This window comes from Mycobacterium hackensackense, from assembly GCF_025822555.1.
Classification (GTDB): domain Bacteria; phylum Actinomycetota; class Actinomycetes; order Mycobacteriales; family Mycobacteriaceae; genus Mycobacterium; species Mycobacterium fluoranthenivorans.
Map to the genome: position 1 here is coordinate 1,199,014 of NZ_JACKUC010000029.1, position 57,671 is coordinate 1,256,684.

54 protein-coding genes (2 of these 54 only partly in view) are annotated in these 57,671 nt (G+C 65.4%); 24 read left to right on the top strand and 30 right to left on the bottom strand.

Annotated features, from left to right (window positions below; translation table 11 throughout):
* The 3 genes from H7J86_RS08805 to guaA form a co-directional block, all read right to left on the bottom strand.
* Positions 1-523 carry the 5' portion of an ABC transporter substrate-binding protein gene (locus H7J86_RS08805; RefSeq protein ID WP_267290460.1) on the bottom strand. Its footprint begins 323 nt before the window's first position, so only the first 523 of its 846 coding nucleotides appear in the window; its start codon is at positions 521-523; its stop codon lies beyond the left edge, outside the window.
* Positions 524-658: 135 nt separating this feature from the next.
* Positions 659-1,327 carry a TetR/AcrR family transcriptional regulator gene (locus H7J86_RS08810; protein WP_267290461.1) on the bottom strand — a complete coding sequence of 223 codons (669 nt, stop codon included), beginning with the start codon at positions 1,325-1,327 and terminating at the stop codon, positions 659-661.
* Between the two features lie 17 nt (positions 1,328-1,344).
* Positions 1,345-2,931, bottom strand: a complete 1,587-nt coding sequence (guaA, locus tag H7J86_RS08815) for a glutamine-hydrolyzing GMP synthase (protein ID WP_167157165.1) — start codon at positions 2,929-2,931, stop codon at positions 1,345-1,347.
* A gap of 126 nt (positions 2,932-3,057) precedes the next feature.
* On the opposite strand from guaA, the gene H7J86_RS08820 reads away from it, so the two are divergent.
* Positions 3,058-4,527, top strand: a complete 1,470-nt coding sequence (locus H7J86_RS08820) for a catalase (RefSeq protein ID WP_267290462.1) — start codon at positions 3,058-3,060, stop codon at positions 4,525-4,527.
* Here the strand turns inward: H7J86_RS08820 and H7J86_RS08825 are convergent, their stop codons facing one another.
* Positions 4,528-5,076, bottom strand: coding sequence for a TetR/AcrR family transcriptional regulator (locus H7J86_RS08825; protein ID WP_267290463.1), 549 nt, complete (start codon positions 5,074-5,076; stop codon positions 4,528-4,530).
* A 70-nt stretch (positions 5,077-5,146) separates the two neighbouring features.
* Here H7J86_RS08825 and H7J86_RS08830 point away from each other — a divergent pair, with 70 nt between their 5' ends.
* The 3 genes from H7J86_RS08830 to H7J86_RS08840 all read left to right on the top strand — a co-directional run bounded on the left by H7J86_RS08830 (position 5,147) and on the right by H7J86_RS08840 (position 9,223).
* Complete coding sequence (locus H7J86_RS08830; RefSeq protein ID WP_267290464.1) at positions 5,147-6,025, top strand: TauD/TfdA dioxygenase family protein; 879 nt, start codon at positions 5,147-5,149, stop codon at positions 6,023-6,025.
* 85 nt (positions 6,026-6,110) lie between these two features.
* Complete coding sequence (locus H7J86_RS08835; RefSeq protein WP_267290465.1) at positions 6,111-6,857, top strand: beta-phosphoglucomutase family hydrolase; 747 nt, start codon at positions 6,111-6,113, stop codon at positions 6,855-6,857.
* Complete coding sequence (locus H7J86_RS08840) at positions 6,854-9,223, top strand: glycoside hydrolase family 65 protein (RefSeq protein WP_267290466.1); 2,370 nt, start codon at positions 6,854-6,856, stop codon at positions 9,221-9,223. Before H7J86_RS08835 ends, H7J86_RS08840 begins: the two co-directional genes overlap by 4 nt.
* Here the strand turns inward: H7J86_RS08840 and H7J86_RS08845 are convergent.
* Entirely contained in the window at positions 9,213-11,168 is a 1,956-nt protein-coding gene (locus H7J86_RS08845) for a YhgE/Pip domain-containing protein (protein ID WP_267290656.1), read from the bottom strand. The two genes, H7J86_RS08840 and H7J86_RS08845, sit on opposite strands and share 11 nt — an antisense overlap.
* A 134-nt stretch (positions 11,169-11,302) precedes the next feature.
* Positions 11,303-12,004, bottom strand: coding sequence for a hypothetical protein (locus H7J86_RS08850; RefSeq protein WP_267290467.1), 702 nt, complete (start codon positions 12,002-12,004; stop codon positions 11,303-11,305).
* A 58-nt stretch (positions 12,005-12,062) separates the two neighbouring features.
* Here H7J86_RS08850 and H7J86_RS08855 point away from each other — a divergent pair, with 58 nt between their 5' ends.
* A complete protein-coding gene (locus H7J86_RS08855) occupies positions 12,063-12,701 on the top strand; it encodes a TetR/AcrR family transcriptional regulator (protein WP_090363174.1) in 639 nt (212 codons plus the stop codon).
* On the opposite strand, the gene H7J86_RS08860 is transcribed toward H7J86_RS08855, so the two are convergent.
* From H7J86_RS08860 to guaB, 3 genes are all read right to left on the bottom strand, one after another.
* Positions 12,685-14,421 (bottom strand): GMC oxidoreductase, encoded by a 1,737-nt coding sequence (locus H7J86_RS08860; protein WP_267290468.1) that lies wholly within the window; start codon positions 14,419-14,421, stop codon positions 12,685-12,687. The two genes, H7J86_RS08855 and H7J86_RS08860, sit on opposite strands and share 17 nt — an antisense overlap.
* A 73-nt stretch (positions 14,422-14,494) precedes the next feature.
* The gene (locus H7J86_RS08865; RefSeq protein ID WP_267290657.1) at positions 14,495-15,622 is read right to left on the bottom strand and encodes a GuaB3 family IMP dehydrogenase-related protein; all 1,128 of its coding nucleotides are present in this window, start codon (positions 15,620-15,622) and stop codon (positions 14,495-14,497) included.
* Positions 15,623-15,651: 29 nt separating this feature from the next.
* Positions 15,652-17,196: an IMP dehydrogenase gene (guaB, locus tag H7J86_RS08870; protein ID WP_090363169.1), complete on the bottom strand. Its 1,545-nt coding sequence runs from the start codon at positions 17,194-17,196 to the stop codon at positions 15,652-15,654.
* Positions 17,197-17,364: 168 nt separating this feature from the next.
* Between guaB and H7J86_RS08875 the strand changes: the two genes are divergently transcribed.
* Positions 17,365-17,769: a DUF5319 domain-containing protein gene (locus H7J86_RS08875; RefSeq protein ID WP_090363168.1), complete on the top strand. Its 405-nt coding sequence runs from the start codon at positions 17,365-17,367 to the stop codon at positions 17,767-17,769.
* A gap of 27 nt (positions 17,770-17,796) precedes the next feature.
* Here H7J86_RS08875 and H7J86_RS08880 read toward each other — a convergent pair whose 3' ends face one another.
* The 3 genes from H7J86_RS08880 to H7J86_RS08890 form a co-directional block, all read right to left on the bottom strand.
* A complete protein-coding gene (locus H7J86_RS08880; RefSeq protein ID WP_267290469.1) occupies positions 17,797-19,044 on the bottom strand; it encodes an anti-sigma-D factor RsdA in 1,248 nt (415 codons plus the stop codon).
* Positions 19,037-19,615 (bottom strand): sigma-70 family RNA polymerase sigma factor, encoded by a 579-nt coding sequence (locus H7J86_RS08885; RefSeq protein WP_090363165.1) that lies wholly within the window; start codon positions 19,613-19,615, stop codon positions 19,037-19,039. Before H7J86_RS08885 ends, H7J86_RS08880 begins: the two co-directional genes overlap by 8 nt.
* A gap of 91 nt (positions 19,616-19,706) precedes the next feature.
* Entirely contained in the window at positions 19,707-20,498 is a 792-nt protein-coding gene (locus tag H7J86_RS08890) for a tetratricopeptide repeat protein (protein WP_267290470.1), read from the bottom strand.
* A gap of 400 nt (positions 20,499-20,898) precedes the next feature.
* Here H7J86_RS08890 and H7J86_RS08895 point away from each other — a divergent pair, with 400 nt between their 5' ends.
* Positions 20,899-21,189 (top strand): WhiB family transcriptional regulator, encoded by a 291-nt coding sequence (locus H7J86_RS08895; protein WP_090363162.1) that lies wholly within the window; start codon positions 20,899-20,901, stop codon positions 21,187-21,189.
* A gap of 143 nt (positions 21,190-21,332) precedes the next feature.
* Positions 21,333-21,776, top strand: coding sequence for an OsmC family protein (locus H7J86_RS08900; RefSeq protein ID WP_167157142.1), 444 nt, complete (start codon positions 21,333-21,335; stop codon positions 21,774-21,776).
* A gap of 5 nt (positions 21,777-21,781) precedes the next feature.
* On the opposite strand, the gene H7J86_RS08905 is transcribed toward H7J86_RS08900, so the two are convergent.
* Complete coding sequence (locus H7J86_RS08905) at positions 21,782-22,180, bottom strand: VOC family protein (RefSeq protein ID WP_090363158.1); 399 nt, start codon at positions 22,178-22,180, stop codon at positions 21,782-21,784.
* A 201-nt stretch (positions 22,181-22,381) separates the two neighbouring features.
* Between H7J86_RS08905 and H7J86_RS08910 the strand changes: the two genes are divergently transcribed.
* The gene (locus H7J86_RS08910) at positions 22,382-23,686 is read left to right on the top strand and encodes a S1C family serine protease (protein ID WP_267290471.1); all 1,305 of its coding nucleotides are present in this window, start codon (positions 22,382-22,384) and stop codon (positions 23,684-23,686) included.
* A 96-nt stretch (positions 23,687-23,782) separates the two neighbouring features.
* Here the strand turns inward: H7J86_RS08910 and H7J86_RS08915 are convergent, their stop codons facing one another.
* Positions 23,783-24,505 carry a cutinase family protein gene (locus tag H7J86_RS08915; protein ID WP_267290472.1) on the bottom strand — a complete coding sequence of 241 codons (723 nt, stop codon included), beginning with the start codon at positions 24,503-24,505 and terminating at the stop codon, positions 23,783-23,785.
* 180 nt (positions 24,506-24,685) lie between these two features.
* Between H7J86_RS08915 and H7J86_RS08920 the strand changes: the two genes are divergently transcribed.
* The 4 genes from H7J86_RS08920 to H7J86_RS08935 all read left to right on the top strand — a co-directional run bounded on the left by H7J86_RS08920 (position 24,686) and on the right by H7J86_RS08935 (position 27,121).
* Complete coding sequence (locus H7J86_RS08920) at positions 24,686-24,895, top strand: hypothetical protein (RefSeq protein WP_139170178.1); 210 nt, start codon at positions 24,686-24,688, stop codon at positions 24,893-24,895.
* Positions 24,896-25,005: 110 nt separating this feature from the next.
* Positions 25,006-25,176 carry a hypothetical protein gene (locus H7J86_RS08925; protein ID WP_167157136.1) on the top strand — a complete coding sequence of 57 codons (171 nt, stop codon included), beginning with the start codon at positions 25,006-25,008 and terminating at the stop codon, positions 25,174-25,176.
* A gap of 59 nt (positions 25,177-25,235) precedes the next feature.
* Positions 25,236-26,540 carry a carboxylesterase family protein gene (locus tag H7J86_RS08930; protein WP_267290473.1) on the top strand — a complete coding sequence of 435 codons (1,305 nt, stop codon included), beginning with the start codon at positions 25,236-25,238 and terminating at the stop codon, positions 26,538-26,540.
* 71 nt (positions 26,541-26,611) lie between these two features.
* Positions 26,612-27,121 carry a hypothetical protein gene (locus tag H7J86_RS08935; protein WP_267290474.1) on the top strand — a complete coding sequence of 170 codons (510 nt, stop codon included), beginning with the start codon at positions 26,612-26,614 and terminating at the stop codon, positions 27,119-27,121.
* A gap of 59 nt (positions 27,122-27,180) precedes the next feature.
* Here the strand turns inward: H7J86_RS08935 and H7J86_RS08940 are convergent, their stop codons facing one another.
* From H7J86_RS08940 to groES, 3 genes are all read right to left on the bottom strand, one after another.
* Positions 27,181-27,597 (bottom strand): cupin domain-containing protein, encoded by a 417-nt coding sequence (locus tag H7J86_RS08940; RefSeq protein WP_267290659.1) that lies wholly within the window; start codon positions 27,595-27,597, stop codon positions 27,181-27,183.
* Positions 27,598-27,777: 180 nt separating this feature from the next.
* Positions 27,778-29,397 (bottom strand): chaperonin GroEL, encoded by a 1,620-nt coding sequence (gene groL / locus H7J86_RS08945; protein ID WP_267290475.1) that lies wholly within the window; start codon positions 29,395-29,397, stop codon positions 27,778-27,780.
* An 81-nt stretch (positions 29,398-29,478) separates the two neighbouring features.
* Positions 29,479-29,781: a co-chaperone GroES gene (groES, locus tag H7J86_RS08950; protein ID WP_036421278.1), complete on the bottom strand. Its 303-nt coding sequence runs from the start codon at positions 29,779-29,781 to the stop codon at positions 29,479-29,481.
* A gap of 351 nt (positions 29,782-30,132) precedes the next feature.
* On the opposite strand from groES, the gene H7J86_RS08955 reads away from it, so the two are divergent.
* Positions 30,133-31,203 (top strand): hypothetical protein, encoded by a 1,071-nt coding sequence (locus H7J86_RS08955; protein WP_267290476.1) that lies wholly within the window; start codon positions 30,133-30,135, stop codon positions 31,201-31,203.
* Position 31,204: 1 nt separating this feature from the next.
* Here H7J86_RS08955 and H7J86_RS08960 read toward each other — a convergent pair whose 3' ends face one another.
* From H7J86_RS08960 to tsaE, 4 genes are all read right to left on the bottom strand, one after another.
* Positions 31,205-31,672, bottom strand: a complete 468-nt coding sequence (locus H7J86_RS08960; RefSeq protein WP_267290477.1) for a nuclear transport factor 2 family protein — start codon at positions 31,670-31,672, stop codon at positions 31,205-31,207.
* 190 nt (positions 31,673-31,862) lie between these two features.
* Positions 31,863-32,903 carry a tRNA (adenosine(37)-N6)-threonylcarbamoyltransferase complex transferase subunit TsaD gene (tsaD, locus tag H7J86_RS08965; RefSeq protein ID WP_267290478.1) on the bottom strand — a complete coding sequence of 347 codons (1,041 nt, stop codon included), beginning with the start codon at positions 32,901-32,903 and terminating at the stop codon, positions 31,863-31,865.
* Complete coding sequence (gene tsaB / locus H7J86_RS08970) at positions 32,900-33,595, bottom strand: tRNA (adenosine(37)-N6)-threonylcarbamoyltransferase complex dimerization subunit type 1 TsaB (protein WP_267290480.1); 696 nt, start codon at positions 33,593-33,595, stop codon at positions 32,900-32,902. The genes tsaD and tsaB overlap by 4 nt, the downstream gene beginning before the upstream one ends.
* A complete protein-coding gene (gene tsaE, locus H7J86_RS08975; RefSeq protein ID WP_308204835.1) occupies positions 33,580-34,260 on the bottom strand; it encodes a tRNA (adenosine(37)-N6)-threonylcarbamoyltransferase complex ATPase subunit type 1 TsaE in 681 nt (226 codons plus the stop codon). Before tsaE ends, tsaB begins: the two co-directional genes overlap by 16 nt.
* A 135-nt stretch (positions 34,261-34,395) precedes the next feature.
* Here tsaE and H7J86_RS08980 point away from each other — a divergent pair, with 135 nt between their 5' ends.
* From H7J86_RS08980 to H7J86_RS33580, 4 genes are read left to right on the top strand one after another with little or no spacing between them, the layout of a single operon-like run.
* Complete coding sequence (locus tag H7J86_RS08980; RefSeq protein ID WP_267290484.1) at positions 34,396-37,695, top strand: alpha/beta fold hydrolase; 3,300 nt, start codon at positions 34,396-34,398, stop codon at positions 37,693-37,695.
* A gap of 12 nt (positions 37,696-37,707) precedes the next feature.
* A complete protein-coding gene (locus H7J86_RS08985; RefSeq protein ID WP_267290485.1) occupies positions 37,708-38,865 on the top strand; it encodes a methionine adenosyltransferase domain-containing protein in 1,158 nt (385 codons plus the stop codon).
* The gene (locus tag H7J86_RS08990; RefSeq protein WP_267290486.1) at positions 38,865-39,551 is read left to right on the top strand and encodes a class I SAM-dependent methyltransferase; all 687 of its coding nucleotides are present in this window, start codon (positions 38,865-38,867) and stop codon (positions 39,549-39,551) included. Before H7J86_RS08985 ends, H7J86_RS08990 begins: the two co-directional genes overlap by 1 nt.
* Positions 39,552-39,593: 42 nt before the next feature.
* Complete coding sequence (locus tag H7J86_RS33580; RefSeq protein WP_372517247.1) at positions 39,594-40,193, top strand: YqcI/YcgG family protein; 600 nt, start codon at positions 39,594-39,596, stop codon at positions 40,191-40,193.
* A 149-nt stretch (positions 40,194-40,342) separates the two neighbouring features.
* Here the strand turns inward: H7J86_RS33580 and rimI are convergent, their stop codons facing one another.
* From rimI to H7J86_RS09015, 5 genes are all read right to left on the bottom strand, one after another.
* Positions 40,343-40,792, bottom strand: a complete 450-nt coding sequence (gene rimI / locus H7J86_RS08995; RefSeq protein WP_267290487.1) for a ribosomal protein S18-alanine N-acetyltransferase — start codon at positions 40,790-40,792, stop codon at positions 40,343-40,345.
* Between the two features lie 171 nt (positions 40,793-40,963).
* Entirely contained in the window at positions 40,964-42,082 is a 1,119-nt protein-coding gene (locus H7J86_RS09000; protein WP_090363135.1) for an alpha/beta fold hydrolase, read from the bottom strand.
* A 5-nt stretch (positions 42,083-42,087) separates the two neighbouring features.
* The gene (gene alr, locus H7J86_RS09005; protein WP_372517234.1) at positions 42,088-43,242 is read right to left on the bottom strand and encodes an alanine racemase; all 1,155 of its coding nucleotides are present in this window, start codon (positions 43,240-43,242) and stop codon (positions 42,088-42,090) included.
* Between the two features lie 85 nt (positions 43,243-43,327).
* Complete coding sequence (gene gad / locus H7J86_RS09010; RefSeq protein WP_090363133.1) at positions 43,328-44,719, bottom strand: glutamate decarboxylase; 1,392 nt, start codon at positions 44,717-44,719, stop codon at positions 43,328-43,330.
* Between the two features lie 12 nt (positions 44,720-44,731).
* On the bottom strand, positions 44,732-46,141 hold the full coding sequence (locus tag H7J86_RS09015) for an NAD(P)H-hydrate dehydratase (RefSeq protein ID WP_267290489.1): 1,410 nt from the start codon (positions 46,139-46,141) through the stop codon (positions 44,732-44,734).
* A gap of 158 nt (positions 46,142-46,299) precedes the next feature.
* On the opposite strand from H7J86_RS09015, the gene H7J86_RS09020 reads away from it, so the two are divergent.
* Positions 46,300-46,674, top strand: coding sequence for a hypothetical protein (locus H7J86_RS09020; RefSeq protein ID WP_187098398.1), 375 nt, complete (start codon positions 46,300-46,302; stop codon positions 46,672-46,674).
* A 19-nt stretch (positions 46,675-46,693) separates the two neighbouring features.
* Here the strand turns inward: H7J86_RS09020 and H7J86_RS09025 are convergent, their stop codons facing one another.
* Positions 46,694-47,782, bottom strand: coding sequence for a zinc-dependent dehydrogenase (locus tag H7J86_RS09025; protein WP_090363129.1), 1,089 nt, complete (start codon positions 47,780-47,782; stop codon positions 46,694-46,696).
* 191 nt (positions 47,783-47,973) lie between these two features.
* On the opposite strand from H7J86_RS09025, the gene H7J86_RS09030 reads away from it, so the two are divergent.
* Together H7J86_RS09030 and H7J86_RS09035 are read left to right on the top strand one after the other, a co-directional pair.
* Entirely contained in the window at positions 47,974-49,956 is a 1,983-nt protein-coding gene (locus tag H7J86_RS09030; RefSeq protein WP_267290490.1) for a PTS mannitol transporter subunit IICBA, read from the top strand.
* Positions 49,957-50,017: 61 nt separating this feature from the next.
* Positions 50,018-50,776 carry a DeoR/GlpR family DNA-binding transcription regulator gene (locus tag H7J86_RS09035; RefSeq protein WP_090363352.1) on the top strand — a complete coding sequence of 253 codons (759 nt, stop codon included), beginning with the start codon at positions 50,018-50,020 and terminating at the stop codon, positions 50,774-50,776.
* A gap of 18 nt (positions 50,777-50,794) precedes the next feature.
* Here the strand turns inward: H7J86_RS09035 and H7J86_RS09040 are convergent, their stop codons facing one another.
* Both H7J86_RS09040 and glmS read right to left on the bottom strand, forming a co-directional pair.
* A complete protein-coding gene (locus H7J86_RS09040) occupies positions 50,795-51,694 on the bottom strand; it encodes an alpha/beta fold hydrolase (protein ID WP_267290491.1) in 900 nt (299 codons plus the stop codon).
* A gap of 13 nt (positions 51,695-51,707) precedes the next feature.
* Positions 51,708-53,576 (bottom strand): glutamine--fructose-6-phosphate transaminase (isomerizing), encoded by a 1,869-nt coding sequence (gene glmS, locus H7J86_RS09045; RefSeq protein ID WP_267290492.1) that lies wholly within the window; start codon positions 53,574-53,576, stop codon positions 51,708-51,710.
* A gap of 101 nt (positions 53,577-53,677) precedes the next feature.
* Here glmS and H7J86_RS09050 point away from each other — a divergent pair, with 101 nt between their 5' ends.
* From H7J86_RS09050 to H7J86_RS09060, 3 genes are all read left to right on the top strand, one after another.
* Positions 53,678-54,520: a dienelactone hydrolase family protein gene (locus H7J86_RS09050; RefSeq protein WP_267290493.1), complete on the top strand. Its 843-nt coding sequence runs from the start codon at positions 53,678-53,680 to the stop codon at positions 54,518-54,520.
* Between the two features lie 50 nt (positions 54,521-54,570).
* Positions 54,571-55,611, top strand: coding sequence for an LLM class F420-dependent oxidoreductase (locus tag H7J86_RS09055; protein ID WP_267290494.1), 1,041 nt, complete (start codon positions 54,571-54,573; stop codon positions 55,609-55,611).
* Between the two features lie 219 nt (positions 55,612-55,830).
* On the top strand, positions 55,831-57,180 hold the full coding sequence (locus tag H7J86_RS09060) for a DEAD/DEAH box helicase (protein ID WP_267290495.1): 1,350 nt from the start codon (positions 55,831-55,833) through the stop codon (positions 57,178-57,180).
* Between the two features lie 122 nt (positions 57,181-57,302).
* Here H7J86_RS09060 and H7J86_RS09065 read toward each other — a convergent pair whose 3' ends face one another.
* Positions 57,303-57,671 carry the 3' portion of a TetR/AcrR family transcriptional regulator gene (locus tag H7J86_RS09065; RefSeq protein WP_267290496.1) on the bottom strand. It continues 243 nt past the right edge of the window, so 369 of the gene's 612 nt are visible here — the last part of the coding sequence; its start codon lies beyond the right edge, outside the window; the stop codon is at positions 57,303-57,305.

Here is a 57,671-nt window from a genome sequence, read left to right on the forward strand (position 1 = left end):
TGTCGGACTGTTCTTGGGACAACGCCTCGGCGGTGGTACCCACCGCGACCATCACTTTCTTCCCGCACAGGCTGTCATCCATTCCGGTGATCGCCGCGGGGTGCTGTTTGGCCACGGCGATACCGGTTCCCGAGTAGACATACGGCACGAAATCGACGACCTTCTCGCGCTCGGGCTTGATGTAGAGCTGCGCCATGATCACGTCGCATTGCTTGGCCTGCAGGGTCGGAATGACTGCGGCAAAAGCGGATTGGACGAATTGTGGTTGCAGGCCCAGATTCTGGGCGATCGCCTTGCCGAGATCGACCTCGCTGCCCACCAGAGCGCCGGTCTCGTCGTGGTAGACGTTGGGCGGCGTGCCGTCGTTGGGGGCGCAGATCTTCAGCGTGCCCGCCTCCAACACGGCCGGCGGCGCCACCTTGGCCGGGCCGGAGGCGACCGGCGCCGAGGGGGTGGGCGACGAACAGCCCAGTACGAACAGCGCGATACCTGCCGTGACGGCACCGAGTGCGGTCTTCCTCACGATTCCTCCCGGATCCACCAGGCCGACTACTCGCGGCCCTCTCTATCGAACGATAGGGGACTATCGGTCGATAGGGGTGCCGAACCGGATCACTTCATGAGGAATTAACAACAATCGTCGAGGCGAGGGCGCAGGTCAGCCGCGGGCCGGGACCGCGGTCTCACTCAGCCGACGCTGCGTGACGGCGCGGATCCGGTCCAGATCAGCAGGCTCTACCAGCAGCGCGCGCAGCACGAAGTCCGCAGCTTGTAGTGGTCGCTGCACCCGCATCCGGCCCCTGGGTCCGCCCTGTTCGCGAAGGGTCTCGAACAGCACTCCGTTGGCCGCGCGCAGCACGAAGCCGGCATCGCATTCCACGAATTCACCGTCGCGCGTGCCCGAACGGATGAGTTCCTCGACCAGATCGTGGAATATCTCGATACCGCGCTTCTCCTGCACGAACTCCGGCATCGCCAGCACCGCGTCCTGGTACAGGCCGCGCGCGTCGAAGGGCTGCACCAGCATTTCGCGGACGTCACTGGCGACGGTCAGATGCAGCTTCTCCCCCCATGTCGTCTGTTCGGTCAGACGGCTGCGCACACGGCCGATGGACGGGCCGAGGTCCATGTCGATCAGGGTCCGGAAGATCTCGTGCTTGGCGCTGAAATGGTGAAACAACGACGGTTGGCGAATCGCGACCGCTTCGGCGATATCCCGCGTCGAGGTGCCGAAATAGCCGCGCTGGGCGAATAATTCCGAGGCGGCGAGCAGGATCCTGCCTCGTGTCGAGGTCCAGTCCACCGGCGTCGGCTGCCAGTCCGCCATGTACTTCACCGGGCCGGCTACTCCCACTCGATGGTGCCCGGCGGCTTGCTGGTGATGTCCAGCACCACCCGGTTCACCTCGGGCACCTCGTTGGTGATGCGGGTCGAGATGCGCTCCAGCACGTCATAGGGGACCCGGGTCCAGTCCGCGGTCATGGCGTCCTCGCTGGACACCGGTCGCAGCACGATCGGGTGTCCGTAGGTGCGGCCGTCGCCCTGCACACCCACCGAGCGGACATCGCCGAGCAGCACCACCGGGCACTGCCAGATCTGGTGGTCCAGGCCGGCGGTGGTCAGTTCCTCACGGGCGATCGAGTCGGCGCGGCGCAGGGTGTCCAGCCGCGAGGCGGTCACCTCGCCGACGATGCGGATACCCAACCCGGGACCCGGGAAGGGTTGGCGCGCAACGATTTCCTCGGGAAGGCCGAGCTCTCGCCCGACCGCACGGACCTCGTCCTTGAACAGCAGCCGCAGCGGCTCGACGAGCTTGAACTTCAGGTCGTCGGGCAGGCCGCCGACGTTGTGGTGGCTCTTGATGTTCGCCGTGCCGGTGCCGCCGCCGGACTCCACCACATCCGGGTAGAGCGTGCCCTGCACCAGGAAGTCGATATCGAATTCACTGAGCGAATCGCGCACCGCACCTTCGAAGGCGCGGATGAACTCACGGCCGATGATCTTGCGCTTGCCTTCGGGATTGGTGACCCCGGTCAGCGCCTCCAGGAAACGGTCGGCGACATCGACGGTCACCAGGTTGGCCCCGGTGGCGGCGACGAAGTCCCGCTGCACCTGGGCCCGCTCCCCCGCCCGCAGCAGGCCGTGGTCGACGAACACACAGGTGAGCCGGTCTCCGATGGCGCGCTGCACCAGCGCCGCGGCGACCGCGGAATCCACGCCGCCGGACAAACCGCAGATCGCCCGGCCGTCGCCGATCTGTTCGCGGACCTGCGCGATGAGCTGGTCGGCGATATTGGCCGGCGTCCACGTCGCACCGATCCCGGCGAAATCGTGCAGGAACCGGCTCAGCACGTGCTGGCCGTGCGGCGAATGCAACACCTCGGGGTGGTACTGCACACCCGCCAGGCGCCGAGCCCGGTGTTCGAAGGCGGCCACCGGCGCGCCGGCGCTGGTGGCGACCACGTCGAATCCGTCCGGAGCGTCGGTGACCGCGTCACCGTGGCTCATCCACACCGGCTGGGTGGCGGGCAGCTCCGAATGCAATTGCCCGCCGGAGACTTTCAGCTCGGTGCGGCCGTACTCACTGGTGCCGGTGTGCGCGACGGTGCCACCGAGCGCCTGGGCCATGGCCTGGAAGCCGTAGCAGATACCGAAGACCGGGACATCGAGGTCGAACAGCGCGGGATCCAGTTTCGGCGCCCCTTCGGCGTAGACACTGGCCGGACCGCCGGAGAGCACGATGGCTTGTGGGTCGCGGGCCTTGATCTCTTCGACCGTCGCGGTATGCGGGATGACCTCGGAGAACACTCTGGCTTCGCGCACACGCCGTGCGATCAGCTGGGCGTACTGAGCCCCGAAGTCGATGACCAGGACAGGGCGGGTCTGCGATGACGCGCTCGCGCGAAGAGCGTCTTCCGAAGCTGATTCCACCAGCTCAGTCTAGTGAGGGGCCCCGCGGCACCGCCCTCTCGGCTCGGGTTTGTCACGCACGCCGCAGGGTACCCACCCAGCGGCGTCGTCCCCGACACCCCGGAGACACCACCCACGAGACGCCGCATGAAAGGAGCCACGGTGACCGGAACCCAGCCCACTCCGACGACCACGGACGCCGGCATCCCCGTCTACAGCGACGAGCATTCGCTGACCATCGGCCCGAACGGCCCGATCCTGCTCCAGGATCACTACCTGATCGAGCAGATGGCGACCTTCAACCGGGAGCGGATCCCGGAACGCCAGCCGCACGCCAAAGGCGGCGGCGCCTTCGGCCATTTCGAGGTCACCCACGACGTCAGCGCCTACACCAAAGCGGCGGTGTTCCAGCCGGGCACCAAGACCGAGACGCTGACCAGGTTCTCGACCGTGGCGGGTGAACGTGGCAGCCCGGACACCTGGCGGGACCCGCGCGGATTCGCGACCAAGTTCTACACCGCCGACGGCAACTTCGACATGGTCGGCAACAACACCCCGGTCTTCTTCATCCGGGACCCCTTGAAATTCCAGCATTTCATCCGGTCCCAGAAGCGCCGCGCCGCCAACAACCTGCGCGACCACGATATGCAGTGGGATTTCTGGACGCTGTCCCCGGAATCGGCGCATCAGGTGACCTGGCTGATGGGCGACCGCGGCATCCCGAAGGACTGGCGGCACATGAACGGGTACTCCAGCCACACCTACAGCTGGATCAATGCGACCGGCGAGATCTTCTGGGTGAAGTATCACTTCAAGTCCGACCAGGGCGTCGAGTTCCTGACCCAGGACGAAGGTGACGAGCTGGCCGGCGTCGACGGTGACGCCCACCAGCGCGATCTGTACGACGCGATCGAGCGCGGCGAGTTTCCGAGCTGGACGCTGAAGATGCAGATCATGCCGTTCGAGGACGCGAAGGACTACCGGTTCAACCCGTTCGATCTGACCAAGGTGTGGCCACATGCGGACTATCCGCTGATCGATGTCGGCAGGCTGACCCTGAACCGCAATGTCAGCGACTACCACACCGAGATGGAGCAGTCGGCGTTCGAACCCAACAACGCGGTGCCGGGTACCGGTTTGAGCCCCGACAAGATGCTGCTGGCCCGCGACTTCGCCTACGCCGACGCGCACCGCGCCCGGCTCGGGGTGAACTACAAGCAGATCCCGGTCAACACGCCGAGAACCGAGGTGCACAGCTACTCCAAGGACGGCGCCATGCGCGTCAAGAACGTGACCGACCCGGTGTACGCACCCAATTCCTACGGCGGTCCCCAGGCCGACCCGGCGCGGACCGGCGAGCCGCTCTGGCACGCCGACGGCGATATGGTTCGCGCGGCGTACTCCTTGCATGCCGAGGATGACGACTGGGGCCAGGCGGGCACTCTGGTGCGCGATGTGCTCGATGACGCCGCTCGGGATCGGTTGGTGTCCAACATCTCCGGCCACCTGTCCAAGGGTGTGTCCGATCCGGTGCTGGAGCGCGCGTTCGAGTACTGGCGCAATGTCGACAAGGATCTCGGCGATCGGGTGGCGGCCGCCGTCGGCAAGGGCGGCTGATCAGTCCGGGGTGAGGACCCGCGCGGCGGCCGCGGCAGCCGAGGAGTGCACGGCCGCGTCGGGCACCTCGGACAGACCCGTGGCCGACCGCAGGAACGGTTCGAACAGGCGCCAGCCCAGTTGCAGGGCAACGGCATTGGCGACGGCCAGCCGGCCGGCTTGCTCGTCTGCGAACTCCGGCAGCACCCGGTCCAGCAGCAGCGCAATGTTGGGGAATTGCGTCTGCAGCCGGCCCACCGGATAGCCGTCGAGCAGGGCCCTGGCCATGACCCGGGTGTGCCGGTCGGTGGCCCGTTCGATGTCCTCGGCCGGGGCGTCGGCGGCGACCAGGACGCGCAGGGCGGCGCCCAGATGGTCGAGCACCGCGCCGACCAGCCGTTCCTTGGTGCCGAAGTGGCGGTACACCAGGCCGTGGTTGACCCGGGAGCGGGTGGCGATATCGCGGATGGAGGTGGCGGACGGCCCGCGGTCGGCGAACAGTTCGGCCGCGGCGTCCAGGACGGCCGCGACCACTTCGTCGCGGCCCGCTGGTGGCGCGTGTGTAGTCACTTGACTACACTAGCCCATATCGCGTGTAGTCACCTGACTACACCGCCTCGGCCAGTGCAAAGGATCGGACATGACCATCACCGTGACCCAACTCGGCAGCCGTATCGGCGCCCGCATCGACGGCGTGGAGTTGGCCGGCGATCTCGACGCCGGCACGGTCGCCGAGATCCGCGCCGCCCTCCTGCGGCACAAGGTGGTGTTCTTCCGCGACCAGCACCACCTCGACGACGACCGCCAACAGGCCTTCGCCCGACTGCTGGGCAGCCCCGTCGGGCACCACGCCTTCACGCGGCACGGCGGGGTCATCGCGCCCATCGATTCCGAGTACGCCAAGGCCACCCGCTGGCACACCGATGTCACCTTCCTGCCGGACTATCCGGCCATCTCCGTGCTGCGCGCCGTGACCCTGCCCCGCTACGGCGGTTCGACACTGTGGGCGTCGACCGCCGCCGCCTACGACCACCTGCCGGCACCGCTCAAGCACCTCGTCGAGAATCTGTGGGCACTGCACAGCAACCGGTACGACTACGCCGCAGCGCAGCCGGGCGAGCTCACCGACACCCAGCGCGCCCTGCGGGAGGCGTTCGAGAAGCCGGATCTGCGCGCCGAGCACCCGGTGGTGCGGGTACACCCCGAGACGGGCGAACGGACCCTGGTCGCCGGGGATTTCGTCCGCGGCCTGCTCGGCCTGGACAGCCACGAGTCACATGCCCTACTGGAATTGCTCCAGCGTCGGATCACCATGCCCGAGAACACCATTCGCTGGAACTGGGTACCGGGTGACGTCGCCATGTGGGACAACCGGGCCACCCAGCATCGCGCCGTCGACGACTATGACGACCAGCGCCGCGTCATGCACAGGGTCACCCTGGCCGGCGACGTGCCCGTCGACGTGTACGGACAGCGCAGCCGCGCCGTCGGTGACACCGTGCACCGACAGGCCGGCTGACGGCACCACATCGCCGAGCATGCCCACAGCCGGAAACGGGCATGGTGGAGTGGTACCCGTCCGCCACCGGAAAGCGAGGGCCCTCATGCTCGGCCTGCCCAAGAACGTGCACGCGTGCCTGTTCGACCTCGACGGTGTCCTCACCGACACCGCCAGCGTGCACAAAGCGGCATGGAAGGCGATGTTCGACCAGTACCTGCGCGAGCATGCCGACCGCACCGGCCAGTCGTTCGTCCCGTTCGACATCGACCAGGACTACCTGCGCTACGTCGACGGCAAGCCCCGCGAGGACGGTGTGCGCGCCTTCCTGAACAGCCGGGGTATCGACCTGCCCGCGGGCACACCCGACGACGGTCCCGACGCCGAGACGGTGGCCGGTCTGGGCAATCGAAAGAACCAGATGTTCCAGAAGGTTCTGCACACCGAGGGCATCGAGGTGTTCGACGGCTCCCGGAAGTATCTGAAAGCGGTCGCTGCCGCCGGCCTGGGCGTGGCGGTGGTGTCGTCCAGCGCCAACACCCGCGAGGTCCTCGAGGTGACCGGGCTGGCCCAATACGTGCAGCAGCGTGTCGACGGCGTCACCCTGCGCGAGGAACACCTCGACGGCAAACCGGCGCCGGACTCGTACCTGCGCGGGGCCGAATTGCTCGGCGTCGCGCCCTCGGCCGCCGCGGTGTTCGAGGACGCCCTGTCCGGGGTCGAGTCCGGGCGAGCCGGGCACTTCGGCCTCGTCGTCGGGGTCGACCGGGTCGGTCAGGCCGACCAGTTGCGCGCCCACGGCGCCGATATCGTCGTCACCGATCTCGCCGATCTGCTGGAGGCCGGCCGATGATCGACCACGACGCCTTCCCCATCGAACCCTGGCGTATCCGCGAGACACGGCTGGACCTCGACCTGCTGGCTCAGTCCGAATCCATCTTCGCGCTGTCCAACGGGCATATCGGGCTGCGCGGAAACCTCGACGAAGGCGAGCCGCACGGACTACCGGGAACCTATCTGAACTCGTTCTACGAAACCCGGGCCCTGCCCTACGCCGAAACCGGCTTCGGCTATCCCGAAGCCGGCCAGACGATCGTCGACATCACCAACGGAAAGCTGCTGCGCCTGCTGGTCGACGACGAGCCGTTCGATATCAGGTACGGCGAACTGATCGACCACGAACGGGTTCTCGACCTGCGCGCGGGCACGCTCACCCGGATGGCGCAGTGGCGCTCCCCGGCCGGCAAGCAGGTGAAGATCACCTCGACCAGGTTGGTGTCGCTGACCCAGCGCAGCGTCGCCGCGATCGAATACGTGGTCGAGGCCGTCGACGAATTCAGCCGTGTCACAGTGCAATCGGAGTTGGTGGCCAACGAGGACCAACCCGAGATGTCCTCGGATCCGCGGGTGGCCGCCGGACTCGATCACCCGCTGGCGGCGGTCTCGCACGAGCACACCGAACACATCAGCCTCCTGGTGCACCAAACCCGCAACAGCGGCCTGATGATGGCGGCCGCGATGGACCACGACGTTTCGGTGCCCGGGCGCGTCGAGGTGAGCACCGAGGCGCACGCCGATGTGGCGCGTACGACGGTGATCTGCGGCCTGCGGCCCGGTCAGCAACTGCGCATCGTCAAGTATCTCGCCTACGGATGGTCCAGCCTGCGCTCGCGGCCGGCGCTCCGCGACCAGGTCGCCGGGGCATTGGCCGGCGCACGCTACAGCGGTTGGCAGGGTCTGTTGGATGCCCAACGCGCCTACCTGGACGAGTTCTGGGATGCCGCCGATGTCGAGGTGTGGGGTGATCCGGACAGCCAGCAGGCCGTCCGGTTCGGGTTGTTCCACGTGCTGCAGGCCAGCGCCCGCGCCGAGCGCCGGGCCATCGGCGGTAAGGGGCTGACCGGAACGGGTTATGACGGCCACGCCTTCTGGGACACCGAGGGGTTCGTACTGCCGGTTCTGACCTACACCAAACCGCATGCCGCCGCCGATGCCCTGCGCTGGCGCGCAGCGACGTTGGATCTCGCCAAGGACCGCGCCGAACAGCTCGGGCTCGCCGGCGCCAGTTTCCCCTGGCGCACGATACGCGGTGAGGAGTGCTCGGCCTACTGGCCGGCGGCCACGGCCGCCTGGCATATCAACGCCGATATCGCGATGGCCTACGAGCGCTACCGACTGGTGACCGGCGACGACAGCCTGGAACGCGAATGCGGGCTGTCGGTGCTGGTGGAGACCGCGCGACTGTGGATATCGCTGGGCCACCACGACCGGCACGGGGTGTGGCACCTCGACGGGGTCACCGGTCCGGACGAATACACGGCGCTGGCAAGCGACAATGTGTTCACCAACCTGATGGCCGCCCTGAATCTGCGGGTGGCGGCCGACGCATGCCGGCGCCATCCCGACGGCGCCGCGGCCATCGGGGTCACCACCGAGGAGACCGCCGCGTGGCGGGATGCCGCCGCGGCAGTGCACATCCCGTTCGACCGCGAACTGGGCGTGCACTCCCAGTCCGAGGGTTTCACCAGCCTGGCCGAGTGGGATTTCACCGAGAACACGAATTATCCCCTGCTGCTGCATGAACACTATGTCCGGTTGTACCCGGCCCAGGTGCTCAAACAGGCGGACCTGGTCCTGGCCATGCATTGGCAGAGCCACGTCTTCACCGCCGAGCAGAAGGCCCACAATGTCGACTATTACGAGCGCCGCACCACCAGGGATTCCTCCCTGTCGGCGTGCACCCAGGCGGTGCTGTGCGCCGAGGTGGGCCATCTGGAACTGGCCCATGACTATGCCTATGAGGCGGCCCTGATCGACCTGCGCGACCTGCACCACAACACCCGCGACGGCCTGCACATGGCCTCGCTGGCCGGCGCCTGGATCGCGCTGGTGGCCGGGTTCGGTGGCCTGCGTGACGACGAAGGCGTGCTGGCGCTGGACCCGCACCTGCCCGACGGGATCGACCGGTTGCGATTCCGGTTGCGCTGGCGCGAATTTCGCCTGACCGTCGATGCCACTCACGCAGAGGTGATCTACAGCCTGCGCGACGGCCCGCACTCACACCTGACGATCCGGCACGCCGGGGCCGAACTCACCCTCAGCACTCAGGAGCCCACCACTGTCGCCGTGCAGGTGCGCAAACCCCTGCTGCCCGCGCCGTCGCAGCCACCCGGCAGGGAACCGATCCGGCGCCGGCTCGGTTCTGATGTCACATCTTGATCGCCGGCATCAGCCGGGTCATGTTCCACATCCGGTTGCGCCGGGCCGACAGCGAGGAGATCACCAACGCCCCGGCCCAGATGATCAGCAGTGCGATCACGGCCTGCCACAGCCGGTGATCGATACCGCCGAGGATCAACTGGCGTAATCCGTTGACCCCGTAGGTCATCGGGTCATAGTTGTGGAAGACCTGGAACGGCCGCGAGGTGGTCTCCACCGGGTACATGCCACCGGCGCTGACCAGCTGGAGCATCAGCAGCGCCATGATCAACACGCGCCCCACCGCCGGTCCGACGAGGGCGTTGATCGCTTGGGTGGCAGCGACGAACGCGCACGAGATCAGCACCATGAAGGCCAGCATCGCCACGGGGTGGGCTGCGTGCATACCCAGCGCGAACCGCACCACGCAGTACAGGATCACCGCCTGGCACAGCCCGATCGCCACCGCCGGCAGATAGCTGGCCAGCACCACCCGGATGGCCAGGACCTCCGCGGCGATCGGCCGGGTCTGCAACGGCCGCAACACCATCCAGAGCACCAGGGCGCCGAAGAACAGTGCCAGGGTGATGAAGAACGGGGCCATACCCGTGCCGAAGTTGGGCGCGGCGTTCTCGTGCGCGGTCTCCAGATGCACCGGACCACCGATGGTGTCGGCGATCGACTCCTTCTGCTGCGCACTCCAGTCCGGGACTTGCTTGGCACCGTCGGCGAGCTTGGTCGCAAGCTCTGCCGATCCGGCGCGCAGCTGGCCGGTGCCCGTCTTCAACTGCTGGGCGCCGTTGTCGAGTTTGACTATTCCGCTTGACAATTCGGCGCTGCCGGAGGCGAGCTTCTGGGCACCGCCACGCAGTTCGTTGAGTTTGTCGGTGAGCTCCTGACCCTTGGCTCCCACCTGATCCAGGCCGGTGCCCAGCGGGCTGCCCGGGGTGCGCATCGACGAGGTCATGGATATCGCGGCGTTCTCCGCGTCGGTCAGCTGCTGACGGATCTGCGGGGTGAACTGGTGCGCCTGCAACTGGTCCTGGACACCACGCAACGTTCCGGCGGCACTGTTGGCCAACGGATCTGCGCTGGTGGAGAGCTGGTTGATCACCGCGGTGAGCGAGTCAGCCGCGGTGTCCTGAGCGGTGGCGATGGCACCGATCTGGTCGTTGGCCTGCCGCAGGGCGGCCGTGCCCTGTTGCAGCTTGTCGGTGTCGCCACCTATCTGCGAGAGGGCCCGGGTCACCGCGACCAGCGGGTCGGTGGCCTTGGTGATGCCGTCGGAGAGCTGTTGGGCGCCGGTGGCCAATTGCGCCGAACCGGACCGCGCGGTGTGCAGACCCGTGGACAGTGCGGCGGCGCCGTCATCGACCTTGACCGCGCCGTCGGCGAGCTGGTGGGCCCCGTCGGCCGCCTGTTTGATGCCGGCCCCCGACGAGACCACCACGGACAGCACCTGATTGACGGCCTGCCCGGAGATCCTGGTGGACACCGCATTGAGCACCTGGTCGGTGGCGGTGCGCCCGATACTCGACGAGATGTAGTTGTTGGCGTCGTTGTAGACCGCGATCAGGTTGGCCTGTTTCGGCTGCCCGGTCAACGGTGAGGCGATGGCTTCGCTGAAGTCCGAGGGCAATTCGAGCATGAAGTAGTACTTGCCGTGTTCGACCCCGGTGCGTGCCTCGTCATCGCTGACGACATGCCAGTCCATGCTGCCGTCGGCGGTCAAGCTCTTGGCGATCTCGTCTCCGACGTTGACCTGCTGCCCGGACACCACCGCGCCGCGGTCCGAATTGACCAGTGCAACAGGCATTTTGTTGACATGACCGAAGGGATCCCAGTAGGCCCACAGGTACAGCGCGCCGTACACCAGGGGTAGCAGCATCAGCACCACGATCGCCACCCGGGTCAGCCGACTGCGGGCAAAGCGTTTGATCTCGGAGCCGAAGGCGAGTCCTGCCAGCGGGGATGAGCCGCTTGCGCGAAGACCATTCAACACCGATGAGCCGCTTGCGCGAAGACCATTCCACACCGATGAGCCGCTTGCGCGAAGACCTTTCAACACCGATGAGCCGCTTGCGCGAAGACCTTTCAGCATCAGGAGTCCTTTCCGGTCAGGCTGCGGTGATCGTGGAGGTCGTGGTCGGGTGCCTCTGCGCCCAGCGGATTGGTCACGCCCACCACGACGGTCTGCGTTTCGGCGAGGGCGCCGAGCCGCTGGACGGCCAGCGCGCGGCGGGCGTTGTCCCGAACCTGTTCGAGATCGCCGACCACCAGGATCGGCCGATCCGAGAACCGGGCCAGGGTGACCCGCAGCAGGAAGAGGTCCAGATCGGACAGTTCACTGATGAAGGTCATGGCCGACGGCGCCGGGATCTCACCGAACACCTCGCGCAGGGCGGTCTCGCCGGCCTCGATCGGCACCTGCCGGTACCACGGCGCCAGCCAGCGGCGCTGCTCGGCGAGCACGGTCGCCACGGTCACCGAGTCCTCCAACTCGTCGATATCGTCGAACGCCGCGATCGAGCAGTGTCTGCGGATGTCGCGCGGCCGGGTGTCTCCGCAGACGGTGACGGTGCCGTGGGTGGGTTTCAGGCGGCCGGCCAGGGTCAGCAGGAGCGCGGTCTGGCCCCAGCCGCCGGGCATCTGGATCGCGTGGAAACCACTACTCAGCTCGAGATCGATATCCGAGAACAACGGTCCGTGTTCACCGTCGACGCCGAGACCGACGGCCGTGATCAGCGCCGGAGCGGCGTCGACGGATTCGTCGGCGGCCGGGGTGTCCTGCGCGTCTGCCATCTCTCAACCTCTCCGCACCTTTTCGATACCGACTGGTATCGGTTCGATACTGTCGAGTATGCTGTCGTCCATGGCCTCTGTCAAACCCGCTCGGACCCGCCCCACGCGCGATGAGGTGCGCGATCGGATACTCGACGCGGCGCTGGAGGTGTTCGCCGCGGAGGGTTTCGCGGGCACCACCATCGACGCGATCGGCCAGGCGGCCGGCTTCACCAAGGGTGCGGTGTACTCCAACTTCGAATCCAAGGACGAGCTGTTCCTCGCCTTGCTCGACCGCCAGTTCGAGACGCGCAGCGCCTTGATCGCGACGGCGTTCGGTGCCGGCCGTGGCGACATCAAGGCGACAGCCGAGGCACTCAGCCGTTCCATGCTCGGGTCGATCCACGACGAGAGCCAGTATCAGCTGGTGCTTTTCGAGTACTGGCTGCGCGCCGTACGCGACCCCGCACTACGCGACCGGCTCATCGCACGCAGGCGCGCCGCCGTCGAGCAAGCCATGCAGGTCGTCGAAGGCGCCCAGACCGGGCTACCCAGTCAGCGGCTGGCCGACCTGGCCCAACTCGTCGTCACCGTCACCGCGGGTGTCGCGCTGGAGGAGATGCTGCAACCCGGGGTCATCCGCGCCGACATGATCGAGCGCCTCATCACCAGACTGCTCGAATCGGTACCCGGTGAACCCGTCAGCCCGCAGAGCTGACGGGGTGAATCGGCAACCGGCGCAAGGCACCCGGCGCGTCGGCGGGGACCACCGGACGGACCGGCGCGACCGGAGCCAGGCGCTGATAGGGCTCCCCCTGGGCGGGACGCTGGTCCTGCTCACCCTTGTTCGGCCACATCGAGGCCGCGCGCTCGGCCTGCGCGGTGATCGAAAGCGACGGATTCACACCGAGATTGGCTGAGATCGAGGCGCCGTCGGTGACGTAGAGCGTCGGATAGTTGTACACCCGGTGATACGGGTCGATGACACCGGTCTCGGCACTGTCACCGATCGCCGCCCCACCCAGGAAGTGCGCGGTGAGCGGAATGTTGAACAGCTCACCCCACGTGCCGCCGGCCACACCGTCGATCTTCTCCGCGATCCGGCGGGTCACCTCGTTGCCGGCCGGGATCCAGGTCGGGTTGGGCTCACCGTGGCCCTGCTTGGACGACATCAGCCGCTTGCCCAGCGGTCCGCGTTTGGTGAACGTGGTGATCGAGTTGTCCAGGTGCTGCATCACCAGCGCGATGACGGTGCGCTCACTCCAGTGTTGCGGGTTGAGCAGCCGGATCATGCCGCGCGGATCGTCGCCGGCCAGCTGCAGGAACTGCCGCCACCGCGGGGTGTCGGTGCCCTGCGGCCCCGCGCCGTCGGTCATCAGCGTCTGCAGCAGGCCCATGGCATTGGACCCCTTGCCGTAGCGGACCGGCTCGACGTGGGTGTCGGCGGTCGGGTGGATGGACGAGGTGATGGCGACGCCGTGGGTCAGGTCACGGCGCGGATCCACCGTGAGGGTCTGGGCACCCACGATGGACTCAGAGTTGGTGCGGGTCAGCACGCCCAGACGCTGCGACAGCTTGGGCAGCTTTCCGGTGTCACGCATCTTGAACAGCAGCTTCTGCGTGTTGTACGTGCCGGCCGCGACGATCAGGTTGGTGGCGGTGAACGTCTTGCGCTTGCGGCGCAGCTTGCTGCCGGTCCGCGCGGTGCTGACCTCCCACAGCCCATCGGGCCGCTGACCGAAGCTGGTCACCGTCGTCATCGGGTGCACCTGCGCCCCTGCGGCTTCCGCCAGGCCCAGGTAGTTCTTCACCAGGGTGTTCTTGGCGCCGTGGCGGCATCCGGTCATGCATTCTCCGCATTCGATGCAGCCGGTGCGGGCCGGTCCCGCGCCGCCGAAGTACGGGTCCGGGACGGTCTTGCCCGGCGCCTTCTCCCCGTCGGGTCCGAAGAACACCCCGACCGGGGTGGCGACGAAGGTGTCTCCGACACCCATGTCGTCGGCGACCTCTTTCATCAACCGGTCGGCGTCGGTGAAGGTCGGGTTGGTGACCACACCGAGCATGCGCTGCGCCTGCTCGTAGTGCGGCATCAACTCCGAGCGCCAGTCGGTGATCCCCGCCCACTGCTTGTCGGCGAAGAACGGCTCCGGTGGCACGTACAGGGTGTTGGCGTAGTTGAGCGAGCCGCCGCCCACCCCGGCGCCGGCCAGGATCATGCAGTTACGCAGCAGATGGATGCGCTGGATGCCGTACATACCCAGCTGGGGCGCCCACAGGAAGCGGCGCAGATCCCAGGAGGTTTTGGCGAAGTCGGCGTCGGAGTACCGCGGGCCGGCCTCCAAGACCCCTACGCGGTAACCCTTCTCGGTCAGTCGAAGGGCGCTCACGCTGCCCCCGAAACCCGAGCCGATGATCAAGACGTCATAGTCCGGCTGCATGTGACCAGTATGACGCTACCGACAGGTAACTTCTAGACAGGAACGCCTAACTTGTAAAGAAAAGCCGGGTCGATCAGGCTCCGACGGTCAGGCCGACCTTCTGAAATTCCTTCAGGTCGCAGTACCCGGCCTTGGCCATCGACCGCGCCAGCCCGCCGACCAGATTCAGCGAACCGAACGGATCGTCCGACGGCCCGTCGAGCACCTGCTTGAGCGAAGGCCGGTCGCCGAGGGTGACCTGGAGCAGCGCGCCGCGCGGCAGCGACGGATGCGCGGCCGCCGACGGCCAGAACCAGCCGCCGCCCAGCGCCTCGGCGGCGGTGGCCAGCGGGGTCCCCAGCACCACGGCGTCCGCACCGCAGGCGATCGCCTTGGCCAGATCACCGGAGGTGTGGATATCCCCGTCCGCCAGCACGTGCACGTAGCGCCCGCCGGTCTCGTCGAGGTACTCGCGGCGCGCGGCGGCCGCGTCGGCGATCGCGGTGGCCATCGGGACGCTGATACCCAGCACCTCGTCGCTGGTGGTCACGCCCCGGGTCGAGCCGTAGCCGACGATGACGCCGGCCGCACCGGTGCGCATCAGGTGCAGCGCGGTGCGGTGGTCGAGCACACCGCCGGCGACCACCGGGATGTCCAGTTCGGAGATGAACGTCTTGAGGTTGAGCGGCTCACCGTCTTGCGCCACCCGCTCGGCCGAGATGATGGTGCCCTGAATGACCAGCAGATCGATGCCCGCGGCCACCAGCACCGGCGTGAGGGCCTGTGCGTTCTGCGGGCTGACCCGCACCGCGGTGGTCACCCCGGCCTCGCGGATGCGGGCCACGGCCGCACCCAGTAGTTCGGGATCCAGCGGGGCGGCGTGCAGCTGCTGCAGCAACCGGATGGCCGCCGACTCATCGTTCGAGGTGGCGGCAACTTCAGTGACCTGGGCGATCTTGTCCTCGACATCGGCGTGCCGGCCGATCAGGCCCTCCCCGTTGAGCACCCCCAGACCGCCGAGGCGGCCCATCTCGATGGCGAACTCCACCGAGACCAGCGCGTCGGTCGGATGCGCCACCACCGGGATCTCGAACCGGTAGGCGTCCAGCTGCCAGGCCGTGGACACGTCCTTGCTGGAGCGGGTACGCCGCGACGGGACGATGTTGATGTCGTCGAGTTCGTAGGTCCGGCGGGCGGTTCTGCCCATGCCGATTTCAACCATGTCACGCATAGGGGTTTTGCTCCCAGGCCCTAACGGGCGTAGTAGTTCGGCGCTTCGACAGTCATGGTGATGTCGTGCGGATGGCTTTCCTTGAGCCCCGCCGCGGTGATCTGGACGAACTGCGCCTGCTGCAGGTGCTCGATCGTGTCCGATCCCGTGTATCCCATGGCGGCCCGCAATCCCCCGGTGAGCTGGTGGATGACGGTCGAGAGCGGACCCCGGAACGGTACCCGGCCTTCGATGCCCTCGGGGACGAGCTTGTCCTCGGAGAGCACATCGTCCTGGAAGTAGCGGTCCTTGGAGAACGACTTCTGCGTGCCGCGGCCCTGCATGGCGCCCAGCGATCCCATGCCGCGGTAGCTCTTGAACTGCTTGCCGTTGACGAAGATCAGGTCGCCCGGGGATTCGGCGGTGCCCGCCAGTAGCGAGCCGAGCATCGCGGTGGAGGCACCGGCTGCCAGCGCCTTGGCGATGTCCCCGGAGTACTGCAGACCACCGTCGGCGATCACCGGCACACCCTTGGGTGAGCAGGCCGCGACGGCCTCCAGGATCGCGGTGATCTGCGGGGCACCCACCCCGGCCACCACGCGGGTGGTGCAGATCGAGCCGGGCCCGACGCCGACCTTGACGGCGTCGGCACCGGCTTCGACGAGCGCGGCGGCCGCGGCGCGGGTGGCCACATTGCCGCCGACCACGTCGACCTTGTCCCCGACGACGGACTTCAGGCGGTGCACCATGTCGAGCACCAGGCGGTTGTGGGCGTGCGCGGTGTCCACGATGAGCACGTCGACACCGGCGTCGGCCAGTGTCATCGCCCTGGTCCAGGCGTCATCACCGATGCCGACGGCGGCACCGACCAGCAGCCGGCCGTCGCTGTCCTTGGTGGCCAGCGGGAACTGCTCGGTCTTGACGAAGTCCTTGACGGTGATCAGGCCGGTCAACTTGCCGTGCCCGTCGACGATGGGCAGTTTCTCGATCTTGTATCGGCGCAGCAGGCCCAGTGCCGCCTCCGCGGACACCCCCGCCTGCGCGGTGATCAGCGGTGCCTTGGTCATCACCTCGGCGACCGGCTTGGACTGGTCCACTTCGAAACGCATATCGCGGTTGGTGATGATCCCGACCAGGGAGCCCTGCGCGTCGACAACCGGCAGTCCGGAGATCCGGAATCGGGCGCACATCGCGTCGACCTCGGCCAGCGTGTTCTCCGGCGAGCAGGTCACGGGGTCGGTGACCATCCCGGCCTCCGAGCGCTTCACCGTCTCGACCTGACCGGCCTGTTCGGCCACCGAGAGGTTGCGATGCAGCACGCCCATACCGCCGGCGCGGGCCATCGCGATGGCCATCCGAGACTCGGTGACGGTGTCCATCGCCGAGCTCACCAACGGCACCCGCAACCGGATCCGCTTGGTCAGCTGGCTCGAGGTGTCCACATTCGCGGGGACCACGTCCGATGCGGCCGGCAGCAGCAGGACGTCGTCGAACGTCAGCCCGAGCATCGCGATCTTCGTCGGATCATCGCCGCCGGTCGGCACCGGTACGGCCAAAGGGATGCTGCTGCTTTCAGCAATCGACATAGGTGGAGCCTCCAGGAACCAACACGGCCAAACACAGGCGTGGATCTAAAAGACCATCTTATCGGCACTGACCTCGATGCTCGTGACCACACCGCCACACCGGCCCGTTCGGGCGACACCCGGGCGGACGGCTGGCGCGGATGTGGCGGGGCTGCGTACGCTAGAACCGTGCGTGATGACCTCCCGCCGGGGCTGCCGCCGGATCCCTTCGCAGATGACCCGTGCGATCCCTCGGCGGCGCTCGACGCGATCGAGCCCGGTCTGCCGCTGGATCCGCAGGAACGCAGCGCCGTCGAAGCCGACCTCGCCGATCTGGCGGTGTACGAGGCCCTGCTGGCCCATAAGGGAATCCGCGGTCTGGTCGTGTGCTGCGACGAATGCCAGCAGGACCACTATCACGACTGGGACATGTTGCGCGCCAACCTGCTGCAGCTGCTCGTGGACGGAACCGTGCGCCCGCACGAGCCGGCCTACGATCCAGAGCCCGACGCCTACGTGACATGGGACTACTGCCGCGGCTACGCGGACGCGTCACTCAACGAGGCCACGTCGGAATCCGACGGGTACCGCTGACTTCCTGATCGACCACCCCGCCCGGTGTCAGTGACCGCTGGGCACGGTGGTCGTCGTCACCACCACCTCGGGTGCCCGCTGCGGCGCTGACGTCGACTCCGCGGCGGGCGCTTTCGTCGTCTGCACGGGTTCCTCCGCAGGTGACTGGGGCGCCTGGGTACGGGCGGGCGGAGCGCTGGGCTCCTCCTGCTGTACCGGAGGGGCCGCGGAGGTGGCCGACGGCGAGGCCGCCGCATTCGGTGCCACCGTGGTCGTCGTGGTCACGGTGCGCGACACCGTGGCCTGCGTCGTCGTGGTGGCGGTCGTGCTCGGCGGCGCCGTCGTGCTCGTGCTCGTGCTCGGGGCGACCGTGGTGGTGGTCGTGCTCGGGGCCACCGAGGTGGTGGTCGTCGTGGACGGTGTCACCGACGTCGTGGACGTCGAGGACGTCGCCGGCTCCGATGTGGTGGTCGAGGTCTCCGCGCCGGGGGACGTGTTCGTGGTGTCCGACGACGATGTGGTCGTCGTCAACAGAACCTCGGATCCGGTGGTCGAGGTCACGCTGGTCGCCTCCGGCGGCGTCGTGGTGGCCGTGGAGGTATCCGTACGGCTGTCGATCACCGGGACCGGCAGCAGCGTCAGAGGCGAGGACGGCAGCACCGGCAGCGGCTCACCCGCCGGCGGCAGGGTGGCGGCCGGATTCTGCTCGACGACCTTGTAGGTCAATGCATTCCACTGCTGGATGAGTTCGGACTTGCGCTCGACCGTCTCCACGCTCTGCACCTTGGTCGACAGCGCTGCCAGTTTGTCCTGAGCCTGGTCCCACTGGCCGGTGTTGATCAGCTGCTGCACCTGCTCCATCTCGGTCTGAGCCGCCAGCACCACCGCGTCGTCGCGGGTCTGGCGCTGATCGCCGAACAGCATGCTGTGCAAGCCGTACAGACCGTCGCCGGGGTTGGCGCTGTACACCACCGAGGCGAAGCCACCGAGACACAGCACGGCGGCCGCGGCGGAACCGATCACGGCCAGCGAGCGCCGGTTACGGCGCCGCGTCGAGAAGTCGAGCGCGTGGTGCAGCGCAGACTCGGCCTCGTGCGGCGGGACCACGTGGTCCATGGGGACCTGTCGGACCTCGTCACGCCATCCGGTGAGCAGGAAGGCGAGCTCGGCATCGGCGCGGTCGGTGGAGTACACCGGCTGTTCCGAGGCCAGCGCGTCGAGGAACTTGTCGGCGCGATTGATGTCGTTGAGGGACGGATCGCCCCCATTGGAGGTCCAGCGACCGAAGTCAGGCATAGTCGCCCCCGCCCGTGCTGATCTCGGACTTGAGCTTGGCCAGGGCGCGATGCTGCGCGACGCGGACGGCGCCGGGCGTGCTGCCGACGGCCTCGGCGACCTCCTCGGCGCTCATCCCGACCACGACACGAAGGATGATGATCTCGCGCTGCTTGTCCGGCAGGGTCGCGAGCAGCCGGTCCATCCGCGCAGAGGCCTCGGAGTCAAGTGCCCGCTGTTCGGGCCCGGCTTCCCCCGAGAACCGCTCAGGCACCACATCGGTGGGCTCAGAGCGGTTACGCGCAGACGCCCGGTGGGCGTCGGCGATCTTGTGCGCAGCGATGCCGTACACGAATGCCAGGAAGGGTCGCCCCTGATCCTGGTAGCGCGGCAGCGCCGTGATGGCGGCCAAGCACACCTCCTGCGCAATATCGTCAGCCGATAGACCACTTCGTTCTGCTGACCCGATCCGCGCCCGGCAATACCGGACGATGATCGGGCGGATGGTCTCCAGCACCACCCGGAGTGCATCCCGATCGCCGGCCACCGCATGAGCGACGACATCATCGAGACGTTCTCCCGAAATTGTCATCGTGGGCGATATCTCCAGCGTTACGTAAGGGACACATCCAGGCAGGATGCGCGTCAGATAAACACTAACGATCCGGGCGGGCCGAACCGCTTCAGCGACGCGACCACACGCCGCCTCTGCGTCGCACTGTATCGGCGGCAGCGTCGCGAACAGCGACGACGTGCGCGGGCGGATGGACGGCACTGCCGATATCCGCGAGCAGGCATCCCAGCGCCCAGCGCAGGGGTACGAGCCCGAACCGCTCGGTGTCACCGAGCGCTTGGTCGGCGACCGAACGCGCCTGTTCGAGGTGGCCGGCGCAGCACAGAGCGGCCGCCAGCACCACGGCCGACTTGACGGTGTGCCGCGGCGAGCCGACCGATGCGGCCAGCTCCACCGCACGTTCGGCATGGACGACGGCGGCCGCGCCGTCGCCGCCGGCCATGTTGAGTTCCGCCGACACCCACTGCAGCCGCACCGGCAGCCGGGCGGGGCCGGATCCGTCCACCAGTTGCCCCGCACGGGCCAGCAGCCGAGCCGAGAGTGCGAGCCGCCCCACCCCGAGTGCGTCGGCGGCCAGACCCACCAGGGCATCGGCGCCGGCCTCGGGATCCGCGCCCGCGGCCGCCCAGGCTCGGCCGTCCCAGCCACGCGCGCCGTCGTGTCCACCCAGTTGCCGGAGGAACGAGGCCCTGGTGCTGTGGGCCAGTGACAGCAGCGGTCCTGGGTGCGCAGCGCGGCAGATCTCGGCGAGGTCGGTCAGCGCGCTGGCGTAGCGTCCCTGACCGCCCGCCGCGACGGCGCGCAGCCAGCGATCCCGCTGTGAGGTCGCGGCGGGCAGCGGCCAGAGCTCCGGATGCGGACCGAAAGCGGCCTCGGCCAGGGACGTTGTCGTGGTGGTCATCGGATTGCGACGTTATCAACGCGCTCGGGAAGCACCGGAGTCACGTGACGAAGCCAACCTTGGTTAACAGTTGGTGCTCTCCATGTTTCCAATAGATCAACCACCTAACGGCTGCTAGGTAATTGCCATTGCAGCGAACAGCGGAAATGCACACAAGCGTCAACTTCGCAGCGTTTGTTGAACACTCTTCTCGTTGCGTGCGGGTCGCAATGATGAACGTGATGTAAATTCTCACGCTGCTGCTATGCGGTTACGCACACGACCTGGCTATTGACGATTTTTCGGTAGCCCTTCTACGTTGTGTGCACGAGTAGTCATCGGCGACAAGTGCTCGGATCGGTTCCGCGACTCACGCACCTACGCGTTTCGCGAATTAGGTGCGACGAGAGGGGTTTTCCAAATGCCACAGCCGCAGCAACTACCCGGACCCAATGCCGACATTTGGGACTGGCAAATGGCAGGACTTTGCCGAGGTGTCGACTCTTCGATGTTTTTCCATCCGGACGGCGAGCGCGGCCGGGCCCGTGCCCAGCGCGAAATGCGGGCCAAGGAGATGTGCCGCAGCTGCCCGGTGATCACGCAATGCCGTTCACACGCCCTTGCTGTAGGTGAGCCGTACGGTATTTGGGGTGGGCTGAGCGAGTCCGAACGCGAACTCCTCCTCAAGCGCGGGATCCGCCGCACCGCCTGATACTCGACTGACGGAAGCGCCCCGCCCCGATGCCCCGGCGGGGCCTTTCTGTGTGCCAGGCCGGTTCCCGATACGGGACACTGCGCACGGTCGGCGGTGGTACTTCTTGAGGGTCCGCGAGCGCGCACCGTCCAGGAGGCCCGATGTCCACCAACCCGCCCGCCGAGGGCACCGTGATCGTCACGGAGACGGGCACCGGCACCTACACGCAGGAGATCATCGCCGGACAGCACCGGTTGACCGCCGACGAGCCACGTCCGGTCGGCGACGATGCGGGACCGACTCCCTATGATCTGCTGCTGGCAGGCCTCGGTGCCTGCACCTCCATGACGGTGCGGATGTATGCCGACCGCAAGGGTTGGCCCCTCGAGCAGGTACGCGTGGCCCTTCGCCATTCCCGGATTCACGCCAAGGACTGCGCCGACTGTGAAACCACCATCGGGTGGATCGCTCAGATCGATCGCGAGATCGAACTGATCGGGGACCTCGACGACGGTCAACGTCAGAAGCTGATGGACATCGCCGAACGCTGCCCCGTCCATCAGACGTTGACCGGCGAGGTTCGGATCACCACGACCGCGCACTAGTCTTCTCAGATCACCCGGCGCGGAACCAGCACCACCCGCCACCGGTCGGGGTCCTCGAACGTCAACGCGCCCACCTTGTTCCAGTACGGATTCTCCGGTTCCACGGGGGCACAGCCGGCCGCGGCGAGACGTTCGACCATGGCGTACATCTGCGCGTCGCCGTGAAAGTACAGCACCAGGAGGTTGTCCGCCGTGGGCGCCGGACACGGGCTTCCCGCGACGTGCGTGGTGAACTCCAGGTGATACTCGGACCCGGGCAGACCCAGCATGACTCCGGAGTACCCGTCGTGGTCGTCGAACCGATAGAGGACAGGCAGGCCCAGGTACTCGGCGTAGAACCGCTCGACCTCCGCGAGCCGATCGGTGGGGCGGGCGACACGGATCTGGGCGAATTCGACAGTCACGGATCGAGTGTCCGATCTCAACTGCACTTGAGGTCAAGTGCCGGCCTGGGGTGAGGTGCGTGACGGCACCGGTTACCGAAATGCGGCCGAAATCTCGGACTGGACAGAGCCAACTCTCAGTCCAGTCTCAGCCACCGCCGGATGATTGTGGTTAAGCAACTGTGCTATTTCATCATTCAAGAAAGTGACGCACACTCCACAATGACAAGCCCTGAGCAGCAACCGTTTCAGCCACACGACCCGAATGCTCCTCTGACCCAACCGATCCCACGCGTCTACGACTGGCGATATGCCACCCAGCAACCCGTGCCGCCGTTCTACCAGGCTGCCCCTGCGCGCAATATCGCTCCGGCGGGCCGCAAGCGTTCCAAGGCCGGACTGCTCACCGTCGGCGCCTTGGCGGTCGCGGTGGCCGGCGGTGGAATCGGTGCGACCGCTGCATGGGTCGCCCATCCCGACAGCCTCACTCCCCCGCCCGCGGTCGCGTCACCGGCACCGCATGCGGCGGCGTCCCAGCCGGCCGCCGCGGCGCCTGCCGGATCCGTCGAGCAGGTCGCGGCCAAAGTGATGCCCAGCGTCGTGAAACTGCGGATCCAGATGGGCCAGGGCGAGGCCGAGGGCTCCGGCGTCGTGCTGACCTCCGACGGATTGATCCTCACCAACAATCACGTGGCGGCAGCGGGCGCAGACAGTGCCGACGGGGCTCAGCCCGCATCGATGAACGGTGGCGAAGCCACCCGGACCGTGACCTTCTCCGACGGTCGCTCGGTCCCCTTCAGCGTCGTCGGCACCGATCCGACCGGTGACCTCGCGGTCGTGCGCGCCGAGGGCGTTTCGGGGCTCACCCCGATCGCCATCGGATCGTCCAAAGACGTCAAGGTGGGCGAGCAGGTGGTGGCGATCGGATCACCGCTGGGCCTGCAGGGCACCGTCACCACCGGCATCGTCAGCGCGCTCAACCGACCGGTGGCGGCCGGCGACGGCTCCGGCGGTCAGGCGTCCGTCCTGGACGCCATCCAGACGGATGCGGCGATCAACCCGGGTAACTCCGGCGGGGCGCTGGTGAACATGAAGGGTGAGCTGATCGGGCTGAACTCCGCGATCGCCACCCTGGGCGCGGGCCAGGGCAGCCCGGGCGGCGGTGGCGGCGAGAGCGGTTCGATCGGGCTGGGCTTCGCCATCCCGTCCGACCAGGCCAAGCGCATTGCCGACGAGCTGGTGTCCACCGGCACCGCCAGCCACGGGTCACTCGGGGTGCAACTCAGCACCGATCCGACGGCGAGCAGCGGCGCCGCGATCGCCAATGTCGCCGACGGCGGCCCGGCCGCATCCGCCGGGATCCCGGACGGCGCGGTGATCACCAAGGTCAACGATCAGGTCATCGATGGGCCCGAGGCGCTCGTCGCGGCGGTACGTTCAAAAGCACCGGGCGACAACGTGTCTCTGACCTACCTGGATCAGTCGGGCGCTTCCCAGACCACTCAGGTCACCCTCGGGAAGGCCTAGTCCAACCCGGAGTCCAACCCGGAGTCCAACCCGGAGTCCAACCCAGACCACGGCCGCCGCAATGCCCCCTCCCCCTCGTTGCGGCGGCCGTTTCGTCTACGTGGCCTGCTGGACCGACGGCACCGACGGTGCCGGCTGACCGAGTTGGCGGACAACGAAATCCGCGGCCTGGAGGGCCATTCCGTTGTCCTTGTAGGCGCTGTGCGCAGCCCGGTCCAGGCTGATCCCCGGCGAGCACACGGGATCGCCGGGTGCGCACAACTCCAACGTCTTGGCCTGGTACCGGTCGCCGATCGCGATCGGTGGAGCATCATGGTCCGCCAGCCCGAGAAACAGCGGTGACGGCGTTCCGAACAGCACGACCGCGGCGACATGCGGGGCCACCGAGGCCGGCATGGGGCCGGAAATACCCGCGGGCAGAACGAATCCGGCAGGCACACTGTCCGCCGTCGTATAGCCGGCCACCGCCGCGCCCTGCGAGTAACCACCGAGGACGATCTTCGTATTCGGGCAGCCGGCCGCCAGGGATTCGAGCGTGTTGCTGGCATCGGCGACGCCCTGCGCCGCCTGCTCGAAGTCCAGTGAGGCCGGATAGTTCACCGCATCGACGGCCACCGCCTCGCCGGGCAGCCGGGAGTTCAGCGCGTCGACGAAGGCCTGGCCGGTGGCACCGACGCCCGGCGCCTCGAACGTCCCCCGCGCGAACACCACCTCCACATCCGGACAGGCCGGCGCCGCCGCGGCGGTTGCCTGCGGCCCCAGTACCGCGGCCAGCGACAGGCCCGCGGCCAGGAGTGTGGATCCGGTGGTGAGCTTCATGATGTGACCTCCCTGTTGGTGGTATCAGCGTCGCCTGCGCATGACCTCCGACACATCGCAGCTGGCAACCAGCTGGGAATACCGGCTAGCCGGTAGCCGAGACGGGGGCCAATCGGGATGCCCACCACGGGCGTGCGGGCAGACGATGGTGTGACCATCGAGTCCAGCAAGGGAAATGTCATGAAGATGAATGTGTTTCGGGCATCCGGTATCGCCGTCATCGCCGCCGCTGCGGGCATCGGCCTGGCACCTGCGGCCGCGGCCGCCCCGGACCCCGCATGCAACCGGGTGAGCATCACCTGCGCCGGATCGGGCGACTACAGCGCCAACTTCACCGAGCCGGTCTCACAGCCGGATCCGTACGCCTTCCTGTTCTGGCAGCAGCCCTAGGAACGCCGTTTCTGCCATCCACCGATCAGTTCCTGCCGGCCGGAATGACACTGCCGGACATCCTGTTTCAACCATCAGAGCAACAACGACCACAGAAGAAGATGATCCAGATGAAGAAGTTCGGATTCGCCACCCTGATCGCCACCAGCATGACCGCAGCAGTCCTGGGTCTGGCCGCACCCGCCCAGGCCGCCATCGGGACGCCGGTCGGTCCGCACTACAGCGTCGACAACCACGACGAGGTGAACACCACCAACGGCTTCGTCGACCAAGCGTTCTGACCCCGCCGACCAGGCACCCCCGGCCCATCGGACCGGGGGTGCTTTCGTATCGTCATCGCGTGGCGACCCGACGGCTCGATGGCGGCGGCGCTTCGCTGCTGGTGAACGAAGAAAACGGCCTGATCATGGCCCGCGGTATCCGCTACGCGCACGCCGAGCGGTTCGCGGTGCCGGAGTTGACGGCATTCGGGAGTGGCACGGTCGACGCGACCCAGCGCGGGCCGGCGTGCCCCCAGTTCCCCTCGAGGTTGCAGTTCGTCACGGGTGTGGTCGGCGAGGGGCTGGCGATCAGCGAACAGTGTCAGGTGCTCAGCGTGACCGCACCGGCCGACGCCGACCGGCTGCCGGTGATGGTGTGGTTCCACGGTGGGGCCTACGTGTCCGGCAGCGGTGAATCCGACAAGTACGACCCCGACGCGCTCGCCGCCGAGGGCCGGGTCGTCGTGGTGAACGTCAGTTACCGGCTGGGCGTCTTCGGTTACCTGAACCTGCACGACCAGGACACCCAGAATCTGGGGTTACGCGACCAGATCTGCGCGCTGCGCTGGGTGCGGGACAATATCGCGGCGTTCGGCGGTGACCCGGCACGGGTGACGGTGTTCGGGCAATCAGCCGGCGGCGATTCGGTGATGTCGCTGATGTTGTGCCCGGACTCCTCCGGATTGTTCACGCGGGCCATTCTGCAGAGCGCGCCGCTGGGGCTGTCATCCGGCCGGCCGGCGATGGCGGAGGCGATGCTCGCCGCGGCGACCGCGTCGCTGTCCGGGGTACCCGCCCTGCAAGCCGACGTCGCGCAGCTGCTGGACGCTCAACTGGCCGCCGCGCGGACCGCCCAGCAGTTCGGCAGGCTGGGACTGATGCCGTTCGCGCCGATCCTCGGGTTTGCGCCGCTGCCGTCCGCCGCCGACGTCGACGCGCGGATCGCCGACGCCGCGGCACGTATCGAGATCCTGGTGGGCTACACCCGTGCCGACGCACGGCCGTTCGTCTCGATGGATCCGCGGGGCAACCGCCTCCAGCAGGCGGGGCCGGCCGGCCCCTACCTCGCCGCGGCATTCGGACGCATCATGACTCGGCGCATCTTCGGGCGCCCGGCAGCTCAACTCGCCGAGAAGTGGAACCGCGCGGGTGGACGGTCCTCGACATTCCGCGTCGACTGGACACCACGGCGGGCACCGCTGGGAGCGTGTCACTGTATCGAGTTGCCGCTGTTGCTGGGATCCCGCGGAGCCTGGTCGGATGCTCCGATGCTCGGGGCGCAACCCATCGACGAGGAGCTGGCCCGCCGGACACGCGCCCAGTGGAGTGGGTTCGCCCACGAGGGTCTGGCCGCGTTGGGGCCGAAACCGCTGCGCATCGGGTGACGATCGCCCCACACACCTCACCCGACCGACGGTCAGGTAACTCTTCTCACGGACACGACGATGACAGTTCTGTGATCTCGATACCGCGCATTCGTGCAACGGCGGCGATCGGCGCGCTGGCGATGGCGGCCTTCGTCAGCCCCGCCCTGGCACACGCCGCCCCGCCGCTGCCCGATTCTTGTGGTTCCGCCAACGTCGTCGACGATATCTGCACCGCCCGCCTGACGTCGGTGACGGCCGATGTCGTCAACGGGACGATCACCGGCACGCCGGTCGGCAGCGAAGCACCGATAACCCTTGCAGGACAGGGGGATGCGTATCTGAAGTCGACAGGATTCGGGACTGCGGCACCGGAGGCGGTGCAAAGCTGGGATACCGCGATCGACCAGGTGGCCGACCTCGACGTCGACCCCGCCAACCCCAATTGGTACGGCAACGCCAAGGCCAGAGTGTTCCTGCCCAGGACGCTCAATGACCTGGCCACCCGGTTTCCGCCCGGCAGCCTGGTGGTTCGGTTCGCGGCCGACGACGCGCAGTCCGGCGTCTACCGGCTGGTGTCGATTCAGCCGACGGCCCGGTGAAGGTGCCCGTGAGTCAGCGCGGCGGCCCGAGAATGATCTGCCCGAACTTGTCCGCTCCCTCAGCCATCCGAGCGGACGAGATCTCGAAACCGTCCGGGCGCGGTGTTGCCCTGTCGCGGCCGGCGTAGCGGAACATCCCTTCGATTTCCCGCGGGAGTGTTGATCATCAGCAGATCGGCCTTCTTGGACGTGATGCGGTACGCGTGTGGAATGTTCTTGGGCAGAAAGACGATCCCGCCTTCGGAGAGTTCCATCTCCTCGTCGTCGTACCACAGCAGCGCGGTCCCCTTGACCAGCATGAAGACCTCGTCCTCGCGGGTGTGCTTGTGATACGGGGGCGCTTCACCCTCACTGACATCGAAGCGTCCGACCATCAACTGGCCGTTCGTGGCCTTACCGTCGAGCAAGATCGCCAGCGTGCCGCCGTCGAGCCATTCCAACTGCTGTTGCTGGCTCGGCTGTGCCAGGTACGCCATGCTCACGCGTCACCCCTCCGTCGTCATAAGCGGTGACATCCGTGTCCGATGGTCGAGAGTATGCCCGTCCGCACCCGGCCCCGCGAGGTTTGTCCGGTGCCACACCTCCGCGCACTGGGCCGACCGGACGCAAAACACCCCCGGCCCAAGCGGACCGGGGGTGCTTCGCAGAGCGACGTACTAGTGAGCGTGGCCGTGGTGGCCGTGCCCGTGATCCTCTTCCTCAGCCGGCTTCTCCACGACAGCCGTCTCGGTGGTCAGGATCATGCGCCCGACCGATGCGGCGTTGAGCACCGCCGAGCGGGTCACCTTCACCGGGTCCACGATGCCGTCGGCGAACAGATCGCCGTAGGTCAGCGTGGCGGCGTTGAAGCCCTGGCCGTTGGGCAGCTCGGCCACCTTGCCGACGACGACGGCACCGTCGAGGCCGGCATTGGTGGCGATCCAGAACAGCGGCGCCGACAGCGCCTTGGCGAACACCTCGACACCGAGCAGCTCGTCGCCACTCAGCGAGCTGCGCAGGGCGTCCAGCGCAGCGCCGGCCTGCACGAGCGCGGCGCCACCACCGGTGACGATGCCCTCTTCGACGGCCGCCTTGGCCGCCGAGACGGCGTCTTCGACGGCTTCCTTGCGCTTCTTCAGGTCGGTCTCCGTGGCCGCGCCGACCTTGATGACGGCGACGCCGCCGGACAGCTTGGCCAGACGCTCCTGCAGCTTTTCGCGGTCCCAGTCCGAGTCGGTGTTCTCGATCTCGCTGCGCAGCTGCGCAACCCGGGCCGCGATGTCGTCCTTGGTGCCGCCACCGTCGACGATCACGGTGCTGTCCTTGGTGACCACCACACGCCGCGCCGATCCCAGCACGTCGAGGCCGGCCTCGCGCAGCAGCAGACCCACGTCGGGGTTCACGACCTGCCCGCCGGTGACGACGGCGAGATCGTCGAGGAACGCCTTGCGGCGGTCACCGAAGAACGGCGCCTTCACCGCGACGGCCTTGAGGGTCTTGCGGATGGCGTTGACGACCAGGGTCGACAGCGCCTCGCCCTCGACGTCCTCTGCGACGATCAACAGCGGCTTACCGGCCTGAGCCACCTTCTCCAGCAGCGGCAGCAGGTCGGGCAGCGAGCTGATCTTGTCGCGGTGCAGCAGCACCAGCGCGTCCTCGAGCACCGCTTCCTGGGAGTCGAAGTCGGTGACGAAGTACGCCGAGATGAAGCCCTTGTCGAAGCCGACACCCTCGGTGACCTCGAGCTCGGTGTTCAGCGTGGAGGACTCTTCGACCGTCACGACACCGTCGTGACCGACCTTGGTGATGGCCTCGCCGACCAGCTCGCCGACTTCCTCGTCACGCGAGGACACGGTGGCGACCTGGACGATGGACTTCTTGTCCGACACCGGCGTGGCGGCGGCCAGCAGGGCCTCCGATACGGCATCGGCGGCCTTGGCGATACCTGCACCCAGGGCGATCGGGTTGGCGCCGGCTGCCACGTTGCGCAGCCCGGCCTTCACGATGGCCTGGGCCAACACGGTGGCGGTGGTGGTGCCGTCGCCGGCGACATCGTTGGTCTTGGTGGCCACCGACTTGACCAGCTGTGCCCCGAGGTTCTCGAACGGGTCTTCCAGGTCGATCTCGCGGGCGATGGTGACACCATCGTTGGTCACGACGGGTCCGCCGAACGCCTTGGCCAGCACCACGTGGCGGCCACGCGGCCCGAGGGTCACCCGGACAGCGTCGGCGAGCTTGTCGACACCGGCTTCCAGGGCCCGACGCGCAGTTTCATTGAATTCAATCTGCTTGCTCATAAATGTCCTTAGGGGCAATGCGGACCGCCCCGGACGTCACCCGCACAAACGCGGGGACTTCCGGGGCGGTACACGAAGTGCTTACTTGTTGACGACGGCCAGCACGTCGCGGGCCGAGAGGATCAGGTACTCCTCGCCGCCGTACTTGATCTCGGTGCCGCCGTACTTGCTGTAGATGACGGTGTCGCCTTCGGCAACGTCCAGGGGGATCCGCTTCTCGCCATCCTCATCCCAGCGGCCGGGGCCAACTGCGACGACGGTGCCTTCCTGCGGCTTTTCCTTGGCGGTGTCGGGGATGACCAGGCCCGAAGCGGTCGTGGTCTCGGCCTCGTTGGCCTGAACGAGGATCTTGTCCTCGAGTGGCTTGATGTTGACTGCCACGATGGAGCCCTCCACTTAGTTGGGTGTGGGTCCGGATGTCCCGGGCCCTGCGTTTTTCAGGTGTTCGGCAGACGTCCGTGCCCTCGCTCCGTCGTCGCGGGTGCCGGCGCTGGGGTTGGCCGCTGCCATCTAGCACTCTATACACGAGAGTGCTAGTGCTCAAGGATTGGGTCTGCCGAAAAACTCCCAGCAAGCATCCAGGTTCGCGCCGATAGCGTTGTTCAGATGGGTGGGGGTGGAGTTCTCGGGGTCACACCTGAGGAATTGCGACGGGTTTCGGGAGACGTTTCGGCGACCGCTGACGTGACGAAGGCGTGGTACACCGCGTTCACGTCTGCCTGTAAAGCACGCCGGATGCGGTTCGTCAGCGACACCGGCTTCATCGTCGATGACGTCTACATCACGTCGTTGAGCGTCACCGTGCATCGGGTCGGCAAAGACCTCCTGCAGATGTCGTGGACCACCGGCATCAAGCCCATGCCCGTCGATGACATCCTGTGGGCGTCGTTCCTGCCCGACGTACAGATGGGCACGCGAATGCGTCTCAACCGCCGGATCAACGGGACGTTCAGGGTGTGGCCCCTCATCCTGGACGAAGGACGGCGTCAGGTTGCCATCGCAAGTCAGCCGGATTGGAGCGATGCACTGGGCCAGTTCTCGCGCGTCCACGCGGAATTCGTCGCCAAGCACCCGACCGCCGCGGGCTTCGTCGAGGCAGTCCGCGCCCATTCCGATGCCGAACAGCGCCCCTCGGTCAACATCGTCCGGGAGATCACCGCTCTGCTGGCGGCCGGGGCCAACGCCGAGGCGGCGGATGTCGCCGACGCCGCGATCGCTCGCGGCGAGCAGGGAAACATGTCGTCGGCCACCTATGTGACGAAATATCTCGCGGCCTATGCCAAAGGACCGCAGGCATATTCGGCATTCACGGCCAGCCTGGTGCCCACCCACGATGTCACCCGAATCTCAGCCGAGCGGCCCCCGTGGTCGACAGAGCTGATGCGGGCACATCACCAGGGCAGATTCGACCAGGAACTCCGGGCGCTCGATGGCGCCGACCGATGGGGCCTCGTCCTGGAGGTCCGGCCACCCATCGGAGCAGAGAAAGATCACGCGGCAGTCCGTTACCTCCAATCCGCCGGGTCTGCGGCGGCGATGATGCTCGAGATCAGGCAGCCAGACGGTGCCGACCATGGCGACGTGTCGGTCCGGTCGGTGATAGGTCGCTCCGGTGTGAATCCAGGTCTGCAAGACGTCGCGGTCACCTCACACCTCTCGGAAAACGTCTACCGTCACGAGGTTTTCACCGCAGCAGAGGCCGCGAATGTCTTCAGGGCGTACTACCACGACGACGCCTTGCCCGCCGGGTACACATTGCGTCCTGTCGAGGCCTATTCGATTACCGGCGAGGCACGTCGACTCTGAACTATCGCCCGTACCGCGCCGGGTCGACGTTCAGATGAGCCGAGACATCACCGACCATCTCGACGTCCACGATGCGCTCGGTGAAATACCAATCGGAGTCATCCCGGGCGAACGCGTCGGCGTAGCGCCCCACCACGATCGGCTGCAGCGGCACCGTCACCGGACCGTCCGGAACGTGTTGCACCACCACGAAAGTGGACCGTGCCGTGGCCACCTCCCCGTCGACGTCGATGATCGGGTTCAACACGAGGTGGCGGGTGCGCGGGCGATTTCCGTGCTCCGGGTAGCGGCGGGTGGTCAGCGCGAACAGTCCGGCGATGTTGTCGGCCCCGGACACCGACCCGGAGGCCGGCCCGCCGAATGACGCCCGGCCCAGCAGCCGCCCGACGCCCGCGAAATCCCCGGCATCGATCAGCTCGGCGTAGGTGTAGAGCAGCCGGGCCACGTTTTGTAAGTCGGTAGCGCTCACAGAAGGTACACAATCATGAAGCGCCGACCAACACACGCCCGCCGTTCATTCATTGGCCTCGCCTATGCACCTGTATGCACAATTCGGTTTAGTCATAGATAGTGCCCTGCCCATGCTCAAACGAGCCATCCCAGCACGTCGGCAAAGTGAGCACACCCTCGAACTAACATCGGGTGCTCCTGCCCAATACTCAGCGATACTTTGTCGCAGCCTTGTAGATCATCGCACTTTCGCCCATAGGTGCATTCGCACGGACGTCAATGTCAAGTGAACTTCTTTCCCCTCGGAGTAACCGACGATAGCCCACCGCCGCGATCATCGCGGCATTATCAAGACACAAATTAGGGTCCGGGAAGTGAACTCGGATATCGTAGTCTGCGGACTTCTCGCCCAATAATTCCCGAAGACGCCTATTGGCTGAGACGCCTCCTGCAACACCTATCGAGCTCAGACCAACTTCACGGGCGGCACGAATAGCCTTGGTCACGATGACCTCCATCGCCGCTTCTTGAAAGGAAGCCGCCACATCACTTGGCGAGTAACTGACACCACTGTCGTCTAACTGATCGAGCTCCCGACGCACTGCAGACTTAAGGCCACTGAAGCTAAAGTCAGCGCCACGATTGATCATTGGACGTGGGAATGAAAATCTCTCAGGATTTCCGTCACGCGCCAACCGGTCAAGGATTGGTCCTCCCGGATATCCGAGACCCATTCGTCGCGCGAGCTTGTCGTACACCTCGCCCAGTGCATCATCTTTTGTGGCTCCAACAAGTTCGTAATAGCCGAACTCATGCGCGACCAGCATCATCGTGTGCCCGCCCGCCACCGTCAGACATAAAAACGGATATGCGAGACTTTCGTCGCCCATCAAACAGGACTCGATATGTCCCTCGACGTGATGAATGCCGATCATCGGTACCCCGGCCACCATCGCAACAGACTTCGCCGCCGCAGCCCCTACCGACAGCGAAAGAGCAAGGCCCTGATCCGTCGTCACTGCCACTGCGTCGATATCGCGTAGCGAAATGGAAGCCTGCCGCATCGCCTCTTCGTAGACAATTGACACAGCTCTAGCATGTTGCCTCGAAGCGAGCGACGGAACTATCCCGCCGTAAGTCCGATGAAAGCCATGTTGGGAAGCAATGATATTACTCAAAATGCGATCGCCATCCTGTACCACAGCGACGCTCGTGTCGTCGCATGACGACTCAAAGCCAAGTACAATCACCGGAAAGATCCCGGGCTGGTGTTTATCGTTTGATCCGCACCGGCATAGTCGGGCAACGCCAGATGAATTTCAGCACCCATGAGAAGCTTCGCGGCACCGGCGCCAATCTGGTCTAGATATGCGGATACCAAGGCGTCATAGCTGACGAAACACGCCTCGTTCGCGCCAGTAAGATCCAGATCGCTACAGATCATTGCATCTGATTTCAGAACCACGATATGCGCACCCCCTCCCGACATGAGATAGGTTCGAACCTCATCTAAGCTCTTCCTAAGCGAAACAGATCCGGCGGTCTGCCGCGGACCATGTTCCCCGCCGAAAAAAGCACAAAACACGTTCACCCGGCCGCAACCGATTAACGCCGTACCAGTTTCCCATTCTTTAGCTGCACAATCGATGAGAGCTTGCATGCGGGATAGAATCAGCAGCGGTGTACCCAACGAAAGTGCTAGCATTTTTGCCGCCACGACCGCCACATTTACTCCGGTCCAATTTCCGGGACCACTGACAACCGCGAATTGATCAATATCACGCAATTCAAGGCCGCACCTAGTCAACAAGTCAAGTAACATCGAATGCAAGGTTGCGACTGCATGCCCAGATTCAATCCTTATGGACTCGACGAGCTTCCCTTCTACAACCAATCCAACAAAGAGCGGGACACCAGCGGTGTCAATCAGGACAATTCGCATAAAGCCCGCCAACCGTCCAGCACCACGTGCTCGTTCGCGCCGCCGCCTACAACGTCAAGAATCAGAGTGCACAAGTCCGGCGGCGTAGACGCCAATTCCATACGGACACGCAAATAAGAACCCGCCAACAGGGAAATGAACTTATCGCCCCATTCGATTAGCGCAGCTGTGGCGTCCACAAGCGCCTCGTCAAACAGCAATTCATCCTCAACGCTTAGGTTATCAATTCGGTAGAAATCGATGTGCACAATATGCCCACCACCGTTCAGTGGATAATGATTGACAAGAGTGTAGGCAGGACTGGACACCAAGTCCGAGTCGATGCCGGCTGCACCCGCGATCAGCCCCTTGCATAGCTGCGTCTTCCCTGCCCCCAGACCACCCTCTAGGCTGACTAGCACGCCGCGACCCAGAAGCGGACCGAGACGGCGCCCGAGTTCCACCGTCTCACCTGGAGAACGCGTCGTCGTGACTATGGGTGGAGACGAAGTTAACGCTGACTGACCATCGCTCACTCGGCCATAGTATCGGTTCGGGCGAGAAGCGATGTCCACACAGCCAGGAGCCACTGTCGGGCACGCTTCACCGACCCTCACTCTCGCAGCCAACGAGCGGCCAACTCGCCGACATAGCGTCGCGCCAGGAGTAGCCGAGGAGTCACTCACCGTTCCGTGGAGTCTTGCCGCGAACCTGATCTCGCGGATTGCGCCATCTCGCGAGTCGTTTATACACCAATCGAGCTAAAGTACAGCCCGGTAGCCCTTTGTGCGTATCCACGCGGGCCGACGATAGGTGGACGAATGCGCAAGAGCAGAGAGCCCTCGCTGCGTGCTGTCACAAGCCCAGGCGGGACCCCGTCCATATTGGACGTGGTCTTCATTCATGGATTGGGCGGCAATGATTTGACGACTTGGCAGCCGAAAGGCGCTACCGAATCATGGCTTCAATGGTTGGCGGCCGACTATCCCAAGGTCTCAGTCTGGTCTCTTGACTACCCCGCGGACGCCACGAGATGGACTACCAACGGTATCGGCATGTCCATAGCCGAACGCGCTGACAGTCTTATCGAAATACTTCTTAAATACGGAATTGGAACGAAGAAAACTATCTTCGTGTGCCATAGCCTCGGCGGATTAATTGCAAAGCAAATTCTCCATCAATGTGTGACCCTACAGGTCCCCCGCTGGCGAACGCTAGCGACTTCCACGTTGGGCGTCGTGTTTTTGGCAACACCACATGATGGATCAAGTCTTGCAAACTTTTCCAAACTATTCCCACTGTGGCGGCCTACTAGAGTTACCCTCGCCCTGACGGCAAATTGTCCCCACCTCAAGACACTCGGCGACTGGTACCGGCAGAACGCGGATACGTTGGATATTGAGACGGCAGCATACGCAGAGAGCGAAAAATACCGATCACTGCTTATCGTCGACCAATCGAGTGCAAACCCGGGCATCAAAAACTGCATCAGCACGAGCCTCGATGCCAATCATTTGAGCATCGCGAAGCCGGGATCGCGGAAATCTCCCACGTACCTCCACGTAAGCGAATTCATCGAAAGGCAGATAATCCGCGCAGAGTACCTTTCTGGATTATATACTTCGGTTCCGGCGCACCGTTCAGAACATAGCGTCACCCAGCGTATCCATGATTCCGCGCCTCAGGTTCGGGCATTTGGCGGCATTCTAGCAAACATTGGAGACTTTGTCGGCCGCGAGAAGGAAACGGAGACCGTCAATAACTTCCTGACATCCGACCGTTCCGGAATTTGCATACTTCACGGCTTCGGAGGGTGCGGAAAATCTGCTCTCCTTAAGAAAATTATTTCCTCGCACAACATACTCTCAAATCACCGAAGTCCGACCGATTCATTCGAACACGTGTTCCTCTGGTCATTCTCGCAGGATCGCGATCTTAATCACTTCTTTGAGGAACTGCTGGAATTTGTATCGTCAATTATCAGAAATTCATCGAACATGGACGGAGTAACAACTCAAGCCCGCTCTTTTCTCGACTTGCCTGACCAAATCTCTAGAATCCCAAACACCATATTGCTGATCCTTGACGGACTAGAAACTGTGGCGGTCGATGACATTGGATCCGCCGAACGTGATGGTGCAGTGGCGGTGCCAGCGCTTCGTGTAATATTACAGCGCTCCGCTGAGGAGGGTATCGGAAAATTGAAGATACTCTGCACCTCGCGAGTAGTACCGCCCGAACTCACCGGCCATCAGATAGGTAAACTGAAGGCTATTGACTTAAGTCGACTCCCCGCCCCCGAGGGGGCTGAGTTATTGATGAGGAAGGGCGTACGCGGTAGACGCAGGAGTCTATTTGCACTCGTTGAACGTTTACGCAATCACGCTTACACAGTTTCCCTGATGGGTGATTTGCTGCGTCAAGCATATCGAGGCGACGTCCGCCAAGCCGAAAGAGTGATACTGAGCCCACACGCATTCGACGCACCCATTGTCTCGATTTTGAACTGGTACGAGAAACAATTGTCGCTTGAAGAACTTACTTACCTGAAAACCGTTTCGCTCTTTCGCTCTGCCGTGACCGCCGAAGACATCGCAGCACTAGTTCCGCATCTACTTAGATATCAAGGTGTCAGTACACCGCGGAATGACCTTCGGATCGCAGCGGCGAAACTTCACGCCCTCGGTTTGTTATTCGAGAGCTTCGAAGCCGACTCAGGCCTTACATTTAAAGCAATGCACCCAGTTCTGAGGGAGTATTTCTACACTCAAATCACGGATCCCGCTGAATTTCATCAACATGCGGGCCGAATCTTGCTTGCTAACCTTCCTGAACGTCCCAACATTTCTAACAGCAGACAGCTTGCAGTTCTCCAAGAGCTTGTCTACCAGGCCCTCGGGTCAAGGGATCCCAACTCCGCATGGAGGATTTACCAAGACCGAATCGGAGGATATCCACGACTTGGATACGAAATTTCGGACCACCCAACAGGCACGAGTGTAATAGACATGTTCCTGGAACAGTCGGACCTAATCGTGGAAGCTCTGCCAGGCACCGCAGTATGTGACTTATATGTAGACGGCGCTCTATACTTAAAGAATGAAGGACGTCTTGACGACTCGATTGAAATGCTTCGCCAATTCGAATATATCACACCGGCGCTAGAAATCGACGATGACCGACCTATGTCTGCGCTCCTAGTCCGCGCTGGGATCCAGTTGTTGCGAGGCGACATCACGGGTTCTGAAGCAAGCATTAACTCTGCGCGCCGGGCACTCGGAACACAGAACTTAGTAGTTCCAGAAAGCGCCGCGGCACGCATTGAACAAGAGTTCCTCACCCGAACCGCTGCCGTCGAGACCGTTCGCGCAGATGGAGAATATATAGCCAAGTTTGAAAGGGCTGCCACCATCACGCTAGCAGCTGGCTCGGTGCCCCATGACTTTGGCCCTATTAGGCACGTGTGGGCCTTAATGAATCGGGGCGAGCACGACATTGCCGAATCTGTCGCGGTCGCTGCGGTTCACTCCTTGGAGCAAATCAACGCGCATATGCTAGTTCAAAGGTTGAATGTAACAGCAGCTCTTAATGCTTCATGGGCAAACGATGGCCGCGCAATGGATTACTGGGCCTCCAGGGTCGCTGATTGGGCGCTCAAGGCGGACATCCACGTCGAGATACTCACTTGGCAGCAGCGTGGAGTGGCTGCCCTCCAAAACGGCAATCTGGCCGAAGCAGAGGTGATCCTCAACCGCGGTTCATCTCTGGCCGGCGATAGCGGTTACCTCCTCGAGTGGCTCGACATGACCGCGGCGCGCGCATACGTTGCCCTTCGGCAGCGACGCTTCGAGAATGCCCTGACGCTCTCAGAATCAGTTGTTTGTGGCGATGCACACACTTATGTCGCACCACTGTTGGGCGCGGCGAGCCCGCCTGTGAAGTATGTTTGGCCACTTGCAACGGCTGTTCGCATACGCCAAGCGTGTGGTGCAACTGAGCCAATTCTGGCTGAAGGCGCCGATTCTCAAGTTCACCGATTAGTCTCTCCCGTATTGAGATCAAACAATACTTTATTGCGTCAAACAAACGTCTTCTGCGACGCTTTGAGCCGCGAACCCTAGAAGGGGGTAGAGTTGGATACTTCAACACGGACGAGTGAACAGGTGCGTGCGGGCCATCCCGACAAGTTGTGTGACCAAATAGCAGACGCGATCCTGGACAGGTTTCTGGACGTCGCCAGAGCGAATGGTGTGAGCGCGGAACACGCCCGGCGGCAGCGCGCAGGGATTGAGGTCCTTGCAAAGGACAATACAGTGGTCCTCGCCGGTGAGGTGCGACTACTCGACGGTGTAGTTCCCGAAATTGACTATGAGAAGATAGTTGGCGGGATCTTTCAGAAAGTCGGCTATGACAGCTCTACCATAAGCGTGGTGAACCTTATTGGCATGCAGCAACCTGAGCTTCAGGCTAGTTCAGACCGCCAGGGCGCCGGCGACCAAGGCGTAATGATCGGCTATGCCACGTCGGAGACATCGGAGCAAGTTCCACTTGAGCATAAGCTCGCAACAGAGATATGTCGCATGCTCGACAGTAAGTTAGGCACACCAGACTTTGAATGGCTCCGTCCCGACGGAAAAGCACAAGTCACGATTGGCCCAAACAACAAGGTAACGAAGATTGTCGTAGGGGCACAGCATGCGGAATCGGTCAACGGATCCGTTGACCCCATGGAAATACAAGATTTCGTAAAGGCCTTCGTACTAGAACACATTCTGTTGCCGACTTTGGGCGAAAAAGCTCTGGCAGCTTCGATCGTCGTCAACGGCACAGGGTCGTTCGCGATCGGAGGACCAACTGGCGATGCTGGCGTCTGCGGACGAAAGATCGTCTGCGATGCCTACGGTCCAAGAATTCCGGTAGGTGGCGGAGCCTTTAGCGGGAAAGACCCTACAAAGGTAGACCGCACTGGAGCGTATATGGCTCGATACGTCGCGAGGAGCGCCTTAGAAGCCCACGGAGATGCGTCATCCGTAACGGTGCGGATCGCTTTCGCTATCGGAAACCATCATCCGGAGATGGTTTCAGCGACTGACTCAAATGGACGGGACCTAAGCGGGTGGGTAACCCGGTCCTTTCCCGACCTATCGCCCATGGCGATGCAGGAGATTCTCGACCTTTGGAGGCTTCGGGATGACAGTTGGTCATACCTCGAATGCGCTCGCTACGGGCACTTTGGGCGCTCCCATTTTCCCTGGGAACGTTCCATACTTCTAGGAAGTCCCGCCGTCTAGTGACCCCTATCGAAATCGAGGCCGATAGTTGGGAATCTGGTTGCGAGTTCGACGACGTTCGTAATCATTTCGTTATACCTGAGCTCACAAGTTATCTGCAGGCGGGCGGCATACGAAGAATCGCTGACATCGGATGCGGAACTGGGTACATCAGTCGTGCACTTACGAACATCCGCATTGCCGACGGTCCGGCTGAATGGCTGCTCCTCGATCGAGATCCACGAATCCTCGAGTTTGCGCGCGATAGATTTCCCGCTGTGCGCGCAGAATTTGTTGCTGCCGACCTGCAGCGGTTCCTTGGGTCGTGGAGGTCAGCTCCCTACGATTTGGCTTTCTGCGCCTATACTTTACTTGAGGTCGTACAATTAGAGGCGTTCGCTGATTCGCTTAAGTTGTTGGTCCCGGGCGGATATATAGTGCTCTTCGTTCCGGATCCGCTTGACGACATCCTTCGTCACCACGAGCAATATCAATTCCCTCTTGACAACTTGCTGTTACGAGAAGACCATCATCTCGTAAAGTTGGATCCATTTACCAACCGGCAACAGACGTTTATCGCCCGTCAGGTAATCCGTTATGTCGAGGTATTCATCGACGAATCGACATCTCTTTCAGCCGTATCGAGCTATCGGAGTCGCGGAGGGACGCGACACTACATGCTTTCGTTTTCACGATACGCGATATAGAAGGGCGCGGCGATCCAATTGAGTACCGAGTTCCGCACGCTCATGAATGTAACAAAATGCCCATTCGCGAAAAATGCGTCAGTCGTATTCGGGCCAACCTGGAACCGACGCTGCAGCTTTAAAGGTAACGTAGCGCGGCACGCGGTTGAGCTGCGAAGATTCTCGCGAGTTTTAGAGCGGGATAGGCTGCATGGGTTCGTCGTTAAGGTAGGCATGCGGCACCGCAACCCTTCGTTTGAAGGCGTGCGGCGAACGTTTCGCGAGTATCTTCGCGCACTGGCGGAGACTGATTTGTCGTGCAAAGAGTCCATGGAAGCCAACCTGCTTTCTCCTGATTGGCAATTCACTCATTCCGATACTCGATACTTCCTCAACGTGTTCGCAAGCTGCTACAACCCTCCCCATTCGAAGTACATTCCCACTCGCTACGGATTTTATATATTCTTCCAGCCTGAACGCTCATTTGATTTCTGCGGCCGCGCCTCGCTCGAGGAGGTGAAATACCACATTCGGACCGCTTTTGCGAGAGCAAACATGCCCTACAACGGAGATTTGATAGATAGGCGCATTGAATCATTCCTATACATGTTCCCACTGCAACCTTTTGACTCGCCGGTACGTTGGTGGAGTAACTGCGAATGAACTCCATCGACATAGTCGTTCAGCAGCGTTGTTCTATATGGCCTTCTGCCAGAAGAATGCTGGCAGGCGGCGACTACCCAAGCAATATGCAGAACAAGGGACTGCCACTCCACGTTGTACCGAATTCCAAATCCCTAAGGGGTTGGACGTTATTTTTGGTCCCGTTTCATTGTGTATGCATCAGCACCGCTGACTTTGTAGTACCGCTTGCGTAGTCCCACAGTAATGAATCCAACGCTCTCGTAAAGGTTGATTGCCGCGTCATTGTCGGTACGGACCTCTAGAAACACTACTCCCCGGCCAGCGAACCTTAGCAAATCCTCGAGCAGCAATCGACCGACTCCACGCCCCTGATACTCCGGATCCACGCCGATGGTATGCACCTCATGTTCGAACGGAGGTACTCGGCCCAGCCGGGCGATTCCCGCATAACCCACCAACTGGCCATCATCGCGTGCCGCCACGTAGTGCTGGTGTTTGGCTTCCAATGCCTGTAAAAAGGCCGACGGCGGCCACGGATCGTCGCCAGCGAACAACCGCGCTTCAAGCTCGGCGCAGCGGTCTGCATCTAGCAAAGTTAGTGCGTTGATCTCTGTCACATCCGAACCCATCCACATAGCGAATTGGCATCGCGGAAGCACCCAAGCAGCAGCGTGGACGCCTCGCACCCAGTGGCCGATTGATTGGGATCGGCCACAGCCGATTCAGTCGATCGCCCCCTGTTCCATCGCAAAATCGCGATATGGGTGTCCTCGGTTCCGCTTTCCCGCTCAACCATGATGGCGGGCTCGTTCTTTCAAGCGCCGGGTCAATGCGACCAGCTTGGACGGGGTGGCCCGTTCGACAAGTCGCACCAATGCGTCATCGATCACTTCGGGCTGTTCCAACTGCACCAGGTGCCCGGCACCTTCGACGATCACCAGTTCCGATTTCGGCAGGGCCACCGCCATCTCCCGCGAGTACTCCATCGGGGTGAGCAGATCATGGTCACCGCACGCGATGAGCGTCGGCACCTTCGCCAACGTCTTCAGCCCGGCCGTCTCGTCGTGGACTTCGAGTGCGTGCAGGAATCCCACCATCGTCGTCACCGGGGTCTCATGCATCATCTTCTCCGAGAACGCCACCACACTGCGGCTGACCTTCTCGTCGCCGTAGGAGGCGGCGCGCAGCACCGGGCCGATGATCGACCGGGTGGCGCCGCGGCCGTGGTTGACCGCATTCGGCGCGTACCGGACGGCGAATCGGGCCGCCTCCAAGGCCGGGTTCCGCAGGATCTCCCCGAGCGGTGATCGCGAAACACCCTCCGCGGCAGAGGCGATCATCGCCGCACCCACGATCCGGTTCGGGTAGCTCTTCGGGAACTGGCGGGCGTGCGAGAGGACCGTCATCCCACCCATCGAGTGCCCGACCAGGACGACGGGACCGCGTGGAACCGTCACCGCCAGCACCGCTTCCAGATCCTGGCCCAGCTGCGGAACAGTGAAGGTGTCCGGCGGGGCGTCCCCGGACATGCCATGGCCGCGCTGGTCGTAGAACACCATCCGCACCTGGTCGCCCCATTGTTCGGCCAGGCGGGCCCGCTGGAAATGGAACGCGCCCATGCGCAGACAGAACCCGTGCGAGAACACCACCGTCAGGCGCGCATCGCGCGGCCCGACCTCGCGCACCGCCAGCGGCACCCCGTCGGGTGTGGTGACGATGACGCTGCGATCGGCACCGAGCAGTTCGAAATCCTCGTCCCGATAAGGGTCCTCATCGGCGATGCGGTGTGCGACCGATCTGGCCACGGATACCCCGGCGCCGGCTCCCACCGCGACCAGTCCCGCGAGCCCGGCCAGCCAGGGTGTCTTGCCCCGGCCGTGGTGCGGCCGAGTCTCGTCGTCGGTCACCGGTGTCAGCCCGCCTCGCCCTTGTAGACGCGAGTGACCCGGCCGCGCGGGCTGGTGACCACCTCGTAGTTGATGGTGCCCAGCAGGTCGGCCCAGTCCTGGGCGGTGGGTTCACCGCTGTCTCCGGGGCCGAACAGGATCGCCTCGTCGCCGACTGTCACACCGTGGCGCCCGGGGCCGAGGTCGACCACGAACTGGTCCATACAGATCCGGCCCACATTCGGCCGGCGCCGACCGTTGATGAGCACTTCCAGACGTCCGCTCAGCGGCCGGTACACGCCATCGGCGTACCCGATCGGCAGCAGCGCCAAGGTGGTGTCGTGGGGTGCCACCCAGGTGTGCCCATAGGACACACCCTCCCCGGCCTGAACGGAACGGAGCAGGGCGACAGGGCATTTCAGTGTCATCGCGGGCCGCAGACCCACATCCCCGAGTTCGGGGATGGGGCTCTGCCCGTAGAGCGCGATACCGGGCCGGATCATGTCGTAGGCCAGGTCGTGACGGGTCATCGCCGCGGGCGAGCTGCACAGGTGCGCGATCTCGAAATCCACCCCGGCCGCGCGGGCCGCGGCACGCATCTCATCGAATCGGCGGACCTGCCGGTCGGTGGCCGCCGGGTGCGCCGGGTCGTCACCGTTGGCCAGATGGCTCATGATCCCGCGCAGCCGCAGCGCCTCCTCGGCCGCGCCACGGCGCAACGCCGCCAGCGCCTCAGGCAGGTCCGCGGCAGCGACACCATTGCGGGTCATGCCGGTGTCGACCTTGAGCGTGACCGCAGCCGTGACGCCGGTCCGCCGCGCCGCCTCGACGAGATCGTCGATCTGAGCCGTCGAGGACACCGCGATCTGCACGTTCTCGGCCACCGCGGGCCCGAAATCGGTACCGGGTGCGTGCAGCCAGGCCAGGATCGGCGCGGTGATGCCGTCCCGGCGCAGGGCGAGCGCCTCGTCGACGGACGCGACCCCGAGTTCCCCGGCTCCCGCGGCCAGTGCGGCACGAGCCACCGGCGTCGCGCCATGGCTGTAGCCGTCGGCTTTGACCACGGCCATCACGGTGGCGGACCCGGCGTGATCGCGAAGCACACCCACGTTGTGGGCCACCGCATCGAGATCGATGAGGGCCTGCGCGCCGAGAACATCAGTTGTCTGCATCAGCACCATTTTCTCATGCCCGCGAACGTCGGCTTGTTTGCGCGGAAGGCTCGAGACCTCCATCACATGCCGGCGTACCGCGGGCCGGCGTCACTCAGTGCGTGAACGGCTGCACGAGGTCGAAATGCCCACCCGGTTTCAACTCATCCAGGCTCTTCAGCACCGTGATGGTGTCCTCCTTCAGCGCCCGGGCCAGGTCGGCGGAGAATCCCTCCCTGACCACCACCCGCAGCACCGTCACGTCTTCGGCGCCCTCGGGCATCGTGTACGCCGGCACCTGCCAACCGTAGGCACGCAGTGCATGCGACACGTCGAACTCGGTGTAGCCCGGGTCGCCCTTGAGCCGGAAGCTGATCACCGGGATGGCCGAGCCGTCGGTGATCACCTCGAAGTGTTCGCTGTTGCGCAGCTGGTCACCGAGCCACCGGGCGGTCTGCGACAGACATTGCATGACCTGGGTGTATCCGGCCCGGCCCAACCGCAGGAAGTTGTAGTACTGGCCGACGACCTGATTGCCCGGGCGGGAGAAGTTCAGCGTGAAGGTGGGCATGTCGCCGCCGAGGTAGTTGACCCGGAACACCAGGTCCTCGGGCAGGTGCTCGGCGCTGCGCCACACCACGAAGCCGATGCCGGGGTAGGTCAGCCCGTACTTGTGCCCGCTGACATTGATCGACACCACCCGCGGCAACCGGAAATCCCACTGCAGGTCCGGATGCAGGAACGGGACCACGAATCCGCCGCTGGCGGCATCGACGTGGACCGGCACGTCTGGGCCGCCGTCCGCGGCCAGCTTGTCCAGCGCCGCGCAGATCTCGGCGATCGGCTCCAGTTCACCGGTGAAGGTGGTGCCCAGGATGCCGACGACGCCGATGGTGTCCTCGTCGACGGCCGCGACGACCTGCTCGGGGGTGATGACGTAGCGGTCCTCGGCCATCGGCAGGTAGCGAGGTTCGACATCGAAGTACCGGCAGAACTTCTCCCAGACCACCTGGACGTTGGAGCCCAGGACGAGGTTGGGAGTGCGGCCCTTCCAGGCTCCCTTGCCGGCTCCGACCTTCTCCCGCCAGCGCCATTTGAGGGCCAGCCCGGCCAGCATGACGGCCTCGCTGGAACCGATGGTCGACACCCCGATCGCGGTGGACGGGTCGTCGTCGCGCAGGTCCTCGGCGTGGAACAGATCGGCCACCATGGACACACAGCGCGCCTCGATGGCCGCGGTGGCCGGATATTCGTCCTTGTCGATCATGTTCTTGTCGAAGGTCTCGGCCATCAGCTTGTCGGCCTCGGGTTCCATCCACGTGGTGACGAAGGTGGCGAGATTCAGCCGGGAACTGCCGTCGAGCATCAGCTCATCGTGGATGAAGCGATAGGCCGCCTGGGAGTCCATCGAGTCGTCGGGCAGCCGCAGCGCCGGCACGGGGTCGGTGGACAGCCGACCCGTGTAGGCGGGGGTGATCGACGGTCCGGGCTGGTGCCGCAGTGGCATGTGTTGTCCCTTCTAGAGTTTCGCGACGGATGAACGAAGGTGAGCCAGAATTCCCTCGGCCGAGATCGGCACCGGACGCGGCCCCGGATCGGCGGCCGCCAAGCCCGCGGCGCGGGCGTGCGCGAACGCCGCCATGGCGGCTGCCTCGATCGGCGGCAGCCCGGAGGCGAGCAGCGCGCCGACCACACCGGAGAGCACATCGCCGGATCCCGCGGTGGCGGCCCAGGATTCACCGGCCGGGTTGAGGTAGGTGGTGTCCCCGTCGGTGATGACGGTGACGTTGCCCTTGAGGAGCACCGTGGCCCCGAGCCGGGCGGCCAGCTCTTGTGCCGCACCGACCCGGTCCGGGCCGACCGGATGCCCGGCCAGTCGCTGATACTCGCCGGCGTGCGGCGTGAGAACCGTAGGCGCGGTGCGGGTTTGCACCAACTCGGGCTGGGCGGCCAACAACGTCAACGCATCGGCATCGACGAGGACCGGCAGATCGGCGGCCAACGCGAACCGCAATGTCGCGGCGGCAGATTCGTCGGTGCCCAGCCCGGGCCCGACGGACCAGGCCTGCACCCGTCCGGCGGCGTCGGGTCGGGGGGCGACCACCACTTCGGGCCAGCGGGTCACGACATCGGCAGCGGCACTGCCGGCATACCGGACCATTCCTGAGGTCGCGGCCACTGCCGCGCCGGTGCACAGGATCGCCGCACCCGGGTAGGTGGCCGAGCCGGCGAGTACCCCGGTGACGCCCTGGCTGTACTTGTCATCGTGCGGGCCGGGCAGCGGCCACCGGGCGGCGACATCGGCCGCCTCCAAACCGCGCACCGCACTGGGCGGCAGCTCCAGTCCGATGTCGACGAGTTCCACGCGCCCACAATCCCCCAGCGCGTGCACGGGTTTGAGGCCACCGAAGGTGACGGTCAGTGCCGCGCGGACATGCGGCCCGTCGGCGACCCCGGTGTGCACGTCGATCCCGCTCGGGATATCGACAGCGACCACCGGTGCGGCACTGGACGCGAACACCGTTGCCGCCTCGGGGCGCAGCGGCCCGCGTCCCGAGATCCCGACGACGCCGTCGATCACCAGATCCGTTGTCGCCGGGATGCCGTCGACGAGTCGGCCGCCCGCCTGCCGGAACGCCGCCAGCGCCTTGGCGTGGGTGTGTTCCGGACTGAGCAGCACCGCCGTCGACGTCACGCCTCTGCGACGCAGGAACGTCGCCGACCAGAGCGCGTCGCCGCCGTTGTCGCCCGAACCGACGACCGCACAGACCTGCCGGCCCGCCACCGCGCCGAAGCGGGTCCGCAGCTCCCCCGCGATGACCGTCGCGAGCCCGTAGGCGGCACGGCGCATCAGGACTCCGTCGGGCAGGGATGCCAGCAATGGCGCCTCGGCGGCCCGGATGGCATCCGCGGTGTAGTAGTGGCGCATCGGCTCCCGTTCTCACGTCGCCGCACCAGGTTACGTGTCGCGGATTGGTCCGACCCGACAATTGACGCCTCCGGGCCGAAACCGAAACGAGGCGCAGTTTCCGGCCCCGCCTCCGGGTGACCTCCAGCCGGTGGTCAGCACGGCTAGAGTGACCGCTCATGAGCTACGGCTATCCGCCGTTTCCACCGCCCCCACCGGTGCCACCACCCCGCTCCGGTGTCGATCTCGCCATCTCCATCACCTTGTTGGTGCTGACCTATGCCGGCGGCGGTGTCGCCGCGTTCCTGGCGGTATTCATGTTGGCCTTCACCGACTACTGCCCGCCGGCGACCTGCAATATCGACGCCGGGGTCACCGCGGTAATGACGGGATTCGGCGTCGCCGTGCTGATCGCCATCGCCGGCACCGTGATCAGCATCGTGCAGATGGTCCGCCGCGCCAAGGCCTGGCCATGGGCGACCGGGACGCTAGTGCTGTGCGGGGTGGCGTGCGGGCTGGGCATGGCCGGGTATATCGCAGCCGTGGGCGGCTGATCAAGCCTGAGCCAGGGACTCAATGCACCCCGGTACCGACGGCGACCGCGCTCGGCTCCACGGTGACCTTGATCGCCTCGCCCTTCTTGACGATGTCGAAGGCTTCGAGCACGTTGTCGATCGGGATGTGCCGGGTGATGAGATCCTTCACGGGTACCTGCCCGGTCGAGATGTACTGCAGGGCACGCTTGTTGTGCTCGGGTGCAGATCCGTTGGCACCGTGGATGTGCAGCTGGCGGTAGTGCACGACGTTGGAGTCGCAGGTGATGGTCGGGTTGGTCTTGGGCAGTCCGCCGAAGAACGAGATCCGGCCGTTGCGCGCGGCCATGGCGATCGCCTGCTCCTGGGTGATATTGGCCGCGGTGGCGGTGATGACGACGTCGGCGCCTCGGCCGCCGGTGAGCTCCATGACCCGGGCCACCACGTCGACCTCGGCAGCGTTGATCGTCTCGTCGGGATGCACCGCATCGGCCGAGATCTTCAGCCGGTGCTCGTTGACATCGACGAGGTAGATCGGGCCGGCGCCGTGCACCCCGCGGGCGATGCGGATGTGCATACAGCCGATCGGACCGGCACCGAAGACCACGACGGTGTCGCCCTCCTCGATACCGAGTAGGTCCTGGGCGTTGATGGCACAGGCGAACGGCTCGGCCGCCGATGCCTCGTCGTATCCCACATTGTCCGGAATGCGATTCAGCCCATCGACTTTGAGCACCTGCCGGGGCACGATCATGTACTCGGCGAAGCCGCCGTCGTACTGGTAGCCCACCGAGGTCTGGTTCTGGCATACCGCCATCCAGCCCTTGCGGCATTCGTGGCATTCACCGCACGGCACGGCCGCGATCACCTGCACCCGGTCACCCACCTGCCAGGTCGCGCCGTAGGTGGCGTTCACCTCGGCACCCACCTCGACGATTTCGCCGGCGACCTCGTGCCCGAGGGTGCGCGGCGGGGTCAGGTTCTGGTGTCCGTTGTGGAAGATCTTCACGTCAGTGCCGCAGGTCGAACAGTTACGCACCCGGATCTTGACCTCATCCGGCCCGCACTGCGGCTCGGGAACGTCTTCGAGGCGGACGTCCTCGGGCGCGTAGTAGCGCAGAGCTTTCATGGCAGGCCTCCTGTGTCCGGCGTTACATGCTGAGCCGACTCTAACCGCAAAACGGTCATAACTCCACATTCTTCTGTGCCCATTTACGCCTGAATGCTTGCACTCATGCCCACTTGTGCGGTTAACTTGGTCTCATGTGACCGGCGTCACCCACTGCCGGCAGCACACTGGAACAAGACGGAGGTCGCACGATGTCCCTGGTCGAAGCCCCCAGCACCCCTGCGGACGGGACGCCGCGCACCGGCGCGCGCGTGCGGGTGCAGAAACTGGGCACCGCGCTGTCGAACATGGTCATGCCCAATATCGGCGCATTCATCGCCTGGGGCCTGATCACCGCACTGTTCATCAAGGCCGGATGGCTGCAGGGCATCTTCCCGGCGCTGCGCAATCCGGACGGCTGGGTCGCCCAGATCGGCGGCTGGGGCAGCTTCGACGGCGCCGGCATCGTCGGCCCGATGATCACCTACCTGCTGCCGGTGCTGATCGGCTTCACCGGTGGCCGGATGGTGCACGGCAACCGCGGCGCCGTGGTGGGGGCGATCGCCACCATGGGTGTGATCACCGGCGCGGACGTCCCGATGTTCATGGGCGCCATGATCATGGGTCCGCTCGGCGGCTGGGCCATGAAGAAACTGGACGCGTTGTGGGACGGCAAGATCCGCCCCGGCTTCGAGATGCTCATCGACAACTTCTCCGCCGGCATCCTCGGCATGGCCCTGGCGATCTTCGGCTTCTTCGGTATCGGGCCGGTCGTCTCGGCGTTCACCCGCGGGGCCGGAAACGTCGTCGACTTCCTGGTCAGCCACGACCTACTGCCGCTCACCTCGATCCTCATCGAACCGGCCAAGGTGCTGTTCCTCAACAACGCGATCAACCACGGCGTGCTCACCCCGCTGGGCACCACGCAGGCCCTGGCGACCGGCAAGTCGGTCCTGTTCCTGCTGGAAGCCAACCCCGGTCCGGGCCTGGGTCTTCTGTTGGCCTTCATGGCATTCGGCAAAGGTGCCGCTCGCGCGTCGGCACCCGGCGCGGCGATCATCCAGTTCTTCGGCGGCATCCACGAGATCTACTTCCCGTACGTCCTGATGAAGCCCAAGCTGATCGCTGCCACCATCCTCGGCGGCATGACCGGCGTCTTCATCAACGTGCTGTTCGGGTCCGGGCTGCGCGCCCCGGCGGCACCCGGCTCGATCATCGCCGTCTACGCCCAGACCGCCAGCGGCAGCTTCCTGGGTGTCACGTTGTCGGTGCTGGGGGCCGCGACCGTGTCCTTCGTCGTCGCCGCTCTGCTGCTCAAGACCGACCGGGCCACCGACGAACCCGATCTGGCCGCGGCCACCGCAGAGATGGAAGCGTTGAAGGGCAAGCGCTCCAGTGTGGCCGCCGCACTGACCGGCGGTATCAACGGCAAGATCACGGCCATCGTGTTCGCCTGCGATGCCGGGATGGGGTCCTCGGCGATGGGCGCCTCGGTGCTGCGCAAGAAGGTCCAGTCGGCCGGCTTTGGCGATGTCAAGGTGACCAATCAGTCCATCGCCAACCTGACCGACACCTACGACGTGGTCGTCACACATCGCGACCTGACCGACCGCGCGAAACTCAAGACCGGCTCAGCCGTCCATATCTCGGTCGACGACTTCATGAACAGCCCACGCTACGACGAGATCGTCGAACTGCTGGAGCAGACCAACGGTGACGCCCCTGCCGGGCCCGCCGCGCAGCAGACCGAGCCCGCAGATACCGCGGAGGACGTGTTCCGGCTCGATTCGATCGTGCTGAACGGCGCGGCGTCCAACGCCGAGGATGCCATCACCGAAGCGGGGCAGCTGCTGGTGGCCGCCGGGGCGGTGGACCCGTCCTATGTGGACGCGATGCACGAACGGGAGAAGTCGGTGTCGACCTATATGGGCAACGGACTGGCCATCCCGCACGGCACCAACGAGGCCAAGGGCGCCATCCGCCAGACCGGCATCTCGTTCGTGCGCTACGCCGACCCGATCGACTGGAACGGCAAGCCGGCCGAGTTCGTGGTCGGGATCGCCGGGGCCGGTAACGATCACATGGCGCTGCTGACCCGGATCGCGCACGTATTCCTGGACAAGGACCAGGTGGCTCGGCTGCGGGAGGCCGGCACGGCCGAGGAGATCCGCGCCGTTCTGAGCGCGAGCAAGTAAGTTCTTCGAAAGCCCTGGCCCGCGGGCCAGGGCTTTCGAACCGCCGATCAGAATGTCAGCCGTGGATTCAGAGACCCGTCAGAGCCGCATCGTCGAATTCGCCCGTACCCGGGGCCGGGTAGAGGTGCTGCCTCTGGCCGAGGAACTCCACGTCGCGTCCGAGACCATCCGTCGCGACCTCAAGGTTCTCGCCGGGCGCCGGCTACTCAAACGGGTGCACGGCGGCGCGGTGCCACTGGAAACCGTCGCGTTCGAATCCACCGTCGAATATCGCAGCCAGGTCGACCTCGCCCAGAAGCACCGGATCGCCGCCGCCGCCGTCGAACTCCTACACGGCTCCGAAACCGTCTATCTGGACGAGGGATTCACACCCCGCCTGATCGCCGAGAAGATCGCCGACCGGGAGCTCACCGTGGTGACCTCCTCGCTGCTTGCGGCCGAGGCGCTGGCGCACAGCGACACGGTCACGGTACTCCTGCTGGGCGGCCGGATGCGGGGCAGAACTCTTGCCACAGTGGATCATTGGGCCGTGGAACGGCTGCGCACCCTGGTGATCGACGTGGCGTATCTCGGCACCAACGGGATCACCGTGGAACACGGCCTCACCACACCGGACCCGGCCGTGGCCGCGGTCAAGCAGACGGCCGTGCACGTCGCCGGGCGCAGGATTCTCGTGGCCGCCCACACGAAGTTCGGGGAGACCAGCTTCTGCCGGTTCGCCGAGGTGTCGGATTTCGAATCCATCGTCACCGGATCAGAACTGCCGACAGCCGAGGCGCACCGATATGAAGCCTTGGGGCCCAGCGTCATTCGCACCTGACACCCGCAGCCGTCGGCCTCAGCCGTCGACACCGTCCCAGAACCGATGTGCCCGCGCGGCGATCTCGTCCGGGAACTCTCCGCTGATGGCATGGGATGCCGACGCCCAGAGTTCGACCTGACCGTGGCGTAGCACTGCCCGCGCGGTGTCGGCCGCCCGTTGTCCTTCGTGGATGACGCTGCGGCCGGCGATCAATGTCAGCACCGGCTTGTCCAACGCACGCAGCTGGGCGTCGGTGAACAAGGTGGGCGCCGGCTGATGGAGCTCGAAGTCGGCGGTCCCGGCGTCGATCAACGCCGCCACCGGGCTGCCGTCGGAGACGTCGGCGCCGCCGGTGATCCAGCGCAGGACGCGACGGCGCAGCCATTGCGGCGTGTGTGGCAGCCCCATCGGGATGAAGGCCACCATGGTGCGAAGCGGGATGGGCGCGAACGTCATCACCGGATCGAGCAGGGCCAGCGAAGCCACCCGTGCGGGATGGTGCAGCGCGTAGTTGACCGCACTCCAACCCCCGAACGAGACCCCCATCAGGTGCACCGAATCCAGGCCCAGCCCGGTGAGCAACTCACCCATCCACCACGCCTGATCGGCTGCGCCGGTCAGCGGCAGCTCTTGGAGTGACAGCCCGGGCTCGCCGAGCAGGTCCACGCAGTAGACGGTCCGGCGAGCCAGCAGACCGGGCAGGTTGGGGGCCCACATCGGGGTCGAGGCATTCCGGCCGGGCAATAACACCACCGGGCGTTCGGCGGGCACACCTGCGACCGCGGTGCAGCCGAATCGGTATGCCCGAACCGTACCGAACGTGGTCGGCACGTCGACGGACTCACCCACCACCGGCAGCGCGGCCATGCCCGCCTCGTACACGGTGAGAAAGTGGGCGCGGGCGGCGGCGCTGCGCCAGCGGCCGACCTCACCCACCGTCAGCCCGCTACTACTCGACCGTCACCGACTTGGCCAGGTTGCGCGGCTTGTCCACGTCATAGCCGCGCGCCTGCGCCACCCCCGCCGCGAACACCTGCATCGGAATCGTCGACAGCAGCGGCTGGTAAAGCGTTGACACTGCCGGCATTTCGATCAGGTGGTCGGCATACGGCGCCACGGTGTCGTCACCCTCCTCGGCGATCACGATGGTCACCGCGCCGCGGGCCTGGATCTCGCGGATATTGCTGAGCAGCTTGGCATGCAGGGTGGCCGAGTTCTTCGGCGACGGCATCACCACGATCACCGGCAGATCGTCCTCGATCAGCGCGATGGGACCGTGCTTGAGCTCACCGGCGGCGAACCCTTCGGCGTGCATGTACGCCAACTCCTTGAGCTTGAGCGCACCCTCCAGCGCCACCGGGTAACCCACGTGCCGGCCGAGGAACAGCACGGCCGAGGACTGCGCGAACCGGCGGGCAAGCTCACGCACCGGTTCCATACAGGTCAGCACCCGGGCAACCTGATCGGCCATCGCCTCAAGGTCGTGGTACTCGCGGGCCACCTCGTCGGGGTACTTGGTTCCCCGCGCTTGCGCAAGGGCAAGTCCGACAAGATAATTCGCGGCCACCTGCGCCAGGAACGTCTTGGTGGACGCCACTCCGATCTCCGGGCCGGCACGCGTGTAGAGCACCGCGTCGGCCTCGCGCGGGATCTGGCTGCCGTTGGTGTTGCAGATGGCCAGCACTTTGGCCTTCTGCTCCTTGGCGTGCCGCACCGCTTCGAGGGTGTCGGCCGTCTCACCCGACTGCGAGATGGCGATCACCAGCGTGCTGCGGTCCAGAACCGGGTCGCGGTACCGGAATTCGCTGGCGAGCTCGACCTCGACCGGCAGCCGGGTCCAGTGTTCGATGGCGTATTTGGCCAGCAGGCCGGAATGGTAGGCAGTACCGCAGGCGACGATGAAGACCTTGTCGACCTCGCGCAGTTCCTGGTCGGACAGGCGCTGCTCGTCGAGCACGATGCGGCCGTCGACGAAATGACCGAGCAGGGTGTCGGCGACCGCGGCGGGCTGCTCGGCGATCTCCTTGAGCATGAAGTAGTCGTAGCCGCCCTTCTCGGCGGCGCTCATGTCCCAGTCGATATGAAACGTGCGGGCACTGGCGGTCTGGTCCTCGCCGGCGAAGTCGGTGACCCGATACCCGTCGGCGGTGATCACGACCGCCTGGTCCTGCCCCAGTTCGACGGCGTCGCGGGTGTGCTCGATGAACGCGGCGACATCGGACCCGACGAACATCTCGCCGTCGCCGACCCCGACCACCAGCGGGGTGGACCGGCGGGCCGCGACGATGGTGCCGGGTTCGTCGGCACTGGCGAACACCAGCGTGAAATGTCCTTCGAGGCGTCGCAGCACCGACAGCACCGAGCCCACGAAGTCCCCGGCGGTGGGGCCCTCGCGGTAGGCGTGGGCGACCAGATGCACGGCCACCTCGGAGTCGGTGTCGCTGGCGAATTCGACGCCGACGGCTTCCAGCTCGGCGCGCAGCGCCGCAAAGTTCTCGATGATGCCGTTGTGCACGACGGCGAACTTGCCGTCTGCGTCCCGGTGCGGATGGGCATTGCGGTCGGTGGGCCGGCCATGGGTGGCCCACCGGGTGTGCCCCATCCCCGTGGTACCGGCGAGCAACGCCGCATCCGTCTCGGCGACGGCTTCCTCCAGATTGGCCAGCCGGCCGGCTCGGCGCCGCACCACCAGACCGCCGTCGCCGTCGAGCAGGGCGACACCCGAGGAGTCATAGCCCCGGTATTCCATCCGCCGCAACGCGTCGACCACGATCCCGCAGGCAGGGCGCCGTCCGACGTAACCGACGATTCCACACATGGTTACCCAGGGTAGTGCAGCGGACGGACTCCCCGTCGCTGCGTTCGCGGCGGCTCGCTCACACGAGACACCGCCGCAGGTGGTTCGGTTAGGGTCAACGGGTGGCCAGGACGAAGAAACTATTCGCTGCGCTGACCCGGCGCGGCCCGCATCGTGTACTCCGCGGCGACCTGGCCTTTGCCGGTCTGCCGGGCGTGGTCTACACCCCTGAATCGGGGCTGGGCCTGCCCGGCCTGGCGTTCGGGCACGACTGGCTGACCGGCGCCGATCGGTATGCGGGCACCCTGGAGCATCTCGCGTCCTGGGGCATCGTGGCGGCGGCACCCGATACCGAGAAGTCCCTGGCCCCGTCCGTGCTCAATGCCGCGTTCGACTTGGGCACCGCGCTGGACATCATCGCCGGGGTGCGCCTGGGACCGGGCAAGATCAGCGTCCATCCGGACAAGCTGGCCGTGGCCGGGCACGGTTTCGGCGGATCCGCGGCGGTGTTCGCCGCGGCCGGTATGCAGGGCAGGCTCAAGGCCGCAGCCGCCCTGTTCCCCGCCGCATCCAGCCCGCCGGCCGAGCAGCCGGCCGCCGGGCTGACGCTGCCCGGGCTGATCCTGCGGGCGCCGTCCGACGGCACCGCCATCCGTTCCAATGCCGACGCGTTGACCGGCGCGTGGCGCACCGCGACGACGCGCACGGTGTCCAAGGCCGAACCCGGCGGGCTCGCGGAGGGTCGGCGCCTGAGCAGGCTGGTCGGCCTGCCCGGTGCCGATCGGGGCACGCAGAAGGCCGTGCGGGCGCTGTTGACCGGCTACCTGCTGTTCGTGCTGGGCGGCGACAAGACCTACCGGGAGTTCGCCGACCCGGAGGTCACGCTGCCCAAGACCACACCGATCGACCCGGAAGCCGCCCCGCCGACGCTGGAGGACAAGGTCGTCGCCCTGCTCAAGGGCTGACAGCCGAACCGTCCAACTCCCAACCAACCGGTTGGTGATATAACTCTGGCATGCGGACAGGGATCTTTCTGGGCTACGCCGGCGGCTTCAAGGAGGCGGCCGAACAGGTCGTGGCACTGGAGCAGGTCGGCATCGACATCGCGCTGGTCGCCGAGGCCTACTCCTACGACGCGATCAGCCAGCTGGGCTACCTGGCCGCCAAGACCTCGACGATCGAGCTGGGCACCGGCGTGGTCCCGATCTACACCCGCACCCCGTCCCTGCTGGCGATGACGGCCGCCGGGGTCGACTACGTCTGCGAGGGACGCTTCCGCCTCGGCATCGGCACGTCCGGGCCGCAGGTAGTCGAAGGCTTCCACGGCGTGCCATTCGATGCACCGCTGGGGCGCACCCGTGAGGTGGTCGAGATCTGCAGGCAGGTGTGGCGGCGCGAGAAGGTCAGCTACGACGGCAGGTACTACCAGCTCCCGTTACCCGCCAGCCGCGGCACGGGACTGAGCAAACCCCTGAAGCTGATCAATCATCCTGTGCGGGAACGTATTCCGATCACCATCGCGGCACTCGGACCACAGAACGTGGCACTCACCGCCGAGATCGCCGAAGGCTGGCAGCCCGTCTTCTACTACCCGGAGAAGGCCGACGAGGTCTGGGGCGAGGCACTGCGCGCTGGTGCCGCCAAACGCGATCCGGCACTGGGCCCGCTCGATGTGATGGTCAGCGCCAGCCTGGCCATCGGCGATGACGTCGAAGACCGCCTGGCGTGGGCGAAACCGCAACTGGCCCTGTACATCGGAGGTATGGGCGCGCGCGGGAAGAACTTCTATCACAATCTGGCCACCCGCTACGGTTACGGCGAGGTCGCCGACCGTATCCAGGACCTCTACCTGGCAGGCAAGAAGGCCGAGGCGATCGCCGCCGTGCCCGACGATCTGGTGCGCCACGTATCCCTGGTCGGGCCAAAGGGATTCGTCAAGGAACGGCTGGCCGCTTATGCCGAGGCCGGCGTGACGACAATCCTGGTACATCCACTGACCGACGATGCCACCGAGGCCGTCGCGTTCGCCGAGGATCTCGTCGCACTGACCGCCTGAGCGGGGCCGGCGCCGCGCCGTCCCACGTGACGCGCGCCTCACAATTGGGCCGGATGCGCCATTGTTGGGTACGCTTTGGTCCAGCGGCATCGTCTGTTCTGCCTTTTGCCGCCTCGCCAGGGCCTCTCTTCGGGCCCTGCTCGATCGTCACACCGAGCGCCGCGGGAACCACCCCGCGCCGGGCAGGACGACCACACTCGACTTTTCTGGAGTTCATTCGTGTCCACGTTTGCCGACCTCGGCTTGCCCGAGGCCGTTGTCACCACCCTTGCCGCCAACGGCATCACCAGCCCCTTCCCCATCCAGTCTGCGACCCTGCCGGATTCCCTGGCCGGTCGCGATGTGCTCGGCCGCGGCCGCACCGGATCGGGTAAGACCTACGCGTTCCTGCTGCCCCTGGTGAGCCGTCTCGCGGCCAACCCGGCGCCGCGGCGCTCCAAGAGTTTCCGCGCACTGGTCCTGGCCCCCACTCGCGAACTGGTCAGCCAGATCGACGCGGCCCTTGCGCCCCTGGCGCAAGCCACCGGCCTGCGGTCGGCCACCATTTTCGGTGGCGTCAGCGCCAACCCGCAGATCGACAAGCTACGCAACGGCATCGATATCGTCATCGCGTGCCCCGGCCGGCTGGAAGACCACGTCAAGTCCGGTCACGCCGACCTGTCCGGCGTGCAGATCACCGTTCTCGACGAGGCCGACCATATGGCCGACCTCGGTTTCCTGCCCCCGGTCAAGCGCCTGCTGGACCGCACCCCGCGCGACGGCCAGCGGCTGCTGTTCTCGGCCACACTCGACAACGGCATCGATGTGCTGGTGGACCGCTACCTGCACGATCCCGTGGTGCACAGTGTCGATTCCGAGCAGTCGCCGGTCGCCGCGATGGCCCACCACGTGCTGCACGTGGACGGGGCGGCACGATTCGACGTGCTCGCCGACCTGGCCGCGTCGCCGGGCCGCACCATCGTGTTCGCCCGTACCAAGTACGGCGCCAAGGGTCTTGCGCGGAAACTCAATTCGCGTGGTGTGCCGGCAGTGGAACTGCACGGCAACCTTTCTCAGAACGCCCGCACCCGGAATCTGGCCGCGTTCTCCGATGGGTCGGCCACGGTCCTCGTGGCCACCGATATCGCCGCCCGCGGTATTCACGTCGACGATGTCAGCCTCGTGGTGCACGCCGATCCGCCGGTCGAGCACAAGGCCTACCTGCACCGGTCCGGGCGCACCGCCCGCGCGGGCAACGACGGCACCGTCGTGACGTTGATGGTCGACGACCAGGTTTCCGATGTTCGCGTGCTGACCCGCAAGGCGGGCATCAAGCCGACCGTCACCAAGTTCAGCGGCGCCTCGCATCCGGTGCTGCAGGAGATCGCCCCGGGCGAGCGGACTTTCACCGGTCCGATCGCGCTGTCCACCCCCGAGCCTGCCGCGACGCGGTCGCCGCAGCAGCCCGGTCGGTCATCCGGCCAACGCCGTCGGCCCAACCGGGCCACGGGCGCCGGTGCCGGCCGCTCCGGCGGGCACAGTGGTACCGGGGGTCGGGCACGCCACGGCAGCGCCGGGCAGCACCGCTAGGCAAGACGCCTCCGGCGGTCACCCCGTCGAACCGACTACGCACCTTCAGCATCGAATGCTGAAGGTGCGTAGTCGTATCAGCTGCGCGCCCGGCCGGCGCGCTCAAAGTCGACGTGGTGTCGTCAGCCATGATCCGGGGTGGCATTGCCGCCACGGGTTCTGCGGTCACGAGGTGGCGCGACCCCCAGGCGGACCAGGTGGATCGCGGTGTCCGCGATCTCCTCGGACGTGATCTGCTCGCGAGGGCGGTACCAGCGAGACACCCAGATGATCATGCCCAGGATCAGCCGCGCGGTGACCGTGGGATCCCCTTCGTCGAGGTATCCGCGTTCCATGTTCGCGCTGACCACACCGACCCACATCTTCTCGAAATGGCGGCTCCACGAACGCCACCGGGTGTACACCTCGGGCGGCAGTCCCGCTCCTCCGAAGAACACCGGCAGGTAGCTGCGCATACTCACCGCGGCATCGGCCTGCAGTCTGATCATCGC

What these genes read in the sequence shown, in the direction of transcription:
- H7J86_RS08865 (WP_267290657.1), bottom strand. Translation starts at nt 15,622, where the DNA reads ATGGTTGAAATCGGCATGGGCAGAACCGCCCGCCGGACCTACGAACTC.
- H7J86_RS08855 (WP_090363174.1), top strand. Translation starts at nt 12,063, where the DNA reads ATGCTGTCGTCCATGGCCTCTGTCAAACCCGCTCGGACCCGCCCCACG.
- alr (WP_372517234.1), bottom strand. Translation starts at nt 43,242, where the DNA reads ATGGTGCTGATGCAGACAACTGATGTTCTCGGCGCGCAGGCCCTCATC.
- H7J86_RS08820 (WP_267290462.1), top strand. Translation starts at nt 3,058, where the DNA reads ATGAAAGGAGCCACGGTGACCGGAACCCAGCCCACTCCGACGACCACG.
- H7J86_RS08955 (WP_267290476.1), top strand. Translation starts at nt 30,133, where the DNA reads ATGCGGTTCGTCAGCGACACCGGCTTCATCGTCGATGACGTCTACATC.
- H7J86_RS09015 (WP_267290489.1), bottom strand. Translation starts at nt 46,141, where the DNA reads ATGCGCCACTACTACACCGCGGATGCCATCCGGGCCGCCGAGGCGCCA.
- guaB (WP_090363169.1), bottom strand. Translation starts at nt 17,196, where the DNA reads ATGTCGATTGCTGAAAGCAGCAGCATCCCTTTGGCCGTACCGGTGCCG.
- gad (WP_090363133.1), bottom strand. Translation starts at nt 44,719, where the DNA reads ATGCCACTGCGGCACCAGCCCGGACCGTCGATCACCCCCGCCTACACG.
- H7J86_RS09030 (WP_267290490.1), top strand. Translation starts at nt 47,974, where the DNA reads ATGTCCCTGGTCGAAGCCCCCAGCACCCCTGCGGACGGGACGCCGCGC.
- H7J86_RS08920 (WP_139170178.1), top strand. Translation starts at nt 24,686, where the DNA reads ATGAAGATGAATGTGTTTCGGGCATCCGGTATCGCCGTCATCGCCGCC.
- H7J86_RS09020 (WP_187098398.1), top strand. Translation starts at nt 46,300, where the DNA reads ATGAGCTACGGCTATCCGCCGTTTCCACCGCCCCCACCGGTGCCACCA.
- H7J86_RS08925 (WP_167157136.1), top strand. Translation starts at nt 25,006, where the DNA reads ATGAAGAAGTTCGGATTCGCCACCCTGATCGCCACCAGCATGACCGCA.
- H7J86_RS08850 (WP_267290467.1), bottom strand. Translation starts at nt 12,004, where the DNA reads ATGGCAGACGCGCAGGACACCCCGGCCGCCGACGAATCCGTCGACGCC.
- H7J86_RS08895 (WP_090363162.1), top strand. Translation starts at nt 20,899, where the DNA reads ATGCCACAGCCGCAGCAACTACCCGGACCCAATGCCGACATTTGGGAC.
- H7J86_RS08885 (WP_090363165.1), bottom strand. Translation starts at nt 19,615, where the DNA reads ATGACAATTTCGGGAGAACGTCTCGATGATGTCGTCGCTCATGCGGTG.
- H7J86_RS08915 (WP_267290472.1), bottom strand. Translation starts at nt 24,505, where the DNA reads ATGAAGCTCACCACCGGATCCACACTCCTGGCCGCGGGCCTGTCGCTG.
- H7J86_RS09055 (WP_267290494.1), top strand. Translation starts at nt 54,571, where the DNA reads ATGCGGACAGGGATCTTTCTGGGCTACGCCGGCGGCTTCAAGGAGGCG.
- H7J86_RS09025 (WP_090363129.1), bottom strand. Translation starts at nt 47,782, where the DNA reads ATGAAAGCTCTGCGCTACTACGCGCCCGAGGACGTCCGCCTCGAAGAC.
- H7J86_RS08910 (WP_267290471.1), top strand. Translation starts at nt 22,382, where the DNA reads ATGACAAGCCCTGAGCAGCAACCGTTTCAGCCACACGACCCGAATGCT.
- glmS (WP_267290492.1), bottom strand. Translation starts at nt 53,576, where the DNA reads ATGTGTGGAATCGTCGGTTACGTCGGACGGCGCCCTGCCTGCGGGATC.
- H7J86_RS08880 (WP_267290469.1), bottom strand. Translation starts at nt 19,044, where the DNA reads ATGCCTGACTTCGGTCGCTGGACCTCCAATGGGGGCGATCCGTCCCTC.
- H7J86_RS08940 (WP_267290659.1), bottom strand. Translation starts at nt 27,597, where the DNA reads ATGGCGTACCTGGCACAGCCGAGCCAGCAACAGCAGTTGGAATGGCTC.
- H7J86_RS08810 (WP_267290461.1), bottom strand. Translation starts at nt 1,327, where the DNA reads ATGGCGGACTGGCAGCCGACGCCGGTGGACTGGACCTCGACACGAGGC.
- H7J86_RS08900 (WP_167157142.1), top strand. Translation starts at nt 21,333, where the DNA reads ATGTCCACCAACCCGCCCGCCGAGGGCACCGTGATCGTCACGGAGACG.
- groL (WP_267290475.1), bottom strand. Translation starts at nt 29,397, where the DNA reads ATGAGCAAGCAGATTGAATTCAATGAAACTGCGCGTCGGGCCCTGGAA.
- tsaB (WP_267290480.1), bottom strand. Translation starts at nt 33,595, where the DNA reads ATGCGAATTGTCCTGATTGACACCGCTGGTGTCCCGCTCTTTGTTGGA.
- H7J86_RS08890 (WP_267290470.1), bottom strand. Translation starts at nt 20,498, where the DNA reads ATGACCACCACGACAACGTCCCTGGCCGAGGCCGCTTTCGGTCCGCAT.
- H7J86_RS33580 (WP_372517247.1), top strand. Translation starts at nt 39,594, where the DNA reads ATGAATGTAACAAAATGCCCATTCGCGAAAAATGCGTCAGTCGTATTC.
- H7J86_RS08835 (WP_267290465.1), top strand. Translation starts at nt 6,111, where the DNA reads ATGCTCGGCCTGCCCAAGAACGTGCACGCGTGCCTGTTCGACCTCGAC.
- H7J86_RS08830 (WP_267290464.1), top strand. Translation starts at nt 5,147, where the DNA reads ATGACCATCACCGTGACCCAACTCGGCAGCCGTATCGGCGCCCGCATC.
- H7J86_RS08840 (WP_267290466.1), top strand. Translation starts at nt 6,854, where the DNA reads ATGATCGACCACGACGCCTTCCCCATCGAACCCTGGCGTATCCGCGAG.
- H7J86_RS08980 (WP_267290484.1), top strand. Translation starts at nt 34,396, where the DNA reads ATGCGCAAGAGCAGAGAGCCCTCGCTGCGTGCTGTCACAAGCCCAGGC.
- H7J86_RS08860 (WP_267290468.1), bottom strand. Translation starts at nt 14,421, where the DNA reads ATGCAGCCGGACTATGACGTCTTGATCATCGGCTCGGGTTTCGGGGGC.